This window comes from Sneathiella glossodoripedis JCM 23214 (assembly GCF_000616095.1).
Taxonomy (GTDB): Bacteria; Pseudomonadota; Alphaproteobacteria; order Sneathiellales; family Sneathiellaceae; genus Sneathiella; species Sneathiella glossodoripedis.
The window spans coordinates 57,672-115,342 of the sequence record NZ_BAMS01000001.1; the positions used below are offsets into that span (position 1 = coordinate 57,672).

60 protein-coding genes and 3 pseudogenes (2 of these 63 cut by a window edge) are annotated in these 57,671 nt (G+C 47.4%); 13 read left to right on the top strand and 50 right to left on the bottom strand.

The features are described 5' to 3' along the window. Positions 1-378 carry the 3' portion of a class I SAM-dependent methyltransferase gene (locus JCM23214_RS00285; protein WP_148301730.1) on the top strand. It extends 888 nt beyond the left edge of the window, so only the last 378 of its 1,266 coding nucleotides appear in the window; its start codon lies off the left edge, out of view; its stop codon occupies positions 376-378. A gap of 49 nt (positions 379-427) precedes the next feature. Here JCM23214_RS00285 and JCM23214_RS18360 read toward each other — a convergent pair whose 3' ends face one another. From JCM23214_RS18360 to JCM23214_RS00325, 10 genes and pseudogenes are all read right to left on the bottom strand, one after another. Then, entirely contained in the window at positions 428-847 is a 420-nt protein-coding gene (locus JCM23214_RS18360) for a sensor histidine kinase (protein ID WP_369405878.1), read from the bottom strand. 120 nt (positions 848-967) lie between these two features. Then, positions 968-1,045: pseudogene (locus tag JCM23214_RS26345) on the bottom strand (hypothetical protein); the annotation flags it as partial. A 14-nt stretch (positions 1,046-1,059) separates the two neighbouring features. Further along, positions 1,060-1,872: an ATP-binding protein gene (locus JCM23214_RS21850; protein WP_148301731.1), complete on the bottom strand. Its 813-nt coding sequence runs from the start codon at positions 1,870-1,872 to the stop codon at positions 1,060-1,062. A 162-nt stretch (positions 1,873-2,034) separates the two neighbouring features. Next, positions 2,035-3,363, bottom strand: a complete 1,329-nt coding sequence (locus JCM23214_RS00295) for an FAD-dependent oxidoreductase (RefSeq protein ID WP_025896883.1) — start codon at positions 3,361-3,363, stop codon at positions 2,035-2,037. Positions 3,364-3,491: 128 nt separating this feature from the next. After that, on the bottom strand, positions 3,492-3,893 hold the full coding sequence (locus JCM23214_RS00300; RefSeq protein WP_025896885.1) for a F0F1 ATP synthase subunit epsilon: 402 nt from the start codon (positions 3,891-3,893) through the stop codon (positions 3,492-3,494). A 23-nt stretch (positions 3,894-3,916) separates the two neighbouring features. Next, positions 3,917-5,340: pseudogene (gene atpD / locus JCM23214_RS18365) on the bottom strand (F0F1 ATP synthase subunit beta). Between the two features lie 51 nt (positions 5,341-5,391). Continuing rightward, positions 5,392-6,270 (bottom strand): F0F1 ATP synthase subunit gamma, encoded by an 879-nt coding sequence (locus tag JCM23214_RS00310; protein ID WP_025896887.1) that lies wholly within the window; start codon positions 6,268-6,270, stop codon positions 5,392-5,394. 29 nt (positions 6,271-6,299) lie between these two features. Further along, the gene (atpA, locus tag JCM23214_RS00315) at positions 6,300-7,829 is read right to left on the bottom strand and encodes a F0F1 ATP synthase subunit alpha (RefSeq protein ID WP_025896889.1); all 1,530 of its coding nucleotides are present in this window, start codon (positions 7,827-7,829) and stop codon (positions 6,300-6,302) included. Further along, complete coding sequence (locus JCM23214_RS00320) at positions 7,829-8,389, bottom strand: F0F1 ATP synthase subunit delta (protein WP_025896891.1); 561 nt, start codon at positions 8,387-8,389, stop codon at positions 7,829-7,831. Before JCM23214_RS00320 ends, atpA begins: the two co-directional genes overlap by 1 nt. A gap of 208 nt (positions 8,390-8,597) precedes the next feature. After that, positions 8,598-10,778 (bottom strand): primosomal protein N', encoded by a 2,181-nt coding sequence (locus tag JCM23214_RS00325; RefSeq protein ID WP_037492550.1) that lies wholly within the window; start codon positions 10,776-10,778, stop codon positions 8,598-8,600. A 192-nt stretch (positions 10,779-10,970) separates the two neighbouring features. On the opposite strand from JCM23214_RS00325, the gene fsa reads away from it, so the two are divergent. From fsa to JCM23214_RS00340, 3 genes are read left to right on the top strand one after another with little or no spacing between them, the layout of a single operon-like run. Then, positions 10,971-11,627 carry a fructose-6-phosphate aldolase gene (gene fsa, locus JCM23214_RS00330; protein WP_025896893.1) on the top strand — a complete coding sequence of 219 codons (657 nt, stop codon included), beginning with the start codon at positions 10,971-10,973 and terminating at the stop codon, positions 11,625-11,627. 42 nt (positions 11,628-11,669) lie between these two features. Further along, positions 11,670-12,395, top strand: a complete 726-nt coding sequence (locus JCM23214_RS00335) for a DUF484 family protein (protein ID WP_025896894.1) — start codon at positions 11,670-11,672, stop codon at positions 12,393-12,395. Between the two features lies 1 nt (position 12,396). Then, complete coding sequence (locus tag JCM23214_RS00340; protein WP_025896895.1) at positions 12,397-13,308, top strand: tyrosine recombinase XerC; 912 nt, start codon at positions 12,397-12,399, stop codon at positions 13,306-13,308. Here the strand turns inward: JCM23214_RS00340 and JCM23214_RS00345 are convergent, their stop codons facing one another. From JCM23214_RS00345 to mdh, 8 genes are all read right to left on the bottom strand, one after another. Beyond that, a complete protein-coding gene (locus tag JCM23214_RS00345) occupies positions 13,309-14,493 on the bottom strand; it encodes an MFS transporter (RefSeq protein ID WP_025896896.1) in 1,185 nt (394 codons plus the stop codon). Positions 14,494-14,504: 11 nt separating this feature from the next. Then, entirely contained in the window at positions 14,505-15,113 is a 609-nt protein-coding gene (locus tag JCM23214_RS00350) for a glutathione S-transferase family protein (protein WP_025896897.1), read from the bottom strand. Positions 15,114-15,200: 87 nt separating this feature from the next. Then, positions 15,201-16,604, bottom strand: coding sequence for a dihydrolipoyl dehydrogenase (lpdA, locus tag JCM23214_RS00355; protein ID WP_025896898.1), 1,404 nt, complete (start codon positions 16,602-16,604; stop codon positions 15,201-15,203). 33 nt (positions 16,605-16,637) lie between these two features. Then, positions 16,638-17,936 carry a 2-oxoglutarate dehydrogenase complex dihydrolipoyllysine-residue succinyltransferase gene (odhB, locus tag JCM23214_RS00360; RefSeq protein WP_025896900.1) on the bottom strand — a complete coding sequence of 433 codons (1,299 nt, stop codon included), beginning with the start codon at positions 17,934-17,936 and terminating at the stop codon, positions 16,638-16,640. Between the two features lie 11 nt (positions 17,937-17,947). Beyond that, entirely contained in the window at positions 17,948-20,839 is a 2,892-nt protein-coding gene (locus JCM23214_RS00365; protein WP_025896901.1) for a 2-oxoglutarate dehydrogenase E1 component, read from the bottom strand. 77 nt (positions 20,840-20,916) lie between these two features. After that, on the bottom strand, positions 20,917-21,792 hold the full coding sequence (sucD, locus tag JCM23214_RS00370) for a succinate--CoA ligase subunit alpha (protein WP_025896902.1): 876 nt from the start codon (positions 21,790-21,792) through the stop codon (positions 20,917-20,919). Further along, on the bottom strand, positions 21,792-22,961 hold the full coding sequence (gene sucC, locus JCM23214_RS00375) for an ADP-forming succinate--CoA ligase subunit beta (RefSeq protein ID WP_025896903.1): 1,170 nt from the start codon (positions 22,959-22,961) through the stop codon (positions 21,792-21,794). The genes sucD and sucC overlap by 1 nt, the downstream gene beginning before the upstream one ends. Before the next feature lie 117 nt (positions 22,962-23,078). Next, positions 23,079-24,041, bottom strand: a complete 963-nt coding sequence (mdh, locus tag JCM23214_RS00380; protein WP_025896904.1) for a malate dehydrogenase — start codon at positions 24,039-24,041, stop codon at positions 23,079-23,081. A 308-nt stretch (positions 24,042-24,349) separates the two neighbouring features. Here mdh and JCM23214_RS00385 point away from each other — a divergent pair, with 308 nt between their 5' ends. Then, positions 24,350-24,928 (top strand): hypothetical protein, encoded by a 579-nt coding sequence (locus JCM23214_RS00385; protein WP_025896905.1) that lies wholly within the window; start codon positions 24,350-24,352, stop codon positions 24,926-24,928. Between the two features lie 55 nt (positions 24,929-24,983). Continuing rightward, positions 24,984-26,111 (top strand): cell division protein ZapE, encoded by a 1,128-nt coding sequence (gene zapE / locus JCM23214_RS00390; protein WP_025896907.1) that lies wholly within the window; start codon positions 24,984-24,986, stop codon positions 26,109-26,111. On the opposite strand, the gene JCM23214_RS00395 is transcribed toward zapE, so the two are convergent. Further along, a complete protein-coding gene (locus tag JCM23214_RS00395; RefSeq protein WP_025896908.1) occupies positions 26,108-26,719 on the bottom strand; it encodes an FMN-binding negative transcriptional regulator in 612 nt (203 codons plus the stop codon). The two genes, zapE and JCM23214_RS00395, sit on opposite strands and share 4 nt — an antisense overlap. Before the next feature lie 86 nt (positions 26,720-26,805). Then, positions 26,806-27,546 (bottom strand): ElyC/SanA/YdcF family protein, encoded by a 741-nt coding sequence (locus JCM23214_RS00400; protein WP_025896910.1) that lies wholly within the window; start codon positions 27,544-27,546, stop codon positions 26,806-26,808. Between the two features lie 321 nt (positions 27,547-27,867). Here JCM23214_RS00400 and JCM23214_RS00405 point away from each other — a divergent pair, with 321 nt between their 5' ends. Next, positions 27,868-28,329, top strand: coding sequence for a hypothetical protein (locus JCM23214_RS00405; protein WP_025896912.1), 462 nt, complete (start codon positions 27,868-27,870; stop codon positions 28,327-28,329). 20 nt (positions 28,330-28,349) lie between these two features. On the opposite strand, the gene JCM23214_RS00410 is transcribed toward JCM23214_RS00405, so the two are convergent. The 16 genes from JCM23214_RS00410 to ffh all read right to left on the bottom strand — a co-directional run bounded on the left by JCM23214_RS00410 (position 28,350) and on the right by ffh (position 41,976). Continuing rightward, a complete protein-coding gene (locus JCM23214_RS00410) occupies positions 28,350-29,132 on the bottom strand; it encodes a succinate dehydrogenase iron-sulfur subunit (protein WP_025896914.1) in 783 nt (260 codons plus the stop codon). Between the two features lie 18 nt (positions 29,133-29,150). Continuing rightward, positions 29,151-30,944: a succinate dehydrogenase flavoprotein subunit gene (gene sdhA / locus JCM23214_RS00415; protein WP_025896915.1), complete on the bottom strand. Its 1,794-nt coding sequence runs from the start codon at positions 30,942-30,944 to the stop codon at positions 29,151-29,153. 6 nt (positions 30,945-30,950) lie between these two features. After that, a complete protein-coding gene (gene sdhD / locus JCM23214_RS00420) occupies positions 30,951-31,331 on the bottom strand; it encodes a succinate dehydrogenase, hydrophobic membrane anchor protein (protein ID WP_025896917.1) in 381 nt (126 codons plus the stop codon). Positions 31,332-31,333: 2 nt separating this feature from the next. After that, positions 31,334-31,723 carry a succinate dehydrogenase, cytochrome b556 subunit gene (gene sdhC / locus JCM23214_RS00425; RefSeq protein ID WP_025896918.1) on the bottom strand — a complete coding sequence of 130 codons (390 nt, stop codon included), beginning with the start codon at positions 31,721-31,723 and terminating at the stop codon, positions 31,334-31,336. A gap of 111 nt (positions 31,724-31,834) precedes the next feature. Next, positions 31,835-32,905, bottom strand: a complete 1,071-nt coding sequence (locus JCM23214_RS00430; RefSeq protein WP_025896919.1) for a MaoC family dehydratase — start codon at positions 32,903-32,905, stop codon at positions 31,835-31,837. Positions 32,906-32,916: 11 nt separating this feature from the next. Beyond that, positions 32,917-33,792, bottom strand: a complete 876-nt coding sequence (locus JCM23214_RS00435) for an HpcH/HpaI aldolase/citrate lyase family protein (protein ID WP_025896920.1) — start codon at positions 33,790-33,792, stop codon at positions 32,917-32,919. Positions 33,793-34,020: 228 nt separating this feature from the next. Next, positions 34,021-35,043 (bottom strand): aspartate-semialdehyde dehydrogenase, encoded by a 1,023-nt coding sequence (locus JCM23214_RS00440; protein ID WP_025896921.1) that lies wholly within the window; start codon positions 35,041-35,043, stop codon positions 34,021-34,023. Positions 35,044-35,131: 88 nt separating this feature from the next. Next, positions 35,132-36,244 (bottom strand): 3-isopropylmalate dehydrogenase, encoded by a 1,113-nt coding sequence (leuB, locus tag JCM23214_RS00445; protein ID WP_025896923.1) that lies wholly within the window; start codon positions 36,242-36,244, stop codon positions 35,132-35,134. Positions 36,245-36,298: 54 nt separating this feature from the next. Further along, positions 36,299-36,910, bottom strand: a complete 612-nt coding sequence (leuD, locus tag JCM23214_RS00450) for a 3-isopropylmalate dehydratase small subunit (protein WP_025896925.1) — start codon at positions 36,908-36,910, stop codon at positions 36,299-36,301. 12 nt (positions 36,911-36,922) lie between these two features. Next, positions 36,923-38,329: a 3-isopropylmalate dehydratase large subunit gene (leuC, locus tag JCM23214_RS00455; protein WP_025896927.1), complete on the bottom strand. Its 1,407-nt coding sequence runs from the start codon at positions 38,327-38,329 to the stop codon at positions 36,923-36,925. Between the two features lie 103 nt (positions 38,330-38,432). Further along, positions 38,433-38,819, bottom strand: a complete 387-nt coding sequence (rplS, locus tag JCM23214_RS00460) for a 50S ribosomal protein L19 (protein WP_025896928.1) — start codon at positions 38,817-38,819, stop codon at positions 38,433-38,435. Positions 38,820-38,830: 11 nt separating this feature from the next. Beyond that, complete coding sequence (gene trmD, locus JCM23214_RS00465; protein ID WP_025896929.1) at positions 38,831-39,577, bottom strand: tRNA (guanosine(37)-N1)-methyltransferase TrmD; 747 nt, start codon at positions 39,575-39,577, stop codon at positions 38,831-38,833. Then, entirely contained in the window at positions 39,577-39,930 is a 354-nt protein-coding gene (gene rimM / locus JCM23214_RS23575) for a ribosome maturation factor RimM (protein ID WP_084264477.1), read from the bottom strand. Before rimM ends, trmD begins: the two co-directional genes overlap by 1 nt. Then, positions 39,927-40,157 (bottom strand): hypothetical protein, encoded by a 231-nt coding sequence (locus tag JCM23214_RS23580; RefSeq protein WP_051547970.1) that lies wholly within the window; start codon positions 40,155-40,157, stop codon positions 39,927-39,929. Before JCM23214_RS23580 ends, rimM begins: the two co-directional genes overlap by 4 nt. Positions 40,158-40,168: 11 nt before the next feature. After that, positions 40,169-40,576, bottom strand: coding sequence for a 30S ribosomal protein S16 (gene rpsP, locus JCM23214_RS26350; protein ID WP_025896930.1), 408 nt, complete (start codon positions 40,574-40,576; stop codon positions 40,169-40,171). 38 nt (positions 40,577-40,614) lie between these two features. Then, positions 40,615-41,976 (bottom strand): signal recognition particle protein, encoded by a 1,362-nt coding sequence (gene ffh / locus JCM23214_RS00480; protein ID WP_025896931.1) that lies wholly within the window; start codon positions 41,974-41,976, stop codon positions 40,615-40,617. A gap of 284 nt (positions 41,977-42,260) precedes the next feature. Here ffh and dapF point away from each other — a divergent pair, with 284 nt between their 5' ends. The 6 genes from dapF to JCM23214_RS26355 are packed head-to-tail and all read left to right on the top strand — an operon-like array spanning position 42,261 to position 46,732. Continuing rightward, a complete protein-coding gene (gene dapF, locus JCM23214_RS00485) occupies positions 42,261-43,073 on the top strand; it encodes a diaminopimelate epimerase (protein ID WP_199899167.1) in 813 nt (270 codons plus the stop codon). After that, positions 43,073-44,350 carry a tRNA (N(6)-L-threonylcarbamoyladenosine(37)-C(2))-methylthiotransferase MtaB gene (mtaB, locus tag JCM23214_RS00490; RefSeq protein WP_025896934.1) on the top strand — a complete coding sequence of 426 codons (1,278 nt, stop codon included), beginning with the start codon at positions 43,073-43,075 and terminating at the stop codon, positions 44,348-44,350. The genes dapF and mtaB overlap by 1 nt, the downstream gene beginning before the upstream one ends. Continuing rightward, on the top strand, positions 44,347-45,294 hold the full coding sequence (ftsY, locus tag JCM23214_RS00495) for a signal recognition particle-docking protein FtsY (RefSeq protein WP_025896935.1): 948 nt from the start codon (positions 44,347-44,349) through the stop codon (positions 45,292-45,294). The genes mtaB and ftsY overlap by 4 nt, the downstream gene beginning before the upstream one ends. 21 nt (positions 45,295-45,315) lie before the next feature. Beyond that, complete coding sequence (locus tag JCM23214_RS00500) at positions 45,316-45,888, top strand: septation protein A (protein ID WP_025896937.1); 573 nt, start codon at positions 45,316-45,318, stop codon at positions 45,886-45,888. A 5-nt stretch (positions 45,889-45,893) separates the two neighbouring features. Continuing rightward, entirely contained in the window at positions 45,894-46,520 is a 627-nt protein-coding gene (locus JCM23214_RS00505) for a heme-dependent oxidative N-demethylase subunit alpha family protein (protein ID WP_025896939.1), read from the top strand. Next, entirely contained in the window at positions 46,451-46,732 is a 282-nt protein-coding gene (locus tag JCM23214_RS26355; protein ID WP_159104275.1) for a heme-dependent oxidative N-demethylase subunit alpha family protein, read from the top strand. The genes JCM23214_RS00505 and JCM23214_RS26355 overlap by 70 nt, the downstream gene beginning before the upstream one ends. Here the strand turns inward: JCM23214_RS26355 and JCM23214_RS00510 are convergent. The 14 genes and pseudogenes from JCM23214_RS00510 to JCM23214_RS00575 all read right to left on the bottom strand — a co-directional run. Then, entirely contained in the window at positions 46,729-47,301 is a 573-nt protein-coding gene (locus tag JCM23214_RS00510) for an NUDIX hydrolase (protein ID WP_025896940.1), read from the bottom strand. The two genes, JCM23214_RS26355 and JCM23214_RS00510, sit on opposite strands and share 4 nt — an antisense overlap. 35 nt (positions 47,302-47,336) lie before the next feature. Beyond that, a complete protein-coding gene (locus JCM23214_RS00515; RefSeq protein WP_025896942.1) occupies positions 47,337-47,525 on the bottom strand; it encodes a hypothetical protein in 189 nt (62 codons plus the stop codon). A gap of 47 nt (positions 47,526-47,572) precedes the next feature. Then, complete coding sequence (ccmI, locus tag JCM23214_RS00520; protein ID WP_025896943.1) at positions 47,573-48,952, bottom strand: c-type cytochrome biogenesis protein CcmI; 1,380 nt, start codon at positions 48,950-48,952, stop codon at positions 47,573-47,575. Further along, entirely contained in the window at positions 48,949-49,464 is a 516-nt protein-coding gene (locus tag JCM23214_RS00525) for a cytochrome c-type biogenesis protein (RefSeq protein WP_025896945.1), read from the bottom strand. Before JCM23214_RS00525 ends, ccmI begins: the two co-directional genes overlap by 4 nt. After that, positions 49,464-49,997, bottom strand: coding sequence for a DsbE family thiol:disulfide interchange protein (locus JCM23214_RS00530; RefSeq protein ID WP_025896946.1), 534 nt, complete (start codon positions 49,995-49,997; stop codon positions 49,464-49,466). The genes JCM23214_RS00525 and JCM23214_RS00530 overlap by 1 nt, the downstream gene beginning before the upstream one ends. Beyond that, positions 49,994-51,978: pseudogene (locus JCM23214_RS26360) on the bottom strand (heme lyase CcmF/NrfE family subunit). Before JCM23214_RS26360 ends, JCM23214_RS00530 begins: the two are co-directional and overlap by 4 nt. Beyond that, complete coding sequence (gene ccmE / locus JCM23214_RS00540; protein ID WP_025896947.1) at positions 51,975-52,418, bottom strand: cytochrome c maturation protein CcmE; 444 nt, start codon at positions 52,416-52,418, stop codon at positions 51,975-51,977. The pseudogene JCM23214_RS26360 and the gene ccmE overlap by 4 nt, the downstream one beginning before the upstream one ends. After that, entirely contained in the window at positions 52,415-52,609 is a 195-nt protein-coding gene (gene ccmD, locus JCM23214_RS22940; protein WP_025896948.1) for a heme exporter protein CcmD, read from the bottom strand. The genes ccmE and ccmD overlap by 4 nt, the downstream gene beginning before the upstream one ends. A 108-nt stretch (positions 52,610-52,717) precedes the next feature. Further along, positions 52,718-53,449 (bottom strand): heme ABC transporter permease, encoded by a 732-nt coding sequence (locus tag JCM23214_RS00550; RefSeq protein WP_025896949.1) that lies wholly within the window; start codon positions 53,447-53,449, stop codon positions 52,718-52,720. Positions 53,450-53,485: 36 nt separating this feature from the next. Next, positions 53,486-54,151 carry a heme exporter protein CcmB gene (gene ccmB, locus JCM23214_RS00555; RefSeq protein ID WP_025896951.1) on the bottom strand — a complete coding sequence of 222 codons (666 nt, stop codon included), beginning with the start codon at positions 54,149-54,151 and terminating at the stop codon, positions 53,486-53,488. Further along, entirely contained in the window at positions 54,148-54,768 is a 621-nt protein-coding gene (ccmA, locus tag JCM23214_RS00560) for a heme ABC exporter ATP-binding protein CcmA (protein ID WP_025896952.1), read from the bottom strand. Before ccmA ends, ccmB begins: the two co-directional genes overlap by 4 nt. An 80-nt stretch (positions 54,769-54,848) precedes the next feature. After that, positions 54,849-56,096 carry a phenylacetate--CoA ligase family protein gene (locus JCM23214_RS00565; RefSeq protein WP_025896954.1) on the bottom strand — a complete coding sequence of 416 codons (1,248 nt, stop codon included), beginning with the start codon at positions 56,094-56,096 and terminating at the stop codon, positions 54,849-54,851. 43 nt (positions 56,097-56,139) lie between these two features. Further along, positions 56,140-56,916, bottom strand: coding sequence for an ABC transporter ATP-binding protein (locus tag JCM23214_RS00570; RefSeq protein ID WP_369405879.1), 777 nt, complete (start codon positions 56,914-56,916; stop codon positions 56,140-56,142). A gap of 73 nt (positions 56,917-56,989) precedes the next feature. Continuing rightward, positions 56,990-57,671 carry the 3' portion of an ABC transporter substrate-binding protein gene (locus JCM23214_RS00575; protein ID WP_025896956.1) on the bottom strand. The gene runs 635 nt beyond the window's last position, so the window shows 682 of its 1,317 coding nt (coding positions 636-1,317); its start codon lies off the right edge, out of view — the gene reads right to left on this strand; its stop codon occupies positions 56,990-56,992.

Consider the following 57,671-nt stretch of genomic DNA (forward strand, 5'->3'; position numbering starts at 1 on the left):
AAAGCCTCGGTCAATTGCTTGCATGCTACTTTTCTGGAATTTCTTGCCGCTGGTAACCTTTTCAGCAAACTCGAAGCACAAGATATGATTTATGCCGTGGGTTTAGTTGATTACCTGACTGATCGTCGCGCGAAACGGCTTGTCAATGACCTGTATCGCAACTTGAAACCTGGCGGGACACTTATGATCGGCAGTATGTACGATTCCGATAGAAGTCTCGAATGGCAGGTTGAGTTCATTACAGACTGGCAACTTGAATATCGCGATGAAGACGGAATGTTGGCGATGGCCGCGGATTTACCGGATGATGCCACACGTGACCTAACCGTAGACTCAACGGGACACTGCATAATCCTGGAAGTTACAAAACCATTATAACAAGAGCTGTTAAATCTGTAGAAGATCAGCTTGCTGATGACTATTGCTTTTAGGCGCTTTGCGCATGGGGTGCTTCATACACCCCATCCATGACCCTGTTTCTCTCTGGTGGGAACATGATATGGACAATAGTCCCCTGCCCTATGCTGCTCTCAAGTTCTATTGACCCACCGTGCAGCAACATGACATTTTTAGACAAAGGCAACCCTAAACCGGTTCCTTCGTAATTGCGTGCAAGACTGCTTTCGATTTGTACAAACGGGGCAAACACTTTTTCAATGTTCTCAGGCTCGATCCCAATTCCTGTATCCGTAACCTTGACATCAATAGATCCGTCATCACGGGCATCGAGGGTTATACTGACCGCACCGCCCTTGGGTGTAAACTTCACGGCATTTGACAACACATTGAGGAAAACCTGAGAGACAAGTCGCGGGTCTGCGAAAATTATCTGATCTTTAGGCGGCACATCAAAGGCAAGCCTAATTCCATTTTCAACGGCTTTGTCGCGAACAATACGAAGGGAAGAATTTATAATCTCGATCAGGGAAACGTCCTGTTCCTGAAGTTTCAATTTGCCTGCTTCAGCTTTGGAAAGGTCCAGAATATCATTGATAATACTGAGCAAATGCTGGCCACTGCTTTTGATATCATGTGAATATTCCCGGTACTGATCAGTACCTAACGGCCGAACATCTCTTTTTCAAGTATTTCGGAAAAGCCAATAATGGCATTCAAGGGTGTTCTAAGCTCATGGCTCATAATCGCTAGGAATTCAGATTTGGCATGGTTCGCTGATTGTGCTTTTTCTGCTAAATCGTCACTTTTCATGCGTTCGCTATCAAGCATTCGCATATTTACAAAGTCTCGACGTTGCGCCAACTCCTGAAAGTAGGCTGCAAAAATCCCCATACCGGCAGCAGTAAGCAGGAAAAAATCATTGGCAAGCAAGATCATGACTGGGATTGGATTTAGCCACATCGCGCTGATATGATAAGCTACGACGAGAAAAACCGTTACACTCGTTGCATAAAGAAACCGGGTTGGCGGTAGACAACAGCAGAAAATTATCAACGGTGTGAGACCTGCATAGTAAAGGTAATTACCCGGTTCACTCGCTATGTATGTCATCGCGATTATGCTTAGCCCGGAAACCAGCATACAAAGAGCTGCCCCTAATTGAGCAAAGCGCGCGTAAAACCGGGTATAAGTGAGCGCATAAACGATAAGAATAAAGGGAATGGTCGTCGTAAAACGAATTGCAATCGCTGTTTCATAGACATCAGTCAGCACATAATAGTCTAGAAACGAAAACGCTCCATAAATAATGAGCGCTGACAGCAGCGATAGCCTCATGACTACAAGTGACTTTGCTATCGCGTCGTCATTATAGTCATTTTCAAATCCCCGATCTGAAAAACGGAGTGAAAAGCGATTAATCGCGGCCCCCTCGATTTCCTTGCCGGGTAATATTGAGCTACTGCTATTTTTCAATTGCAAGTTCCAAAATACTTCATACGGCAGCAATACACTATGTGGGAGATAGTAAAATTTACGTTAACCTAACTAAATCCTTAATTTTTGCTATTTTGGCCGTAGATTATTGAACTGGATATTTCTTTATATTAGAATTTTATTTATTTAATACTACAGTAACTACTGTTTGTTAGAAGTCATTAAAACCTTAAGGGCTCGTTTGGGGTGATAGAAAACCCATTCTTTGTCCACTAAATGAACGACCTTAAAAAAGCTTTCAATGACATCTTCTGATTTTGAAGAGAGTATAAGGTCCTTAAAAATATTTTTGATGCGCCAACCAAAAGGTTTTTTTCCAACGGTCTCAGGATATTTGAAATCCTGTCCCATTGCCAAATCCCATGGGGTTGTAAAGATCTGCCTTAATCTTCGATGATAGACCGTGGCGATACGACTATACGCTCCTTTGTCTGCAAAATCTGTTTGAGCCAACACATCGCCCAGTGAAGTTGCCGACAATATCGCGACAGACATTCCCTGACCGAACAACGGATTCAAACTAATATTGGTGTCTCCTACAGGTATGATACCCGCCGGGAAATCACTCATTTCAAAATATTTTCGGTACTGGCTGGATGGGAACTTGTGAAGACTGATTTCGCTCAAAAATTCAGCGTCCTTTACGGCTTCATACACTTCTGGCCTTGGCAATTTCCGGGCAAATTCCAAAAATCCTTCACGATCAGCAGGAGGGTGGTCTTTGTGATATCCTGCCAACGTCAACAACCATTTATCATTTTCCACACTCACAAGTGTGCAACCTCGCACTTCTGTGGGTCCAGTGGGATAGACAAGTAAACTACTCCAATCACGGCTACTGTCGGGGGGCAGCTTTAAAAAGCAACTCGCATAACCCAGATTTACAACAGTATTTTCAGTTGGAACTTCACCGAGTTTTTTTTGCTTTAACCATTTTGGTAATAGGCTCCCTCTGCCTGTCGCATCAATAACCAGCTCCGCAGTGTGAGTATATTTCGTGTCATGATCACCGCCCGTTACCACACCAGTCACACGCTCTTCAGACGGATCATACGTAAAATCAGATACCTTTGTCCCATAATGTATTTGTACATTTTCAAGCGCGGATACTTCTTCGCGAATACAGTATTCAAGTAATGGACGGGATTGGAAATATATTGGAATTGAACCTGAAAAGCGTGGCATGAACCGCTTATTGATATACCACTTCACATCTCTACAAAAGTCAGCAGAAGTAGCCCCGTTTGCTTCGAGCTTTTCCGGCAGATCAGGGAAGAGATTAATTAACGCGTTTGCGCCACCTTTAAGCAGACCGTGAACGTGCCGACCTTGTGGGACACCTTTTCTTGGGCCTAAATCCTCCGACTTTGAGTCCGCTTCAAAAATATCAATAGAATCAAAATACGGAGATATAGCTTTAGCTGTCACAAGCCCAGCCAGACTTCCCCCAGCGATAATCACATGCGTCATTCACATCGCCCAAAAGTTGAATTTTCGATCAGTCTAAGGCCAGTTCAATTTGAGCACAAGTGAACAGAGGCATAAAAAAAAGGGACCGCAAAAGCGATCCCTGATTTTTCAAAATGCAATGCGGCCTGTTAGCCCAGAGCTTCCAGAAGTTGCTCCAGATGATCTTTGCTTTCTTGCGCTTTGCGCCGCGTTTCATCATCTTTTGCATCTTCTACATCTTCACTGGCATCCTTGATGCGCTGTTCCAGATTGCTTCGTTCCAAATCTGCAACGTGAACAGCTTCTTCTGCCAGAACCGTGATTTTATCATCGGCAACCTGAACGAAGCCACCGTTGACAAAAATACGATCTTTCTCGGTATCCCCTTCATAAATGGAGATCACACCCGGGCGCAAGGAAGATGTAATTGGTGTATGTCCAGCCATCACAGCAAAATCGCCTTCTGAACCGGGCACTACGACCATTTCAAAAGCATCCGAGAGCAAAAGCTTCTCAGGCGATACCAAGTCCATGGTTACCATATCAGCCATTTTCAGCTCTCCTCAACTCTGCCTTAAGCAGCTTCCGCAGCCAGTTTGGCAGCTTTTTCTTTCACTTCCTCAATTCCACCGCACATGTAGAAAGCGGCTTCTGGAAGATCATCATATTCACCAGCAACAATCGCTTCAAACGCGTCGATTGTGTCTTCCAGCTTAACGAATTTACCAGGCGCACCAGTAAAGACTTCCGCAACGTGGAATGGCTGACTGAGGAAACGCTGAATTTTACGCGCACGGGCCACGATAAGTTTATCTTCTTCAGACAGCTCATCCATACCCAGGATCGCAATAATGTCCTGCAAGGACTTGTATGTCTGCAGTGTTTCCTGCACTTCACGTGCAACTTTATAGTGACGCTCACCAATAACTGCTGGATCCAGCATACGTGATGTTGAATCAAGTGGATCCACAGCAGGATAAATACCAAGTTCCGCAATCTGACGAGACAGAACTGTAGTCGCATCCAGATGGGCAAATGACGTAGCTGGCGCAGGGTCAGTCAAGTCATCGGCAGGAACGTAAATGGCCTGAACCGAAGTAATCGAGCCTTTATTGGTGGATGTAATGCGTTCTTGAAGCGCACCCATATCGGTCGCCAATGTTGGCTGGTAACCCACAGCAGATGGAATACGGCCCAACAGCGCAGACACTTCTGAACCTGCCTGAGTGAAGCGGAAAATGTTGTCAACGAAGAACAACACGTCCTGTCCTTCCTGATCACGGAAGTATTCCGCAATCGTCAGACCTGACAAGGCCACACGAGCACGTGCTCCTGGAGGTTCGTTCATCTGACCGTATACGAGGGCCACTTTCGATTTGTCACCTTCGGTGTCAATAATGCCGCCTTCGATCATTTCGTAATACAGGTCGTTACCCTCACGAGTACGCTCACCCACACCCGCAAATACAGAATAACCACCATGTCCCATGGCCACGTTGTTGATCAGTTCCATAATCAGAACTGTTTTACCAACACCGGCACCACCGAACAGGCCAATCTTACCACCCTTCGCATAAGGAGCGAGGAGATCCACGACCTTAATACCTGTCACAAGGATTTCAGCTTCGGTAGACTGATCCGCAAAATCTGGGGCATCTGCGTGAATTGGGCTGATGCTTTAGCATTAACCGGTCCACGCTCGTCCACGGGCTCACCGACAACGTTCAGGATACGTCCCAGAGTTTCCGGACCAACCGGCATCTGGATTGCATCACCTGTATCGGTTACTTCCTGTCCACGAACCAGACCTTCAGTTGCGTCCATCGCAATGGTGCGAACTGTGTTCTCACCAAGATGCTGCGCAACCTCCAATACCAGACGTTGACCATTGTTATCAGTATGCAGAGCGTTCAGAATAGCTGGCAGATCACCATCAAACTGAACGTCTACGACGGCACCCATGACCTGAGTAATTTTGCCGACAGACTTATTCGCCATTTTAATGCTCCCTAAAGGGTCACTTAATTCTTCCAAAAACCGGTTGAAGTGCTAAAGCGCTTCAGCACCGGAGATAATCTCAATCAATTCGCTTGTAATCGCAGCCTGACGCTCACGGTTATATTGCAAGGTCAGCTTGTCAATCATCTCACCTGCATTTCGTGTTGCGTTGTCCATAGCTGACATACGTGCACCCTGCTCAGATGCAGAATTTTCCAGCAATGCTTTATAGACCTGAACCGAAATATTCCGAGGAAGCAAATCAGCGAGGATTTCTTCTTCTTCTGGTTCGTAATCGTAGTCGACTTCATTTTCCGCATCTTCATCGGAAGCTTCGGGAATTGATGCCGGGATCAATTGCTGTTCTGTCACTTCCTGTGTCAGCACTGATACAAACTTTGCATAGAAAATGGAACACACATCGAATTCATCATTTTCAAACATCGCAAGCGCGCGCTGTGCAATAGGTTGTGCATCACCAAACCCTATTCGCTTGGATCCTGACAAATCAACAAAATCAATGATCAGTTTGCTGTATTTCCGTTTCAGTGCATCGCGGCCCTTCTTGCCAACACAAAGAATTTTGACATCCTTTCCTGCGGCAATCAGTTTTTCAGCCCGTTGAGCAGCAGCCTTGGCGATGGAGCTATTAAAGCCACCACATAGACCACGTTCGCCAGTGGCAACGATTAACAAATGACGTTGATCGGACCCTTTACCTTGCAAAAGGCGAGGTCCCTCGCGACCTTCGAGGCCACTTGCGAGAGACACCATCATCGCTTCCATACGCTCCGCATATGGGCGGGCGGCGTTAGCCGCTTCTTCAGCGTGACGCAGTTTCGCAGCCGCCACCATTTTCATGGCTTTGGTGATCTTCTGCGTCGAAGTAACGCTGGTGATCCGATTTTTGAGTTCTTTAAGGTTCGCCATTTGAGGCTACCCCCTTTTCAGCTCAAAGGTTACGCAAAAGTAGTAGTGAAGCTATCCAGAATGCTATGCAGCTTCTCTTCTGTCTCCGCGGAAAGCGCTGCTTCCTCACGAATTGTATCCAGAAGATCCTGATGCTTGGCATGCATTTCAGTCAGCAGCTGTTTCTCATAACTGCCGATTTGGCCAACTTCAATACGGTCCAAATATCCCTTAACACCAGAGAAGATCACAACAACTTGCTCTTCCATGGTCAAAGGTGAGTATTGTGGCTGCTTGAGCAGCTCAGTCAAACGAGCACCACGCGCCAGAAGTTTCTGGGTTGAAGCATCAAGATCAGAGCCAAACTGAGCGAACGCCGCCATCTCACGGTACTGCGCCAATTCCAGCTTAATCGTACCAGCAACCTGTTTCATCGCCTTGGTTTGAGCTGATGAGCCCACACGAGACACAGACAAACCAACGTTAATCGCAGGACGAATACCCTGATAGAACAGTTCCGTTTCAAGGAAGATCTGGCCATCCGTAATCGAAATTACGTTTGTTGGAATATATGCAGACACGTCACCGGCTTGCGTTTCAATAACAGGCAGCGCGGTCATTGATCCCAATCCGTTGTCTTCGTTCAACTTCGCTGAACGTTCCAAAAGACGTGAATGAAGATAGAAAACGTCACCTGGATACGCTTCACGCCCTGGCGGACGACGCAGAAGAAGTGACATCTGACGATAGGCTACCGCCTGCTTGGACAGATCATCATAAATAATCAGAGAATGCATTCCGTTATCACGGAAGTATTCAGCCATCGCACAACCAGTAAACGGTGCAAGATACTGAAGAGGAGCCGGGTCAGAAGCTGTCGCAGCAACCACAATGGAATACTCCATCGCGCCATTTTCTTCCAGGGTCTTCACAACCTGTGCAACAGTAGAGCGTTTCTGACCAATCACAACATATACACAGTAAAGCTTTTTGCTTTCATCGTCTGTGTCATTAACTGATTTCTGGTTCAGGATCGCATCAACAGCAACAGCTGTTTTACCTGTCTGACGGTCACCAATAATCAATTCACGCTGTCCACGGCCGATCGGAACCAGACTGTCAACTGACTTCAAGCCAGTCATCATAGGTTCATGAACTGATTTACGAGGCATAATGCCCGGAGCCTTAACATCTACACGGCGAGCTTCGCCGCCTTCGATCGGGCCTTTTCCGTCGATAGGATTACCAAGACCGTCAACAACGCGACCCAAAAGACCTTTACCGACCTTTGTTTCAACGATGGCGCCAGTACGTTTAACCGTATCACCTTCTTTAATGTCCCGGTCAGAACCGAAAATCACGGCACCAACGTTGTCTTCTTCCAGGTTCAGGGCAAGACCCTTAATACCACCTGGAAATTCGACCATTTCACCAGCCTGAATTTTGTCCAGACCATAGATACGTGCAACACCGTCACCAACGGACAGCACCTGACCAACTTCTGAAACTTCAGCCTGCGTGTCGAAACCCGCGATCTGTTGTTTTAGAATTTCGGAAATTTCTGCGGCGCGGATGTCCATCACCCAACCCCTTTCATGGCAAACTTAAGATTTTGAAGCTTGGTTCGAATAGAACTATCGACCATGCGCGAACCGACTTTAACCACCAAACCACCGATAATGTCTGTATCGACATCTGCCTCGATAGCTACGTCACTACCGATTGCAGCCTTCAACTCTTTTGTAAGAGCCTCCATCTGCTTGGCTGTGAGTTTTTTGGCAGAAACTACTTTGGCAACCACCTCGCCACGTTGTGCGGCAAGAAGACGGCCATAAGTATCAATCATGTCCGCAAGAGCAAATAGACGCCTGTTCTGCGCTACTGTTCCCACGAATCGACGAACCAAATCACTAACCCCGAGCTTCTCAAGAACCGCTAAAATCGCGCGTTCCTGATCATCCCGACTGATAAGTGGACTACGGATGAGCCGTGCCAAATCAGCACTCTCTTCCACTGCGGTTTTGATCGTGGCCAGATCAGACGCAACTGCATCGACCTGCTTCGCATCGGAAGCAAGCTCGAAAAGCGCTGTAGCATAACGGCCAGCGATACCTGAAACTTTTATGTTCTCAGCTGACAAGGAAAGATCCCCAAGCCTGAAAAAAACGACGCATAAGGCGCCGAAAGAAAAATTTGGTTAATGCTTACTTGCAAGACTTTTTAAACGTGTCCTGCCAGCAAGGCAACGGGTTATTAGCACAGGGAATTACAGGAGGCAATATCCTGTGAGGTAGTTTATTCACCAAAATTCACCAAATTTTCACGATTGCCACTTTTCCGCCGCTTCTTCACATAAAATTATATGGGTCGATATCTATTTGCAGGCGGATATTTGAAGGAATTTTCACACCTTTCAGCCAAGAGCGGATTAAATTTTGTATGTTCACATCACGCATTGTTTTTACCAAAAACCGCACTCTGTGCCGTCCGCGGATCATCGCAAGTGGTGCAGGAGCAGGCCCCATAATCATAAAATTTTCACCGCTGGGACTTTTCATTGCTAATTCTCGGGCAAAAATATTTAATGATTCGGCCTCTACGCTGGAGAGTATCAACGAACCGAGTCGACCGTATGGAGGCATTCCTGCAAATTCACGCATCTGCATTTCAGATTCTATGAAAGTCAGGCTGTCTCCCGACTGCATGGCTTCCATTACAGGATGATCTGGCAAATGGGTCTGCAATATAACCTTACCCGGATTTTCTGCGCGCCCGGCACGTCCTGCTACTTGCGATAACAATTGGAAACTACGCTCGGACGCACGCAAGTCACCACCTGCAAGCCCCAGATCAGCATCCACAATCCCAACAAGCGTCAGGTTCGGAAAGTGATATCCCTTGGCGACAATCTGTGTACCGATCAATAAGTCAATTTCACCTGCACTCATTGCAGCGACGAACCTTTCCGCTGCACCAGGCCCGCTCATGGTATCACTCGCTATCATCTGCAAGCGGGCGTCAGGAAACAGCATGGATGCTTCTTCGGTAAGACGCTCTATACCGGGGCCACAGGCCTTAAAGCTGTCCTTTTCACCGCAATCGGGGCATTGTTCGGGAATATGAGACGAATATCCGCAATGATGACATTGAAGGCGTTTGCTCAAACGATGCTCAACAAGCCAGGCACTGCAATGAGGGCATTGCAACCGAAAACCGCAAGCATCACAAAGCGTCAGCGGAGCGTAACCTCTCCTATTAATAAACAACATAGCCTGCTGCCCATTTGCCAAGGTGGTTTCTACAGCTTCCCTCAAGGGGTCCGATATCCAGCGCTGAGCCCCGGGACGATGATCTTTTAAATCAACAACTTCTATATCGGGCAGGCTGGCTTTTCCAAAGCGTGACGCAAGAACAACATGATCATACTTGCCCGTTCGCGCATTAACGACAGTCTCCAGCGCAGGAGTGGCTGACGCTAAAACAACCGGGAACTTACCAATATTTGCCCTGACCACAGCCATATCTCGAGCATTATAGGAAATACCCTCATCCTGCTTAAATGACGCTTCGTGCTCTTCATCCACAATGATTAGGCCCAGATATTTAAAGGGTAGAAACAATGCAGATCTGGCACCGACAACCACTTTGGCTCTACCTTCAATCACGGCACGCCAGTTTCGCCTGCGCTCAGCAGCACCAAGATCTGAATGCCATTCCACCGGTTTCACACCAAATCTTTTTTCAAATCGGCCAAGCCATTGGGAAGAGAGCGCAATTTCAGGAAGTAAAACCAAAGCCTGCTGATCCTGACGAAGCGCCTGGGCAATCGCTTCGAAATACACTTCGGTTTTCCCTGAACCTGTAACCCCTTCCAACAGCGTGGCACTAAATCTGCGACACCGCACAGCTTCAGCAAGCTTACCTGCCGCAGCCATTTGATCTTCGGTTAGCTCATACCCGGCTTTGTCAGGATCAGGAATCGCAACCGGCGGCTCAGAGGGTAGTTTTAAAGTCTCTAGCGCCCCCACATCTGCCAGCCCTTTGATCACTGAAGAACTGACTCCTGTAATATCAGCAATTTCCGAACTGGAATGTGCCAATCCATCTTGCATAAACTCCAACACTCGTTTTCGGGCCGCAGTTAGCCTAATGTCAGTAGCACTCCCAGTCCGGTATCCCTTTTTTGGTTTTTTGGGTAATAGGGCATCTGGAACACTCATACACATCCGAAGAACTCGTCCGCTCCCCTGCAATGTATAATTTGCAACCCATTCCACAAATTCCCGTGATTCTCGACAAAGCGGAGCGCAAGGAAGTATTTCTTTAATATCTTTAAGTTTTTCGGGTGGAAAATTGAGCTTCGGCTCAAGAGACCAGATCACTCCATTTACATCTCTAGGCCCGAGGGGAACGCGCACAAATACCCCCTCTTCAGCGAGCATACCATGCGGAACACTATAGTCATAGACAGCCGCCTTGCTCATAGGCAGCATAACCCGGACTATCCGCTTGTCGAAATCTTCGTGCATTATTCTTTAATTTGGGTCTGTGCTGGTATATTGAAGGGCAATGATTGGAATTTTACTCTAACACACCTTATTCTGGTTCGTCGTTGTGCCAAACTTTTTTAAGGTGGAACAGGGTAAATTGAAAATGTTTCACATGGGCAGCGGAGTTGTCACAGTGAGGCACACACTCACAAATAACAGAGATTTAGACACATGAAATTTTTTGTCGATACCGCAGACACAGAAGAAATTCGTGAACTTGCTGATACTGGACTACTTGATGGTGTTACAACTAATCCGTCGCTGATTGCCAAAACAGGGCGTGATTTTCTGGAAGTTGTAAAAGAAATTTGCACGATTGTTGAAGGCCCTGTCAGTGCCGAGGTTGCAGCAACCGACTACGACACCATGATAGAGGAAGGAAAAAAACTCGCTGGCCTTGCAGAAAATGTAGCCGTGAAAGTTCCCCTCACTATGGCTGGCCTAAAGACCTGTTCCCAATTGAGCAAGGCGGGCACGAAAGTAAACGTAACGTTATGCTTTTCTGCAGCGCAGGCAATTCTTGCTGCGAAAGCTGGTGCTACCTATATCTCTCCCTTTGTTGGACGTCTCGATGATATTGGTCAGGACGGAATGACGCTGATCAGCGATATTGTACAGATTTATGCAAATTATCCGGCCCTTAACACCGAAGTGCTTGTCGCTTCAATTCGCAACCCGATGCATATTGTGCAGGCAGGGCTAATGGGGGCTGATGTGTGCACAATTCCTCCGCAGGTTCTCAAACAATTGGTAGCTCACCCGTTGACCGACAAAGGACTGGATGCTTTTGTTGCTGATTGGAAAAAAACTGGACAGAGCATTCTTTGACGCGCAGAATCATCTCACATCCAAAAATCGAAGGATAATGCTTTGGCCAAAGATTCTAGCAAAAAACGGAAAAACACAGCATCCGTAGACATGCTGGACACGGATATCGTTCGTGAATGGCTTTCTGCAAATCCTGACTTTTTTGACGTCAATAGCGACTTGATTGCTGAATTAATCGGGTCGAACCGGCATACAGAGAACGGTGTGGTGAACATGCAGTCTTTCCTTGTTGAAAGACTGCAAAAACAGGTGGCTGCGCTGAAAGAAATACAGGCAGGTCTCCTGTCGGCTGCACGAGCAAATCTGCAAACCCAGCAAATGGTGCACAAATCTGTTCAGGCAATATTGTCAGCAACGAGTGTCTCGCATTTCGTCCACATTCTGACCCAGGATCTTCCCGAGTATCTGGATGTGGATGTGGTCACTTTATGTGTTGAGGATGGTTCAATCCCTTTACCCGCCATGACAGGGCTGCAGCGTCTGAAGAGCGGAAATATAAACAAAGCTAACTGGGCCGCGAACGATATACTTATGCGCCCCTCAGCGCCCAAATCCAAAGCCGTATTTGGGCCTGCCAAGGATCTGGTTGCCTCTGACGCCCTAATTCGACTGCATGTTCCGTTATTGAATGCGCCAGCAATGCTGGCAATTGGCAGCCGTGAAATTGGTCATTTTCATAATGATCAAGGTACAGAGCTTCTCTCATTTCTGGCAAATTGTGTTCAATCATTGTTGCAGATGTGGCTTGAACAGCAGAGCATTTCCTGAAATGGCCATATCGCAATCAGTAAGCGTTGCTGTAAAAAATTGGAAAAACTGGCTTCAACATGAAAAAAGAGTGAGTCCGCACACCTTTGAAGCTTATGTGCGTGACGTTGATAACTTCCTTCACTTTGTCTCTTTACATGCCGGAGAGACAGTTTCGATTTCGACACTGGAAAACCTGAAGGCTGCCGATTTTCGCGCATATTTGGCAGATAGAAAGTTCGAAGGGCTTAGTGCGACGTCCTTGGCGCGGCTACTCTCTTCTATCCGAAGCTTGTTCGGAAAACTCGAAAAAGACAAGATCCTGCATAATCCGACACTCAAAACGATACGATCACCCAAAAAACCCCAGAGGTTACCCAGACCTCTTTCAGAACCAGATAGCAAAGCACTGATTTCAGCCCTTGATCAAGAACAAGACTGGGTTGCTGCCAGAGATATGGCTGTAGTCACACTCCTCTATGGGGCGGGCCTAAGGATATCTGAAGTACTTTCTCTGAACATGGCTGACATTCCCGAAGGAGACACGCTGAAAGTTATTGGAAAAGGCAATAAGGAAAGACTGGTTCCTATTTTGCCGGTAATTCGGCAATCCATAGCATGCTATCTCGCGAGTTGTCCGTTTCCGCTAACGGGTGATGACCCGCTCTTTGTGGGAAAACAAGGGCGTCGTTTGAACGCTCGCTCAATTCAGCTCACTTTGCAACGTCTTCGTCGCGCACTCGGTTTACCAGAAACCGCGACTCCCCACGCACTAAGGCACAGCTTCGCCACTCATCTTCTTCAGTCAGGTGGGGATTTAAGAACCATTCAGGAATTGCTTGGTCATGTGTCCTTGTCCACAACGCAGCGATACACGGATCTGGACACTGAAAAGCTGTTAAATGTCTACCGTGAGGCGCACCCAAAATCCTGATTAGCGGGCTATTTTAAAAGCAATTGGCGTCAGAATCGCAATTGAGGCCATTGAAAGATAGGTAAAACCCCACGCCATCGCATCGCTTCGCCCACCTGCAAGATCCAAAACGATCCCGGCAATTACAGGCCCTGCCATTGCACCGCCAAATCCAACAAAGCTGTGTACAGCCATAGTCGAGCCTTTTAGTTTCTCAGGTGCAGAGGTTACGGCGCCTGATGTGATACTGGAAGAATCGGCGGTAACAAAAAATCCATACATGATTGCCAGTATTGCGACGATCCAAAAGGGAGCTCCGATCGAGAAACCCATCAGAATCGCCAATACGAAAGCAATCGCCATAATCACAAGAATTGAAGGTCTCCGCCCAAATTTCAACGAAAATTCATTGCCCAGCACACTTGCTGGAAGACCCATAAAAATAACCACAGAAGATACAAGACTGACGCTTAACCATTCAGGTGGAGCTGATTGAGTCGCCGCAAATGTGAGAAATGCAACAACAAACGACCGCATTGCCATCAATTCCCAGGAATGGCAAAAATATGCGGTCACATATCCCATGGTTACCCTGTTTTTCAGCACTGGCATAAAATTGAAGATATGCTTCCATGGCCGTGGGTGTAATACAGGAAGTGGTCGATTTAGAAGCAAAACAAGTATGAGTGCTAGCGGAGGTCCACTCGCTGCAACGACAAGGGCACTCTGCGGATCAAAGTAATCATTTACCAGCCCCACGATCAAAAATGAAAACGCGGACCCGGTTGAAAAACAGGCTGTATAGAACGCTATCGCTCGTGCTTGTGATAAAGCAGGGATACGATCATTCAGCATTTTCAACCCGGGCATATAGGCACACGCCAAGGCGGCACCTGACAAAAACCGCCATGGAAGTGCCGTCGCGAAATCATGACTTAAAAATGCAAATCCCGCCGCGCCGGCTATCGCCACAACGTGCCCCACAAGTACAACACTGCGTGCATCTATGCGATCAGTGACTGCAGAAGCCAACAAGCCAAATATCGTAAAGCCCAAAAAGTACGCACCATTTATCCAGCCTGCTTGCGTACCGCTCAAATTCCACGCCTCAAAAAAATGAGGCATGAGGGCCGGGAAAGCAGCAAAAGAAGTCATCGCCAATATCTCGGCGATACAGGAGAATGTAATCAGACGTACAGGGATCATGCTATCGGGAATTACCCCTCAGGCGGAACAGTGTCTCTCATTGATGGACGCTGTGCAAATTCCTCATACCATTGGGCCAGTTTTTGACGCCCGCTCCTCCAATTATCCTCGGCAAATCTGAAATCCAGATACCCAAGCCCACACCCAACTGCAATTGTTCCAATGTCAACTTTACCTGAGAAAGAGTCCACCATAGCTTCAAGCGCATAAAGAGAATTTTCAACAGCCAAACCAAGACGGGCATTCCAACTCGGTGATCGTTCACCTTCTGGCAGCATCGTTTCACCCCAACGGCGGGAAAAGGCAGCGTCAGTCATTCCGTTTGCCAAAGCATGTAATGTCATCACTTTGGCTTTTTCGTTCACATCAGACGGAAACAGTGTTGGCTTACCCTCTTTTCCATCCAGATATTCTGCGATAACGATTGAATCAAAAAGAACTTCCCCATTTGCCAACTCCAAACTAGGGATTTTACCCAGCGGATTTCTCGGGTTTATCCCCTTAAACACATCACTTAAATCGGGTTGTGTAAATTCGATTTGGTCCCGAAGGCCCTTTTCAATGGCTGTAACGACAACTTTTCGGGCAAAGGGAGAGGTCGGGCTATAACAGAGTTTCATAAGACACCTGCTTGTGAGGTTTGGAAGGCAAAAAAGAAAGGGCTGGAAAATCCAGCCCCTATATTTTTTAGATTTTGGAAGTCCAGGTCAAGAATTAATGGTTCGACCTGCAACAGCCAATGCTGCCTCTTTCACAGCTTCATTCAAAGTTGGATGTGCATGGCATGTACGAGCAATATCTTCAGATGATGCCCCGAACTCCATTGCCAATACGCATTCATGAATCACTGTTCCAGCATCTGGTCCCACAATATGAACACCCAAGACTTTATCTGTCTTTTTGTCAGCGAGGATTTTAGCAAATCCGTCTGTTGATCCAACAGCGCGGGCACGACTGTTGGCCATAAACGGAACCTTGCCGACGTTATATTCAACACCTTCTTCCTTAAGCTGCTCTTCTGTCTTGCCCACAGTTGCAACCTCTGGCCATGTATAAATCACACCGGGTATTGTATTGTAATCGATATGAGGTTTTTGCCCGGCCATTTTCTCGACACAGACTACCGCTTCATCCTCGGCCTTATGCGCCAGCATTGGCCCCGCGATCACATCACCGATCGCATATACGCCATCAACATTTGACTTGAAATTCTCGTCTACAACAATACGGCCAGCGTTATCCTGTTCAACCCCAAGGTCTTCCAGTCCCAGTCCTTCAGTATAGGGGCGTCGGCCGATGGCAACCAATACGATATCGGCTTTTAAAGTCTCTTCCTCACCGCCTTTAGCAGGTTCCATGGTAAGTGTAACTGCAGATTTAGCTTTCTTTGCACCCGTTACCTTGGTCCCAAGCTTGAAAGTAATTCCCTGCTTTTTAAGGATACGCTGTGTATTCTTCGCAACTTCATTGTCTGTTCCGGGCAGAATACGGTCCAGAAACTCAACCACTGTGACTTCAGCGCCCAAACGCCGCCATACAGTGCCAAGCTCAAGACCGATTACACCGGCACCGATAACAATCATTTTCTTTGGAACCTTTTTCAATTCCAGCGCGCCTGTTGAGGAGACAATCTGTTTTTCGTCAATATCAACATTTGGCAGAGGCATTACATCAGAGCCAGTTGCAATCAGTATCTTAGCACCCTTGATTGTCTTATTGTCCTCGCCCGTGATTTCAACGCGGCCGCCACCTTGCAGCTCACCTGAACCTTTAAAGTAAGTTACTTTGTTCTTTTTGAACAAAAACTCGATACCCTGAGTCAATCCGTCAACTGCTGTATCCTTCTGGCCCATCATTTTAGCCAGATCCAGCTTGACCGAACCAACCTCGATGCCACGATCCGCGAAATCATGCTGAGCTTCTTCAAACAGCTCAGAGGATTTCAAAAGTGCTTTTGAGGGAATACACCCAACATTCAGACAGGTTCCACCAAGCGCGCCGCGTTTTTCAACGCAGGCCGTCTTCATACCAAGCTGAGCCGCACGAATAGCCGCCGTATATCCACCGGGGCCACCCCCGACAACAATCAAGTCAAATGTATCAGTACTCATAAAGTCCCCCTTCAGGGAAGCGTATTCAATAAATTAAACTTCCAGCAACAGACGCTGCGGATCTTCCAAGGCCTCTTTCACCCGGACAAGGAATGTCACTGCTTCTTTGCCGTCAATTATGCGATGATCGTATGAAAGCGCCAGATACATCATAGGCCGGATCTTGATTACTCCATCAACCACCATCGGACGTTCCTGAATCTTATGCATTCCCAAGACCGCTGATTGTGGCGCATTCAGGATCGGGGATGACATGAGAGAGCCGTAAACACCACCATTTGAGATCGTGAATGTACCGCCCTGCATATCTTCCATGGTGAGTTTGCCATCACGGGCTTTCCGGCCCAATTCTGCGATACCTTTTTCGATACCGGCAAAACTCAACTCATCAGCGTCACGCAACACCGGAACGACCAAACCATTTGGCGTACCAACGGCGACACCAATATGATAATAATTTTTATAGACTATATGGTCGCCTTCGATTTCAGCGTTCACGGCAGGTAGTTCTTGTAATGCTGCGACACAGGCTTTTGTGAAAAACGACATGAAGCCAAGGCGGGCACCATGTTTTTTCTCAAACCTGTCTTTATATTCGGCCCTTAGAGCCAACATATTGGTGAGGTCAACCTCGTTATAGGTTGTCAGCATGGCAGCAGTATTTTGAGCGTCTTTCAAACGCTGAGCGATGCTTTTACGCAGGCGAGTCATTTTAACCCGTTCCTCACGCTCTGCTTCAGGGCGCGGTCCTGCCGCCGGCGCTGATGTCTCAGACGCAGCAGGTGCTGCAGGAGTTGGCGATGCTGTTGGAGCCGGTGATTTGCCACCATTATCCAATGCTTCCAATACATCTCCTTTGGTTATCCGACCGTCTTTGCCAGTACCGCGAATATTGCCAACATCCAGATTGTTCTCATCTATCAATTTCTGCGCTGCAGGAAGTACTTCTGCAGGTCCATTATTTGATGGAGCCGCTGCTGGTGCAGTTGCCGCTGGCGCTTCTTTTGCTGGAGCTGGTGTCGGAGCAGCTTCCGCCTTGGGGGCTTCTTTCTTAGGTTCCTCTTTTTTGGCAGGCGCCGATGTATTTCCATCAGCACCAGCCGTGATGTGACCTAAAAGTGCACCCACCTCAACATCTTCACCCTCTGCAACGATAATCTCCTCTAGTCGACCAGATTCCGTTGCATTGACTTCAAGCGTCACTTTGTCTGTTTCCAGTTCCAGAAGCGGTTCATCCTTGGTCACGGAATCGCCAGCTTTTTTAAACCATGTACCGACAGTAGCTTCGGTGACGGACTCGCCAAGTACAGGCACTCGAATTTCGACAGTCATAATACTTCTTCCTATTCGGATTTGATGCCTAGGGCATCATCAATTAATGCAGCTTGCTGAATATTGTGTTTCTTCAGAAGACCTGTCGCCGTGGATGCTGAGGCTGCACGGCCAGCATAACGTGCACGCTTCACCTTTTTCATTCCCACTTTGGCAAATGTTTCTTCAAGATAAGGTTCAATAAAGGACCATGCCCCCATGTTCTTAGGCTCTTCCTGACACCAAACAATATCATCCACATGAGTGAAATTCTTCAGCTCTTCAAGAAGTGCTTCTTCAGGGTAAGGATATAACTGTTCCAGCCTGAGGAAGTAGGTTTCCTTCTGTTTCAACTCATCACGACGGGCTTTCAGGTCATAATAAACCTTACCCGAACATAAGATTATCCGCTTCACATCCTTAGGTTTGCACAACACTTCATTATCATAGAGCACGCGATGGAATGTTGATCCTGGCCCCATATCCTCTAGCGTCGATACCGCTTCCTTGTGCCGAAGTAGTGACTTAGGTGTCATTACAACAAGAGGCTTACGGAATTTGCGGTGAATTTGCCGCCTCAGAACATGGAAATAGTTCGCTGGCGTCGTGCAATTCACAACCTGCCAGTTATCTTCGGCACTTGATTGAAGATATCTTTCAAGACGTGCAGATGAATGCTCTGGACCTTGCCCTTCATATCCATGCGGCAACAACATAACCAAGCCACTCATCCGAAGCCATTTTGACTCGCCGCTCGAAATAAACTGGTCAATGATTACCTGCGCACCATTGGCAAAGTCACCAAACTGAGCTTCCCAAAGAACCAATGCATTTGGTTCCGCCAGTGAATACCCATACTCATAGCCAAGAACCGCCGCTTCAGACAGCATACTGTCAATGACTTCGTAATGTGCCTGATCTTCAGACAGATTATTTAGTGGCAGATAACGTTCTTCAGTCATTTGATCTACAATGACTGAATGACGCTGTGAAAATGTACCACGGCCACAATCCTGACCTGATAATCGCACAGGGTACTTTTCTTTCAATAGAGATCCGAATGCAAGAGCTTCGGCTGTCGCCCAGTCGATGCCCTTACCCGTTTCGATCATCTTTTTCTTGTTCTTCAGAACCCGCTGCAAGGTCCGGTGGACATTGTGCGTTTCTGGTACGTAACAAAGCCGTTCCCCGATCGCCCGCAACTCTTCAATATCAACTGCGGTTGATCCCCGGCGAGCGCCCTGATCGGCTCGACCGAGTCCTTGCCAACGCCCTTCAAACCAGTCTGCTTTATTTGGCTTGAAACTATTTGCTGTTTCAAACTGCTTTTCAAGATAATCCCTGAACTCTTTAATAAAGCCTTCAACCTGCTCTTCCGTTACAACACCTTCCTCGATCAACTTTTTCGCATAAATCTGCATAGTTGTCGGGTGTTGCGCAATTGTGCGATACATCAAAGGCTGCGTGAATGCAGGTTCATCGCCTTCATTATGACCATGTCTGCGATAGCAGAACATGTCAATTACAACATCAATCTGGAATTTTTGACGGAATTCGGTGGCAATCTTAGCCACATGGCAAACGGCTTCCGGATCATCACCATTGACATGGAAGATCGGCGCCTGAACCATCTTACCCACATCCGAAGGATAAGGGCTGGAGCGCGAATATTTAGGGCTGGTCGTAAAGCCAATCTGGTTATTGACCACAAAATGTATCGTACCAGAAGTCCGATAGCCTTTTAGTTCAGACAACCCAAAACACTCAGCAACAATCCCTTGCCCGGCAAAAGCAGCATCACCATGCAACAACAGTGGCATCACCTGGCCGCCGACGTCTGATCCGATTTGAGCCTGCTTAGCCCGTGCTTTACCCAGTACGACCGGGTTCACAGCTTCCAAATGCGATGGATTAGCTGTCAAAGACAAATGAACGCTATTTCCATCGAATTCACGATCAGAAGAAGTTCCCAAATGATATTTCACGTCACCGGATCCTTCGACATCTTCAGGGTTAGCAGGATTACCCTGAAACTCTGAAAAAACGGCCCTGAACGGTTTTGCCATGACGTTGGTCAATACATTCAGGCGGCCACGGTGAGGCATGCCCAGCACAATTTCCTTTACGCCAAGCTGACCACCGCGCTTGATAATTCCTTCCAGAGCCGGAATCATCGCTTCACCGCCATCAAGTCCGAAACGTTTTGTGCCGGTGTATTTGACATTCAGGAAATGCTCAAAACCTTCGGTTTCGATCAGCTTTCGAAGGATAGCAATTTTACCTTCGTCAGTGAACGTGACTTCCTTATGGCGACCTTCAATCCGTTCCTGTATCCAAGCCTTCTGATCAGGCTCCTGAATATGCATAAACTCAACGCCAATGCTGCCGCAATAGGTGCGTTGAACAATATCCAGAATTTCACGGATCGTTGCTGTTTCAAGGCCAAGAACATTATCCAGAAAGATTTCACGATCCCAGTCATCTTCTTCGAAACCATATGATCGTGGGTCAAGTTCTGGATGCTCTTGCGGAATTTCAAGTCCAAGCGGATCCAATTTGGCTTTTAGATGTCCCCGAACCCTGTAAGATCGAATGAGCATCAAAGCGCGGATTGTATCAACCGCAGCAGCGCGCACATCTTGTTGTGGCAAACCGCCTGTTTCCGCTTTTTCTATTGATCTATATGCAGCATCACCAAGGATTTCATACTCATCCTCAGGAACTGTACCGTTAGCAGGCGCCCAAGGGGCTCCTTTGCTTTCGTTTACAATAGTATCGGCATCATCGCCTAATGTCTGAAAATATTGCTGCCAGCTTACATCAACTGAGGATGGGTCATTCTGATAGCGGAGATAGAGTTCTTCAATAAAACTGGCATTGGTGCCAGTTAGAAAGGAAGAGGAGTTGTCCAATTGCTGAGCCATTTTTTGGTCATTGGGCGGGTGATTAGCCCGCCCCCTTAAGTAATAAACTAGTTCTGATAGAAGTTAGTAGTACAAGACTACCCTTTCAAAACTCTTACCAAAGTAGAACCAAGTGCAGATGGACTGTCAGAGACAGTAATACCTGCACTTCGCATTGCTTCCATTTTATCGTCGGCACCACCTTTACCGCCAGAGATGATTGCACCAGCATGTCCCATACGGCGCCCCGGAGGAGCAGTAACACCTGCAATAAAGCCAACAACAGGCTTCTTGATCTTGGACTGCTTCAGAAATTCTGCAGCTTCTTCTTCCGCAGAGCCCCCGATTTCACCGATCATGATGATAGATTCTGTTTCATCATCATGCAGGAACATGTCCAGACAATCGATAAAGTTCGTACCATTTACCGGATCACCACCGATACCGATGCAGGTAGACTGGCCAAGTCCAGCGGCAGTAGTCTGTGCCACGGCTTCATATGTAAGCGTACCCGAACGAGATACAATACCAACATTGCCACGACGATGGATATGTCCAGGCATAATGCCAATTTTGCATTCATCAGGTGTAATCACACCTGGGCAGTTTGGACCGATTAGACGCGTTCCACTATCCTTTAGCGCGCGTTTTACACGCACCATATCCAGAACCGGGATGCCTTCTGTAATACAGACAACAAGCTCAACGCCTGCATCGACAGCTTCCAAAATTGCGTCACCAGCAAATGGCGGTGGCACATAGATCACAGACGCATTTGCACCAGTTGCATGAACAGCTTCATCGACTGTATTGAAAATTGGCAAATCCAGATGTGTTTCCCCACCTTTTCCGGGAGTGACGCCACCAACCATTTTCGTACCATAGGCAATTGCCTGCTCTGAATGGAAGGTCCCTTGAGAGCCTGTGAAACCCTGACAAATGACCTTTGTGTCTTTATTGACGAGTACGGCCATTACGCTGCCTCCTTCACTGCTTTTACAATTTTTTCTGCTGCATCGCCCAAATCATCAGCAGACAGAATTGGCAATCCTGACTCTGCAAGTATTTTCTTGCCAAGATCCACGTTGGTACCTTCAAGGCGCACAACGAGTGGAACGCTTAACGCAACTTCTTTCGCTGCAGCGACCACACCCTCAGCAATCACATCACAACGCATGATGCCGCCAAAGATATTAACGAGGATACCTTCAACATTTTTGTCTTTCAGGATGATCTTGAAAGCTTCTGTAACTTTTTCCTTGGTTGCCCCACCGCCCACATCGAGGAAGTTTGCAGGGTCTCCACCATTCAGCTTGATAATATCCATAGTCGCCATTGCGAGACCCGCACCGTTCACCATGCAACCGATATTGCCATCGAGCTTGATGTAATTGAGGTCATATTGAGCGGCTTCCAACTCGGAAGGATCTTCCTCATCTGGATCACGCAGCTCCGCAATTTCTTTCTGACGGAACAGGGCGTTATCATCAAAATTCATTTTCGCATCCAGAGCGATGATATCCCCAGAGCCCGTCACCACAAGTGGATTGATTTCAACAAGGCTGGCATCAGTATCGACAATGGATTTGTACAGCGCCATTATGAATTTTACAGCCGCACTAACCTGCTTACCTTCAAGGCCAAGCGCAAAAGCTATTTTACGTGCATGGAAAGCGCTAATTCCTGTAGCCGGGTCAATACTGACCATGTGGATTTTCTCAGGAGTTTTTTCAGCAACTTCCTCAATCTCCATGCCGCCTTCAGTTGACGCCATAAAAGTCACGCAATCTTTGGCGCGATCAATAATAGCACCCAGATACAGTTCGCGCGAGATGTCGCATCCGTCTTCAACATAGACGCGTTTCACTTCCTTGCCTTCTGGTCCGGTTTGATGAGTGACCAGTTGCATGCCAATCATGGATTTTGCAGTTTCCACAACTTCCTCAATTGACTTCACAACCTTGACACCACCGCCAAGCCCACGCCCACCGGCATGGATCTGCGCCTTGACCACCCATACCGGGCCACCAAGTTCCTGTGCGACTGTCTTTGCTTCTTCTGCAGTATAAGCGACACCGCCCTTGGGGACAGTAACGCCGTATTTTCCGAGTAGGCCCTTGGCCTGATATTCATGGATATTCATAATATTCCGCTATTCGCAAGTTGGGATCAGCTAATTGCTGGTCGGATTTATGAGTTCAATTCAAACTATAACACCCAAAAAAAGGGGCACAACCGCTAAGTTATGCCCCTTATTCTGTTAGCCTAAACTAGGATCAATGCCGATACAGGCTTCGACGAGCCCTTTCACAGCATCTACTGAATGATCAAACATTTTCTGTTCCTCATCATTCAAATTAATTTCGACGACTTTTTCAACGCCCCCTTCACCAATCACTGCAGGTACACCCACATACATGCCTTTCTGGCCATACTCACCGTTTAGATGCGCAGCCACAGGAAGGACCCGTTTTTTATCTTTCAGATATGCTTCTGCCATAGTAATGGCACTTGATGCCGGAGCGTAAAACGCTGAGCCTGTTTTGAGCAATGCGACAACTTCAGCGCCGCCATTTCTGGTGCGATCAACAATTTCGTCAATTTTTTCCTGAGTGGACCAGCCCATTTCAATAAGATCAGGGACAGGAATTCCCGCAACCGCAGAATAGCGAGTGAGCGGAACCATAGTATCGCCGTGACCACCCAGAACAAAGGCATTCACGTCTTCCACAGAAACATTAAACTCCTGCGCCAGGAAGAGGCGGAAGCGTGCACTGTCCAGAACACCTGCCATACCCACAACTTTATTATGTGGAAGACCGCATTTTTCACGAAGAACCCACACCATCGCATCAAGCGGGTTGGTGATACAGATAACAAATGAGTTGGGCGCATATTTTTTGATACCTTCGCCAACTGCAGTCATTACCTTGATATTGGTCCCCAGCAGATCGTCACGGCTCATTCCAGGCTTGCGAGCAATACCTGCTGTTACGATACAGACATCCGCACCTTCAATATCAGCATAATCACCTGTACCGACGAAGTCAGCGTTGAAGCGATCAACGGGTGAAGAGGAAGCGATATCCAGCGCCTTACCCTTTGCCAGTCCATCGTTCAAATCAACGATAACAACATCACCAAGCTCCTTGAGCCCAGCCAGATGCGCAAGGGTGCCACCAATATTACCGCCGCCGATCAATGCTATTTTTTTGCGAGCCATTCTAATCTCCGGTTTTTAAAGCAGAGAATTCCTCTAGGTCAGAGGTGATCCTCTATTGAGTTTTATAGCTTGGGTACTACCTCGTTTCGGGTCCGAGGGCAAGCTCACCGAAACAAAAAGTAACCATTTTTTTTAACCATGCTACGGGCACCATTTCAAAACACATAATTTTCACCGACCCCACCTCTTGATCCCGTTGCTTCAAACAGTTTTGTGTAAAATTATTCTATGTCGGTAAACAGTTAGTAAGATTTGAATGCTACTGAATGTTCTGGAATTAAAGTTATTCAATATTATTCTGCGGGATCATGGCAGCAAAACGTAAACGAATCATTAGGAAATTTGCCATTTGTGGTGTTGTCTGCGTAACAGTAACTGGCTGTGCGGAAACAATCATTGCCGGCATGACCATAATGGATCTGTTTACAGCGGGATCCCTGACCTCTACCTTCCTTACAGGTAAGGGACTGGGAGAACATGCGATGGATGCCGTGACAGGGCAGGATTGCCGTATTCTTGAAGGTGTTTTCAGAAGTGACCGCGCCATTTGCGAGCCTGAGGGTTCTGTTGCAACTAAGGATGACTTTAAAGGAATTGTCGCACTCCTTGACACTCCAGCCGGTTCAGATATCCAATTGGCGGAGCTACCCCTTGATTCATCACGTTTTCCCGAAATTGACGCAACCGTGACCAAAAATGCCCCTGAACTTCTTAAAACGTTAAACAAAAACAATGTTGTAAGTATTGCCGGCCACGACCTCATCGCTGACAACCGCCACATGCACCTAATCAAGGCAACCAAAGACTACACAAAACCCACCACAATGGTCACGCCAGTTGGAAAACAGGAATTACGGGATCGTTTAACCTCTACAGGGCTCTTTTGAGCGCAGGTACTGTTAGCACTTTACTTATTTTCAATTCCTTGGCAAAACGCCAGCTATGACTTCATCAGGACCTCTGGACGCTTATCGCGCCCTTCGACGAGACAACAAGATACAACATGACCCAATTCAGGAACTTGCAGTTGAAAAACTGCAAACCCTGCATCGGCGCTTGATGTCATATAATCCGCAAACCAGCGCGCACTGGACAGATATTTTTCGCTTGGGCGCTCGTAAGCCACGTGTTGAGCCGCCACAAGGGATTTACATGTATGGTGATGTTGGGCGCGGGAAATCCATGCTAATGGATCTTTTTTTTGAAAGTGCACCGGTTGAACGCAAAAGACGAGTGCATTTTCACGCCTTTATGCTCGAAGTACATGCCTTTATTCATGCATGGCGGCAGGATAAGGCCAAAAAAGGCGATGACCCACTGGTTCCCCTTGCCGAAAAAATTGCAAATGATGCCTGGCTCTTGTGTTTTGACGAATTTCAAGTGACTGATGTTGCGGATGCAATGCTGCTCGGACGACTGTTTGAATTGCTCTTCGAACATGGAGTAGTCGTCATTGCTACATCAAACCGAATTCCTGAGGATCTCTACAAGGATGGCCTTAACAGAGAATTGTTCCTTCCATTTATCGAATTAATCAAAGAACAGCTCGATATTCTTCATCTATCGGGTGGAACAGATTACCGCCTAGACCGCTTGTCAAAAAGTAATGTTTATTTCTCGCCGCTGAGCGAAGAAGCTGACAAACATATGGATGACACCTTTTCTTTGCTTACGGAAGGAAGCAGCCCGAAACAGAAAACCCTGTCCCATCAAGGCCGTAAACTTGAAGTACACACTTATGCGCGCGGTGTCGCGCGGTTCTCATTCGAAGAATTATGCGCCCGACCACTTGGTGCGTCAGATTATCTATTACTCACGGACGAGTTTCATTCCCTCCTTCTTGATCACGTTCCCGCTCTGGGCCCACATAATCGCAACGAAGCCAAACGCTTTGTTACCCTCGTTGATGTACTATATGAGGCAGGCGCAAATCTGATACTCTCCGCGGAGGTAGAAGCTGACAAGCTGTATCAGCAAGGAGACGGACATTTCGAATTTGCAAGAACCGTGTCACGGCTCATGGAAATGCGCTCCGAAGAATATCTCAAAGGGCACATTGCGAAACCCTAATCATCAATGATATCTGCCTGCCAAGTTGCAAGTTCGCTGTGTTTAAGAGCTTGCGCGAGTGCAATCTTATCCTCAGCAGTCTTATTTTGACCCAATTTCACCTTCGCTTGTAAATTCTCTACAGGGATTTCGAAAGCTACAATTGCTTTTGCCATTGCCTCTAACCTTTTCCCGTCAAACTCTTCAACACGCCATGGCCTTTCTCTACCGGCCTCATTTTCATCGCTCAGGCGCTTCAAGACTGAAAGGACACTTTCGGGATCCTGATAAATCATGACAGTTCCATAGGCGTGGACCGCAACATAATTCCAGGTCGGCACATTAGCGTCACTCTTATAGTAACTCGGGGAGACATAGTCATGCGGCCCATTAAAGACGACCAGAGATTTTCTGTTTTCTGTGAATAAACGGCCATGAGGATTGGCACGCGCAATATGACCATATAACGTGCCAAACTCTCCTTGGGTCGCGTCATATGACATAGGTAGATGCGTTGCTTGAGGCAGACCCGTTTCATCACTGGTAATAAGCTGCGCAAAACTTGCATTGGGCAGGATTGCGAGCAAAGTCTCAACCGGCGATGCTTTAAATGGCTTTGGTATATACATATGTGTCCTCTTCATTAGAGGTTCTGTTTACGACTTTATTGGCTCCTTAAAAGGCCCAATCTACAAGAAAATATAGAGCCAATTAATCAGATCAATCCTTTCCAATAATAAACCGTAAGCCCGACATATTCCTTAAGAGCATGTTTCCAGTAATAAAATCCGTCAAATCCTGGAACTAAATCGGCTGACCCCAGGGAACTGTCATTAATTCCAACAATTACCATCCGCACATCCACACCTTGCTTGACTAACGCAGCTCGTGTCCGAAAAGCATGTATGCCTGAAACGAACACAACAACCTTGTTCAGCTGCTCTGACTTCAACAACCTGCTGATGTTGGCAGCATGCTCAGCTGTTCCTCCTGCGCCAAAAGACAATAGTAAGCGTGTTTCAAGTTCCAATTTACTCACAAGAAATGGCAACTCACTAGCGCCATCCTGATCCGATCCGGATATCAGCAGCGGCACTTTCAATTGCTCAACCAGCTTTTGGGCGCGCATCACTCTGGTAAAAGAAGTTATAGACGGAAGCACTTCTTTAGTTGTGGGGTCCTGATGTCCGCCAGCCGCGATAACTGCAATTGCATCCACTTCCCCGGCTATTAGTTGCGACTGAGCGACTTCCAAGCGAACGCCAATATCGATGGGGCGCAGTACCATCTTACCTATGATGGGAAAACTCATAAAAATAAGCAGCAACAAGGTTAAACGCAGATACCATCGACGCCCGGTAAACCAGGCAATGAGGACAGTCATCGGAAGCACAATTAACAACACACCTCCAAGAGACATCCCGTCCATTAATTGCGCCAGCATATAACCCTGCATTTCCCCCCCCTTTTGGCTAGTTTGACTAATCAACAAATTGCTTTCAAGCCAATAAAAAAGGCCGCCCGAAGGCAGCCTTTTGATTACATGACGTAAAAATTAATTGAATTTGCTTCTTCAAAAATTCTCACATTTAGTGTTACATTTAAGACATTTCGTAAGCACAACTTAACATTCAGTCAATAAATTATAATGCCCTCTGGAAATATAAATTACCACAAAACAGATTCACACGAAACGATCTCAATACCAACAAGAAAACACACCATTAATTCCATAGTTATTATTTTATTTTCTATCACTTTGATAGGAACTATTGGAATGTTTCTTAATATAAGCCTGAACGCAACAAATAATGTAAAGAATGTAGTAGGTTTGATTTACTATATTTTCGTTTGCCTGACCCTTTTTTTAGCGATTCTTTACCCGTTTTACTTGTTATTTTTAACATTTCGACCAAAGCGTCAGGAAATTTTAAAGCTGCTCCCTGATCAACTACAGATACATACCGGAACTTATCCTATCCGATACACAAAAAGTATCTCCAACTTCTATCGTCAACTTAAAAACAACAGACAAAGAATATTCAAAATCAACAGTAAAGATGCTTTAAAAACACGATTGATTAGAGACGATGATCTCAATTTTCTACAAATTCTTCACAACAATAAGTATGTAGATGTCGCCGCGGGCGCAACCGACCAAGTACGAGAACAGCTTTTTCATCATATTCTCGACTATTATGAAAAAGAACAAAAAAGGCCGCCCGAAGGCAGCCCCTAAATTGCTTATAACGGTCGTCGTTATCCGCGACGTTCGACCATCATTTTTTTGATCTCTGCAATTGCCTTGGCTGGGTTCAAGCCTTTGGGGCAAGTGTTTGCGCAGTTCATGATTGTATGACAGCGATATAGACGGAACGGGTCTTCGAGGTTATCCAAGCGCTCCCCAGTGAATTCATCGCGGCTATCTGCAAGCCAGCGATAGGCTTGTAGTAAGATAGCTGGACCCAGAAAACGGTCTGAGTTCCACCAGTAGCTTGGGCAGGATGTAGAACAACATGCGCACAGAATACATTCATACAAACCATCCAGTTTTTCACGATCCTCCTTAGATTGGAGGCGTTCGCGGTCTGGCGGCGGCGGGGTTTGTGTCTGCATCCAAGGCTTAATTGAAGCATATTGCGCATAAAAGTTCGTCAGATCCGGCACAAGGTCCTTCACCACGGGTTGATGCGGCAGTGGATAAATATTGATGTCGCCATCGACCTCATCCATACCTTTAGTGCATGCCAACGTATTGGTACCGTTGATATTCATGGCGCATGATCCACAAATACCTTCCCGGCAGGACCTGCGAAATGTCAATCCCGGGTCAATCTCATTCTTGATCTTGATCAACCCGTCCAGGATCATGGGACCACAGTCATCCAGATCCACATAATACGTATCGATGCGCGGGTTTTCAGCGTCATCCGGTGACCAGCGATATACATTAAATGTCTTTGTATTGGTCGCCCCTTCCGGTTTTGGATGGGTCTTGCCGGTGCCTACTCTCGAATTTTTGGGTAATGCCAGTTCTACCATTTCTAACTTCCCTAACTCTTAGTAAACCCGGGCTTTGGGTTTAATGTAATCGATTTCATCTGTGAGCGTATAAGTATGAACCGGACGATAATCTATCCGTACACCTTCCGCATCACTGTGAAAAGTGAGTGTGTGCTTCATCCAGTTTTCATCATCCCGATCAGGGAAGTCTTCACGCGCATGAGCACCACGGCTTTCCTTGCGGTTTTCAGCCGCTGTCATGGAAACAACCGCCTGACGGATCAAATTGTCGAGCTCAAGGGTCTCAACCAAATCGGAGTTCCAAACAAGTGAGCGGTCAGTTGTCTTGATGTCAGACATCTGCTTTTCAACTTCACCAATTTTCTCAACGCCTTCTTTAAGGGTTTCACCCGTACGAAACACCGCACAGTCATCTTGCATAACCCGTTGCATCTTGTCTCTAATCTGGGCAGTTGATTGTCCACCATTTGCATGCCGGAAGCCGTCCAGACGAGCCAATGCTGCATCACACGCATCCGCAGCAAGCGGCGCATGTGCTTGACCGGTCTTAATAATGTCTTTAGCCCGCAGTGCTGCTGCACGTCCAAACACAACCAAGTCGATCAACGAGTTTGATCCAAGGCGGTTAGCCCCGTGAACCGACACACAAGCAGCTTCACCCACAGCCATCAGGCCTGGGACGATTGCATCCGGATTGTCGCCTTTAAGATCAACAACCTCCCCATGATAGTTGGTTGGGATACCGCCCATGTTGTAGTGAACTGTCGGAATAACCGGAATTGGCTCCTTATTCACATCAACGCCTGCGAAAATTCGAGCGCTCTCGGAAATACCTGGAAGGCGTTCTTCAATCATTGCCTGATCAAGATGATCAAGATGCAGATAAATATGATCTTTCCGACTACCAACACCACGACCTTCACGAATTTCCATGGTCATGGAACGGCTTACAACATCACGGCTGGCCAAATCTTTGGCGCTTGGCGCATAACGTTCCATGAAACGCTCACCTTCGCCATTTACCAGATAACCACCTTCACCTCGAACGCCTTCAGTAATCAGACATCCAGCGCCATAAATTCCAGTAGGATGGAATTGAGTAAACTCCATGTCCTGAAGGGGCAAGCCTGCACGCAGAACCATACCACCCCCGTCACCTGTACAGGTATGGGCAGATGTACATGAGAAATATGCGCGCCCGAATCCGCCGGTTGCCAATACAACCATATGTGAGCGGAACAAATGCAATGTACCATCTTCCAGACACAGACAAAGGACACCCTTACAGGCACCGTCTTTATCCATAATCAGGTCAAGCGCGAAATATTCAATATAGAAATCAGTGTCATACTTTAGCGACTGACTATAAAGTGTGTGCAACATGGCATGGCCGGTCCGATCAGCCGCAGCACAGGTGCGCTGCGCGGCTGGGCCTTCGCCAAATTGCGTGGTCATTCCACCAAAAGCGCGCTGATAAATCTTGCCCTCTTCAGTCCGGGAAAACGGCATACCGAACTGCTCCAGCTCCAAAACTGCTTTAGGAGCTTCACGGCACATATATTCAATTGCATCCTGATCACCCAGCCAGTCAGATCCCTTGACTGTGTCATACATATGCCATTGCCAGTTATCTTCACCCATATTGCCGAGAGATGCAGAAATACCACCCTGCGCAGCAACCGTGTGAGAGCGTGTCGGGAAAACTTTAGTGACTGCGGCTGTTTTCAATCCAGCCTGCGCCATTCCCATCGTTGCGCGGAGGCCTGCGCCGCCGGCGCCAACAACCACCACGTCATATTCGTGTTCAATAATTGGATAAGCTTCAGACATTTTACTCTACCCCCCGAGGGCCAGCTTGATTACGGCCAGCGCTGAGGCAAGACCAACAACAGCACAGAAAAAAGTGTTCAGCAAAAGAACGACAATTTTTGTACTCTCAGTGTGAATATAATCTTCGATTACAACCTGCAAACCGAGTTTGAGGTGGTAAAAAGTCACACCTATCAACAGCAGGAGAATGACAGATGTAAATGGAAGACCAAGTATATATCGGACGCGTTCATAATCAGCGCCCACCAATGCAATCACATACGCAAGCGCAATTACAAACAACGGCACCAGAGCTACAGCAGTGACTTTTTGATGCCACCAATGCGTAGTGCCCTCTTTCGCTGAGCCTAGGCCGCGCACATTCTTAAGCGGAGTTCTCATTCCCATGATCAGCCTCCAATTCCATAAGCAACTACCCAGGTCAGCAAGGTCAGCACAACTGATGCAATGATTGCAGCCATGCCGGTCTTGCGCATTGTTGGCAGTTCAAATCCTTTACCAGCATCCCAAAACAGATGGCGAATTCCATTGCACAGATGATAGAAAAGTGCCCAGGTAAAGCCAAACATCACAAGGCGGCCGAACCAGGACGCCAAAAACTGGCTGACCACTTCATAAGCTTCGGGGCCCGTTGCAGCGGCAATTAGCCACCACGCTAACAGAAGGGTACCAACACCAAGCGCAACACCAGTGATGCGGTGGGTGATGGATGTTACCATCGTGATCTGCGGCTTGTATATCTGCAGATGCGGCGATAACGGTCGTTCTATATTCGCCATGGATATCTCTCTAGCTAAGCTATCAATGAGTTACTTGATCTTTTATTTTTTGCACGGATTGTAGAAACAGAAAAGCTTTAGTCAACACAACCTTTACAATTTGCATGCCTTTTATACCGTAACTGAAGATTTTGGCAATATCACCCAGTAATCCAAATCAAGAACAACATCTGAATTTCGGGACCCGTCTTCTGCTTTATCTGGAAAATCAGCACAAGATCTGTTCTTGACCGCCAGTGTACGTAATCTAAGCGCACCCAGATCAGTATGCTCTGGCAAATCCGATTTATCCAGTACCTCACTCCAGGCATAAATTGTATCACCGGCAAAGGTCGGTGCCGTATGTGACCCTGCATTGATAGCGGCGACAAAAATCGCATTTGCCAACCCATTGAAGGAAAGCGCACGTGCCAATGAAATAATGTGCCCCCCATAAATGAGCCTTTTGCCCATTCTGTCATCTTTCATCATATGCTGATTAAAATGAACTTTCGCTGTATTCTGATAAAGACGAGTTGCAATCATATGTTCGGCCTCTTCAATCGTCATGCCATCGACATGGTCAATTTTTTCACCGATTTCATAGTCATCATAAACGTAAGGGGAACCAGCTAGAACAGTATCATACTGGGCAAGGTTTAAATCAGGTGGCAAAACAAACTGATCTGGTTCAACAACATCAGGCAGTTGCGGGATAACAGTTTCTGGTGCAGGCGCGTCAATATTATTTTTTCGCACCATAACCCAACGTACGTAATCAAGAACCACCTCACCCATCTGATTGACACCAGTTGAGCGCACGTAAACGACGCCTGTTTTACCATTGGAATTTTCTTTAAGACCAATCACCTCTGAAGTGGTCTGCACACTGTCTCCGGGATACACAGGTGCAATAAATTTGACATCTGCATAACCCAGATTAGCAACCGCGTTTAGTGAAATATCCGGAACAGTTTTGCCAAACACAATATGAAATACCAGCAGATCATCGACCGGAGCAGCCTGCAAACCACAATCTATTGCAAAGCTATCTGCGGATTGCAGTGCAAAGCGGCTCCCGTAAAGCGCAGTGTAGAGCGAAACATCCCCCTCAGTAATTGTTCTAGGCGTCGCATGATTGAGCACCTGACCCAACTTGAAATCTTCAAAATAATTCCCGGGATTGGTTTTTGATTTGGACATTCTAGTTCTCCTCAGGCCTGCATCTGGGCGATAGCTTCAGCCATGGCAACTTTCGCTCTGGCGATTTCCACGTGTAGATTTTCTACAAGCTTGCCATCAACAAGCACTACACCTTTGCCCTCTTTTTCGGCCTCTTCAAACGCCTCAATTACACGCCGCGAATAGGTTACCTCCTGTTCAGAAGGTGCAAAAACCTCGTTGCTTGCGTCAAGTTGTTTGGGGTGAATGAGAGTTTTTCCGTCGAAGCCAAGCTCCAATCCTTGAACACAGGAGGCCCTAAACCCTTCCTCATCTGCTAAATCAAGATAAACGCCATCCAGAACCGTCAACCCGTAGGCGCGACCCGCAAGAAGGCAAATCCCCAAAGATGTGATAACAGGAAGGCGCATCGAAGTATGCTGCGCCTGCAGGTCTTTAACCAAATCCGATGTTCCCATCACAAAACAGTCTATTCGATCAGATGCCCCCGCAATTTCCTCTGCCCTTAAAATACCAAGTGGCGTCTCCATCATGCACCAAATGCTCGTCCTATCAGGTGCACCTGCATCCGCCATAAGCTTTTCCATTTCATGGATTTGTGCGGTACTTTCTACTTTAGGAAGAAGGATTGCATCCGGGCCCGCTTTGGAAGCTGCGATAATATCATCACGCCCCCATTCTGTATCCAATCCATTAACTCGAATGATAATTTCCCGCTTGCCATAATCACCACTTGCTGCGTTGGCACACACGATTTCACGGGCTTCCTTTTTGGATGCGGGTGCCACAGCATCTTCCAAATCCAAAATCAGCCCATCAGCTGACAAGCCTTTTGCTTTCTCCTGAGCACGAGCATTTGAACCGGGCATGTAAAGAACTGAACGGCGAGGACGTAGGGATTTCGGCATAGAAACTCTCCAGTATGATGCATAATCTTTATTGTTTTTGAACGCATCATACCGGAAAATTGCTGCAACGCAACATAGTTACGAGAAAATGCCGTCTTTAGTAATTTTTGCCAACCAAAAATTCTTTCTTTTGCCTTTTACCTGACAAATAAGTTTACTGTTTAAATGAGCCCCAAAAAAAAGCCGCCCCAATTGGAGCGGCTCTTATTAGAAACTATCGAACTTAACTTATGCGGCTTTTTTCAGATACTCACGCCCGACAAGCTCTGCGATTTGAACTGTATTGAGCGCCGCCCCTTTACGCAAATTATCGGATACACACCACAAATTAATCGCATTATCCGCGGTGTGATCATCTCTGATCCGGGAAATGAAAGTCGCATAGTCACCTACACATTCAACAGGCGTCACGTAACCATTTTCATCGGGGTTATCGACCACCATGATACCAGGTGCCTCGCGCAAAATATCCCGCGCTTCATCAGCACCAAGTTCATTTTCAAATTCAATGTTAACACTTTCCGCATGCCCTACGAATACCGGTACGCGGACGCAAGTCGCGCTCAGCTTGATGGAACTGTCGACGATTTTCTTCGTCTCCACCATCATTTTCCACTCTTCCTTCGTGTACCGATCATCCATGAACACATCGATATGCGGAATCACATTGAAGGCAATCTGCTTGGTGAAATTTGCAGGTGTCGGTTCATCGTGAACAAACATTCCCTTAGTCTGATTAAACAGCTCATCCATAGCTTCATTGCCTGCGCCAGATACCGATTGGTAAGTTGACACAACGACCCGTTTGATTTTGGCGCGGTCATGCAAAGGTTTTAACGCTACAACCAATTGAGCCGTCGAACAATTGGGATTGGCAATGATGTTTTTCTTGGTATATCCAGCCGCAGCCTGAGGATTAACCTCTGGCACAATCAGCGGAACATCCGGGTCCATCCGATAATGCGAAGAATTATCTATCACGATACAGCCCTGAGATGCCGCAACTGGTGCATATTTTTCTGATATGGATCCACCAGCCGAAAAAAGCGCGAAGTCGTAACCTGTGAAGTCAAAACCATCCAGGTTTTCCACCGTCAGGGTCTTGTCGCCGAATGAAACCTGTTTACCCGTTGAACGTTTTGATGCAAGCGCCGTTACCTTGGCAACCGGGAATTGACGTTCGTGGAGAATATTCAGCATTTCACGGCCTACATTACCTGTAGCGCCGACAACAGCAACATTGTATCCCATGATATTAACTTTCATTCACTTTCCGCCCTGGCGGTAAGATCACCGCCCCAGGCATTTTCTAGTTTTAAGATGCGAACTGTACGTAGTGTCAGTTACTGATTTTATCAAGTTCGCGTAAAATGGCATCGCCCATTTCTGTGGTTGACACCATTGTCATGCCCTCGGACATGATATCGCCGGTCCGTATACCGCTCGCCAGAACATTCTGAACAGCAGTTTCGACCAGATCCGCTTCTCCGCCCATATCGAAGCTATAACGCAACGCCATAGCATAGGACAGAATGGTTGCAATAGGATTAGCTTTGTTTTCACCCGCAATATCAGGCGCTGAACCATGCACTGGCTCATATAATGCCTTGCGACGACCAAATTCATCCACGTCACCCAAAGATGCAGATGGCAACATACCCAGTGAGCCTGTCAGCATAGCCGCACAATCTGAGAGAATATCGCCGAACAGGTTATCTGTTACGATCACATCAAACTGCTTTGGCTCACGTACAAGCTGCATGGCAGCATTGTCTGCATACATGTGGCTAAGCTCAACATCCGGAAATTCTGCTTCGTGTATCTTTATGACTTCCTCACGCCACAATACGCCGCTTTCCATAACGTTTGCTTTTTCACTGGAGACAACGCGACCATTTCGTTTCTGCGCAAGTTCGAATGCAACGCGTGCAACCCGGTGAATTTCTGGTGTTGTATAAACCTGAGTATTCACACCTTTGCGAACACCGTTACCCAGATCTTCGATGCCACGTGGCTCACCGAAATAAACACCGCCGGTCAATTCACGAACGATCATAATATCCAGACCGGATACCAGTTCAGGCTTCAAACTGGAGGCATCTACCAGCGCATCAAAGCAAATGGCAGGCCGTAAATTTGCGTATAACTGCAAATCTTTGCGTAAACGTAATAGACCACGTTCAGGCTTAATGGAAAAATCAAGATTATCCCATTTGGGCCCGCCTACAGCACCAAGCAGAACAGCGTCTACTTTTTGGGCCTTTTCCACAACTGCGTCTGTAATTGGAACACCGTGTGCATCAATAGAAGATCCGCCCACCAGATCTTCATCCACATCAAATTTCACAGCCCGGTTGTCTTCCATCCAGTCGACAATCCGGCGCACTTCAGTCATTGCTTCCGGGCCAATACCGTCTCCGGGCAAAATCAGGAGTGACTTATTAGACGCCATATCAGTGTTCCTATCCTGTAGTGTATCGGAGCATATGCTCTCTTGTTACTTTTGTTATACGTGCAACCAGGGTTGCGAAAGTTTTTGCTTATCTTCGAAGCTGTCAACTTTACCTGCTTTTTGCAATGTCAGACCAACTTCATCCAGCCCGTTCAACAGGCAATGCTTACGGAACGGATCAATTTCAAACTTGATCGTTCCGCCGTCTGGGCCTTTGATTTCCTGAGCGGGAAGATCAACGGTCATCGTTGCGTTGGATCCCCGCTCCGCATCGTCAAGCAGCTTATCCAACTCTTCCTGACTAACCTTTATTGGTAAAATGCCGTTCTTAAAACAGTTGTTATAAAAGATATCGGCAAAAGAAGTCGAAATTACGCAGCGAATGCCAAAATCAGCCAAAGCCCAAGGCGCATGCTCACGACTTGACCCACAGCCAAAATTATCTCCTGCCACAAGAATTTGGGCAGACCTGTAAGCGGCTTTATTAAGAACAAAATCCTCGATCTCACTGCCGTCATTGTTATAGCGCATTTCAGCAAACAAATTCTTGCCAAGGCCCGCACGTTGAATGGTTTTCAGATACTGTTTCGGAATAATCATGTCAGTATCAATATTAACAAGTGGCATAGGTGCTGCGACACCGGAAAGTGTTGTGAATTTTTCCATTTTCTGTTCCCCTTAGTCCAGCGTCCGAACATCAGTCAAGTGACCGGTGATTGCCGCCGCTGCTGCCATTGCAGGGCTCACCAAATGGGTGCGACCACCCCGGCCTTGGCGACCTTCAAAATTCCGGTTTGAAGTAGATGCACAACGATCACCTTCATCAAGACGGTCAGCGTTCATCGCCAAGCACATTGAACAACCGGGCTCCCGCCATTCAAATCCAGCTTCGGTGAAAATCTTATCCAGGCCTTCTTCTTCTGCCTGGATTTTCACCAAACCTGAGCCTGGAACGATTATCGCATTTACGCTGTCTTTAACTTTACGCCCTTTGACCACCTCAGCGACGGCCCGCAAATCTTCAATCCGGCCATTTGTACACGAGCCAACGAAAACGTGGTCGACTTCAATATCGGTCAATTTCATGCCTGCCGTAAGGCCCATATACTTGAGCGCCCGTTCTGCTGCGGCCTGTTTTCCCGCATCCGCAAAATCTGAAGGTGCCGGAACAGTAGCACTGATCGGCAGCGCATCTTCAGGGCTGGTTCCCCAAGTGACATATGGCGTAATTTCTGACGCATCCATCACCACTTCTTTGTCAAATGAAGCACCCTCATCGGTTACAAGCGTTTTCCAATAGGCAACTGCCTGCTCATATGCACCGGCTTTTGGTGCGTATGGGCGGCCTTTAATATACTCAAAAGTCGTTTCATCAGGAGCGATGAGACCAGCACGCGCACCTGCCTCGATCGTCAGGTTGCACAAGGTCATGCGCCCTTCCATTGACAGCGAACGAACGGCTTCACCTGCATATTCAATCACGCAACCGGTACCACCTGCAGTTCCGATTTTACCAATGATGGCCAATGCCAAATCTTTTGCTGTCACGCCCACTGGTAATTTGCCGTTTACCAAAACCCGCATATTTTTGGCTTTGGATTGAATGAGCGTCTGTGTAGCCAAAACATGTTCAACTTCGGAAGTTCCAATACCATGGGCAAGTGCACCAAAGGCACCGTGAGTAGATGTATGGCTGTCACCGCAAACAATTGTCATCCCCGGTAACGTTAGCCCCTGCTCAGGGCCGATAATGTGCACAATCCCGCGACGATCATCGGTCATGGAAAAATAGTTTACACCGAATTCCTTCACGTTCGCTTCAAGGGTTTCAACCTGAAGTTTGCTTTCCGGATCGACGATACCCAGATGTAAATCTTTTGTTGGGACATTATGATCAGCAACGGCAAATGTCGCATCGGGACGGCGAACCTTTCTGCCAGCAACTCGCAGGCCCTCGAAAGCCTGTGGGCTGGTGACTTCGTGAACAAGGTGACGATCAATATAAAGCAGGCATCCGCCATCTTCCTGAACATCAACCAGGTGACTGTCCCAAATTTTGTCATACAGGGTTTTCGGTGCACCCATTTTCGTGTCCCTCTCTGAGCAGGTATTAGTCATTATTATGCGTTGTCCGGCGCGGAGAATCCGCGCCGGATTATTTTACCCCATCACTGGATCAGGGGGAAATTTATTTAGCAGCTGCTTTCGTGCCGCGATCTTCACGACGCTCGCGAATACGAGCTTTCTTACCGCGCAGTTCACGCAGATAGTAAAGCTTGGAGCGGCGAACAATACCCTGGCGAACGACTTCAATTTTGTCGATACGTGGTGAATAAAGTGGGAAAACACGTTCCACACCCTCACCGTATGAAATTTTACGAACCGTAAAGTTCGCGTTAATGCCACCAGAGTTGCGCGCAATACAAACGCCTTCAAACACCTGAATACGCTCACGTGTTCCTTCAACAACTTTCACGTGAACTTTCAGTGTATCACCAGCACGGAAGTCCGGTACACCACGCTCAGCTGTCAGCTTTTCAATCTGCTCTTGCTCTAGCTTTTGAATTGTATTCATAGCTTTCACCTTCATTTCAGTTTTTCATCTGACCAACGGGCCCAAAGGTCCGCTCGCCGTTGTTTCGTCAATTCTTCGGAGCAGTGTTGCCGCCACTCCTTGATCCTTTCATGATGCCCGGAGAGTAAAACCTCCGGGACTTCACGACCTTCCCAGATCGCAGGCCGGGTATAATGAGGATATTCCAACAACCCGGTCTCAAAACTTTCTTCTTCAAGTGACGACTGATTCCCGGTCACACCAGGTAACAATCGAACCACAGCATCCAACAGTGCCAATGCTGCAACCTCGCCGCCCGAAAGAATGAAATCCCCTAGAGAGACTTCTTCCACATCTCGAGCATCAAGCACTCGCTGATCAATTCCTTCAAACCTGCCACACACCAGAATAACCCCTGGCCCCTGTGCCACTTCCCGAACAAATTGCTGGTCCAAGACCCGCCCTCGGGGGCTGAAATACATCAATCGCTTCTCTTCGCCAGATGCGACCCTCGCCGCATCAATTGCATTTCCCAATACATCAGGTCGCATGACCATGCCGGCTCCGCCACCAAAAGGGCTGTCATCAACAGTGTGATGCCTGCCAACTGAATAATCCCGAATATTGGTTACCTGCAATTCCCAGGCCCCATTTTCCAGCCCCCTACCAGCCAATGAATGGCCAAGTGGACCTGGAAACATATCCGGATAGAGGGTCAAAACATGCGCGCTCCAGCTGGAACTGCCTTCTTGAGCCTCATTTTCAGCTTCACGCGTCATCAGTGATCCGCGCTCATTTGCGATTCATCTTCAGACTTTTCCGTACTTTCCCGCTTGGGAACTTCAAAAAAATCTTCAGGCAAATCGATGACAATATGCCCTTGGGTCATATCAACCGTGGGAACCATTTCTTTTGTAAAAGGAACCAGAACACTCGCTTTCTGCCCCTTTCCCTCCGGAACGATTTCCACAATATCTCCGCCTCCATAATCATGCAGACGCAGAATTTTTCCGTATCGGGTTCCGTCTTCAAATATCACATCCAATCCAACCAGATCAGCGTGATAGAATTCGTCTTCATCCTCAAGCTCGGGTAGCTTCTCACGTTTTACATAAAGCTCCTGCCCTTTCAGGCTTCTGCCTTATTCCGATCCGAAACACCCTTAATCCGAATAACCGGCATATGTTTCGAAAAGCCCACCAACTTCACATCAAATTTTTGATGTCCGTCCTTGCTTTCCAACTGACCGTAGGCTGCAATGTCTTCAGGGTTTTCCGTGAAAGTTTTTACTTTCATCTCCCCTCTAACACCTTTCGGCCCGGCAATCACACCGAGCAGCAACCGATCCGCATCAGCCATACCGGTCAACCTTAAGCTTCAGCGGCTTCCTCTGCAGGGGCTTCAGCCTCTGCAGCAGCGGCTGCGGCAGCTTCAGCAGCTTCCTGAGCAGCCATTTCAGCTTCTTTCAGACGTTCCTGAGCTTTAGCTTTTGGCTTCGCTTTAATTGGATTATTGCGAACCACTTTCTCACCGATGCCTGCATCTGCCATAAACTTGGCTACACGATCGGTTGGTTGAGCACCCTGGCTAACCCAATGTTTGATACGATCTTCGTTGATCTTCACACGCTCTTCGCTGCCTTTTTCAAGCATTGGATTGTATGTACCAACAATTTCAATATACCGACCATCACGAGGGCTACGAGCGTCTGCAACTACGATACGGTAGAAGGGACGCTTCTTAGCACCCTGACGGGTAAGGCGGATTTTCAATGCCATAGCTTAACTTCTTTCTCTTCAGTCAAAAACTGTATTACCTAAAATTTCATTCCCGGTGGCAAAAGCCCTTGCAACCCGCCGCGCATAACGCCCTTGTTGCCGAGCTTCTTCACCTTTTTCATCATTGACGCCATCTGTTTGTGCTGCTTGAGCAACCGATTAACGTCCTGAACGGACATTCCAGCACCAGCCGCAATGCGTCTCTTGCGGGATGCCGCGATAATTTGAGGATTCCTACGCTCCTTGGGGGTCATGGATTCCACAATTGCGATCTGTCTTTTAAGCAACTTGTCATCAAGATTTACACCTTCAAGCTGCTTCTTCATCTTGCCAACACCAGGCAACATTCCAACAAGGCTGCCCATACCGCCCATTTTCAGCATCTGACGGAGTTGGCCTGCAAGGTCATCAAGATCGAACGTGCCTTTTTGCATCTTCAGGGCGAGCTTTTCAGCTTCATCCTTTTCGATCATTTCTGACGCTTTTTCAACAAGAGAGACAACGTCCCCCATGCCAAGAATTCTGTTGGCTATCCGGTCTGGATGAAACGCCTCAAGCGCATCCATTTTCTCACCCGTGCCCAGCAGCTTGATCGGACAACCAGTGACCTCACGCATGGAAAGCGCAGCACCACCGCGACCATCACCATCAATACGGGTCATCACGATACCCGTGACATCTACCCGCTCCCTGAACTGCTCGGCCACATTGACGGCATCTTGACCAGTCAAGCTATCAACCACCAGCAATGTTTCTGTTGGTGCGGCCACTTGATGAACGGCTTTCATTTCCGCCATCAACTGCTCATCCACATGTAGACGGCCAGCCGTATCAAGCATGACCACATCGAAGCCTTGCAACTTCGCCGACTGAAGAGCACGATTGGCAATTTCAACCGGTTGCTGGCCAGCAACGATAGGCAGGGTCGTAACCCCAGTCTGCTCGCCTAATACCTTCAACTGCTCCTGAGCTGCAGGACGGCGCACGTCCAGTGACGCCATCATCACTTTCTTGCCATGCTTTTCCGTCAAAAATTTGGCAATTTTAGCAGTCGATGTTGTCTTACCTGAGCCTTGCAGTCCCACCATCATGAAAACAACAGGTGGCACTGCTAGAAGGTTAAGCTCTTGTGATTCGGAGCCAAGTGTTTCAACAAGCTGGTCATGAACCACCTTGATAACCATTTGCCCGGGATTAATGGACTTCAGAACTTCGGTTCCGACAGCCTTGGCCTTCGCTTTTTTAATAAAGCTTTTAACGACGGGCAGCGCGACATCCGCTTCCAGCAAGGCAACGCGCACCTCTCGCATCACCTCACTGACATCCGCTTCTGTCAGAGCGCCACGCTTGGTCAATTTACCAAGTACGTCGCCTAGTCTGCCTGTCAAATTTTCGAACATTCTGGTATAAACCCGTTCAAATCAGCCAATTGCTATTAAATCTCTATTCACGATAAATCACCAGAATCGGTACAACGCAAAAAGCGCCAGTGCGCGAAACTCGCGGACTGACGGGTACCTGAATGCGGCACAAATGATATGGCTCATTTAACGTGAGTGCGGTGAAATAGCCATAGCTGACCTCAAGAGTCAAGCCTTTACACGCAAAAAAGCTAAACAAACGCTGGACCTAAACGCCCTAAACGCCTATATCGCGCGGTATGGAAACGGTATCTTTTAAAAAAATGCACGGGCTTGGAAACGACTTCGTCATCATTGACGGTCGCGGTCACCCACCCAAACTATCCTCCGGACAATTACGAGCCATCGGGGACAGGCATCGCGGTGTTGGCTATGATCAATTGATTGTGCTGGAAAATTCTGCAACGGCTGACGTGTTTATGCGGATCTTCAACTCGGATGGAACCGAGGCTGAGGCCTGCGGCAATGCGACGCGTTGTGTTGCGCATCTAATGATGACAGAAAAGCAAAAAGATATTGTTGTTGTTGAAACAGTTGCAGGCCATTTAAAAGGTAAAAAAATTTCTGGCGGAAATATAGTAGTTGATATGGGTGTGCCAAATCTCGACTGGCAAGCCATCCCACTCGCAACCAAACAGGATACAGATAAGGTTGAAATTTCTGCTGGTCCCCTCAGTTATCCTGTGGCGGTCAATATGGGCAACCCACATCTGGTCTTTTTTGTTGAAAACGCGGATGAGATCGAACTTGAAAAATGGGGACCTGTCCTTGAGAACGATTCACTACTTCCGGCCAAGGCTAACATCAGCGTCGCAAGCCCCATGGAAAATGGAGAGTTTCGCCTTCGCGTCTGGGAACGCGGTGTTGGCATAACGCTCGCCTGCGGTTCAGCCGCCTGTGCGACAATTGTAGCTGCATGTCGCAGAGGCCTTAGCGATGGAAAAGCACGTTTACATTTAAATGGAGGTCCGCTTGATATGGAATATCTTGAAAGCGGAAACGTGCTAATGGGCGGTCCGGTTGCGTATTCCTTTGAAGGTGTATTGGACCTCAGCTTACTGGAAGGCTCCCACTAATGAGTAGCCCGAAAGCCAATACTGGCCCGGAAGTCATTACCTTCGGCTGCAGGCTCAATACATACGAATCTGAAGTTATGCGGGGTCACGCCACAGCGGCGGGCCTCGATAACGCGGTTATCATCAACACTTGCGCTGTAACAAGCGAAGCTGAACGACAGGCCCGTCAGGCAATTCGAAAAGCCCGCCGTGACAAACCAGACGCAAAAATTATCGTTACGGGATGTGCTGCCCAAACAAACCCGGATCAATTCCAATACATGGATGAAGTTGATCAAATTCTGGGTAACCTGGAAAAGCTCGAAGCAACTTCTTTCGGCCTTGAAGCAAGTGAGAGAGTACAGGTCAACGACATCATGTCCGCCACCGAAACCGCCAGTCACCTTCTGGAAGGATTCGAAGGCCGTGCTCGCGCGTTTTTACAGATTCAGAATGGCTGCAATCACAGATGCACGTTCTGCATTATTCCTTATGGTCGAGGCAATAGTCGTTCCGTACCGATAGGAGCTATTGCGGAGCAGGCGAAATCCCTCTGTGCTAATGGTTATCAGGAATTTGTTCTGACCGGCGTCGATATCACCGCCTACGGAGAAGATTTACCCGGAACACCAACATTAGGTCAAATGTGTCGCCGACTTCTGGCCGCAGTACCCGAAATTAAAAGGCTCCGACTGTCTTCTTTGGATCCCGTAGAAATCGATGATGACTTGTGGCACCTTATTGAACACGAAAAGCGCTTAATGCCTCACCTTCACATCAGTCTTCAGGCTGGTGACGATATGGTGCTTAAACGAATGAAACGCAGACATCTGAGGCAGGATGTATATGACTTTGTCGCAAGGGCAAGATCTCTTCGCCCAGATGTCGTATTTGGTGCAGACATCATTGCCGGCTTTCCAACAGAAACAGACGAGATGGCTGAAAATAGCAGACTTCTGCTGGAGGAGTGTGACATTACTTATGCGCATGTGTTTCCCTACTCAGAGCGACCTGGGACGCCGGCATCGAAAATGCCTCAGGTAGCAGGAAACATTAGAAAAAAACGCGCTGCCAATTTACGAGCTGTTGGGGACGCCAACCTGAAAAGACATTTGCACTCACTAATTGGTAAAAGACTCTCCGTACTCGCCGAAAACGAAACCACGGGTCGAACTGAAACCTACGCACCGGTAAGCTTTGATTTTACCGCGGAACCCGGTAGGATTATCGATGTATTGATTACAGGCAGCGATGGCAAAAAGCTGCAGGGCAGTTTTAAGGAAACTTCCATTTCATGAGTGAAACAGGGCAGACAGAAAAAAAGGGTTGGTTTCGAAAACTAACCGATGGACTGAAGCGGTCATCCAACAAAATTTCCAGTGGTATTTCGGATATTTTCACGAAACGCAAGCTCGATGACGATGTTGTTGAAGAGCTTGAAGAACTGCTAATTACTTCAGACTTAGGAGTTACAACAGCCGCACGTATAACAGCCAACATTGCAAAAACACGATATGACAAGGAAATAGCCCCAGAGGAAATTCGAGAAGCCCTTGCCGCAGAAATTACAGAAATCTTAACCCCTGTTGCACGGCCGTTTGAACTTGATAGTGACAAGAAACCTCATGTCGTGCTGGTCATTGGTGTCAACGGATCCGGTAAGACAACGACGATTGGTAAATTTGCCAAACAATATACCGCAATGGGTAAAAAAGTTGTTCTTGCCGCCGGCGACACATTCCGCGCGGCAGCGGTGGAGCAACTCGGCATCTGGGGAGAGCGTACGGGCGCAAGTGTTGTTACAACCAAAGTTGGCGGTGATGCCGCAGGATTAGCCTACACAGCATATGAAAAAGCTGTAGCTGACTATGCAGACCTGCTGCTAATTGACACGGCAGGGAGGCTGCAAAACAAGACAGACCTGATGGCTGAGCTCGAAAAAATCATCCGTGTTCTTCGCAAGTTGGATGCGAGCCTCCCGCATTCATCTATTTTGGTATTGGATGCAACGACAGGCCAAAATGCTTTAAATCAAGCGGAAATTTTCGGCAAAACCTGTGATGTAACCGGTTTGGTCATGACCAAACTGGATGGAACTGCACGCGGTGGTGTTCTGGTTGCCATAGCCGATAAGTTCAAACTTCCCGTGCATGCTATTGGCGTAGGTGAAGGTGTCGATGATCTGCAGCCTTTCGCAGCAGAAGATTTCGCGCGCGCCCTTGCCGGTGTCAATAACCCCTAATCAATTTCAGGAGTAGTATTTATGTCGACGCGTAAGATGCCTCAGTCGATCAAAACAGCAACAGAGCTCGGTCCTATCGTAATCTTCTTTGCTGCCTACTATCTCTATGATTTGTATGTCGCAACTGGTGCAATCATGGCGACCACATTGGGTTCGCTTATTGTATCCTACGCTTATGAAAAACGAATCCCGGCCATGCCATTGGTGACGGCGGTTGTTGTTACTATTTTCGGGGGCCTGACCCTATATCTGAATGATGATACTTTCATAAAAATGAAGCCAACGATCATCTATGCGTTATTTGCAGCAGCGTTAGCGGCGGGATTATTACTGGGCAAGTCATTTGTAAAAACGCTATTTGGTAATTTCTGGGATCTTTCTGACACCGGATGGCATCAATTGACAGTCCGACTGACACTGTTCTTCCTAAGTCTGGCTGTGGTTAATGAAATCGTCTGGCGTAACTTTTCCACCGACTTTTGGGTAAACGTAAAAGTGTTCGGCTTTACCGGCATAACTTTCGTATTTTTTATGGCTCAAGTCCCGTTGCTCACCAAGCACAGTACGAAAAGTGAAGACAGCCCAGAGGAATAAAGCAGGTGGCGCTTCCTTATTTTCCGCTTGAAGATGGAAACTTCAAACTGTCAATGGGCTTAAAACCAGCGCCGTCAGGAAGCTGGATTAAAGTAGATCACGACTATGAGCAGCAGATAAATATTCGAAGATCATTGCTTCAAAAGCAACGCTCTGATGTTTTTGCGTCGGTCAAAGACGCTTCGAAGGCGGAACATCGCGTCTGTCAGATGGTGCAAGAAACTTTAAAATTCCAGATGCCAAATCTGTCAAGCTTCAAGCCACTTGATGATGAAAATGACCTGGTAAAAGCAGCCAGCCTCATTCAGGAAGACCTCGTCATCATGCGTGAAGGTGAAAACGGATTTAATCTGATCTCCGCTGTTGTTTGCTTTCCGTCAGCCTGGAACTTAAAAACCAAGGTCGGGGAAAGCATAAGAAATATTCACGCCCCTGTGCCGGGTGTAAATAAACAAATCGGGCATTCGATTGATCTGTTTTTCAAAAACATGAAACAAGAAAAATTGGTCGAGCGTTTTAACTGGGGATTATATGATCGAGAGGACCTATTCCAGCCCGATTGGTGGCGCAGCTGCAAACGCCTGCAAAAATCACAAGACAAACAATTGGTTCCGGGATTTTCTTTCGTGTAGAACGGCAAACACTCCAACGTATTCAGGATACACAGGACGCATTGTTTACAATCCGTATCTACAACACCCCTCTTCAAGAAGTTGCACAAGATCCAATACGAGCGAGGCTTTTGTCCCGGCACATTTCAACCATGAGCAATGACTTTAAATCCTATAAATCAATCCTGAAATATGAAGACTTACTTCAAGAGTATTTGTGCAGACACTTTTAGTCCAAACTGCGTTTCATGATTTCAAAAGACCTTTGCTTTAGCTCGCCTTCAGCATTCCCAAAAGGTACGAATGACTTTTTATCTTTGATTTGATCGTAATGGTGCAACGCCCAGTATACTGTTGGAAATGCGAGCTCTTCCCATGGGATTTCAGTCCACTTAAACAACCCGACTTCCAATGATTCCGGGCCCGGAGATATTTCTTCGCTAACCAACTCAGCCCGATACATAAGCTGAACCTGACTAATATGAGTAATATTGTAGACACCAAGGAGATCGCGAATCCGAATATTGGCGTTAGCCTCCTCATAGGCTTCGCGGATTGCACCTTCTTCTGTGGTTTCTTTTTGTTCCATATAGCCGGCAGGCAAGGTCCAAAACTGTTTACGAGGATGAATTGCGCGGCGACACAACAAGAACCGATCTTCAAAAGTCACCACCGAACCAACAACTATTTTTGGGTTTACATAATGCACCCAACCACAATCTCTGCAGACATCCCGTTCAACATTATCGCCTTCCGGAATTTCACGCTTAAATCCATAATCTGAAGGGTTCGGGGATGTCACTGGCTGGTCCTGTGTTTTTCAATCCTGAAATTTGGTCAAACGTTTATATCTAGCGTTCTGCCGATACCACTAAAGGTCATGTCAGGGCGCTGGACACCAATCGCAGTGGGCCTATCCGGTTTTTGAACTTCCTTGATCTGCCTTGGATTGTTCTGATCACCTTGTGCATAAGTGCCCGCGGACATACTGACGCTATTTGATAAAGTCCCTGAAATTCTGACCATTTACTCCAAAACCCCCAATGCAGATTTCTATCCGCTTGTCCAATTTATCAATTTCGTGGGTTCTGGGAAAGGGACTTTATCGCTTCGGTCACATTTGCATGAAGTGTGCTATCTGTTGGTACCAGCTCCAACATCCTTTGCCAATGCAATTTAGCCTGTTTGGAGTTACCGGCCAATGCCTCACTTACACCAACATACCAATGCGCCTCCGCTACGCTATCATCAAGAGCAAGAACGCGGCGATAAATTTCAATAGCAGCTGTTGGCGGCTCTTTTGACTGATTGCCTCTGATCAATGACAAGGCTTGCATAACAAGCGGTTCAACATTTTGTGGCTGTAACCTTGCGGCCTGTTCATATGCACTGGCGGAAAGTTGAAATTTTTGCTGAGTAGCATACGCTTTTCCTAATCGCATCAACCCATCGAACTCTGGCGTCTCCCGCATACGCTCTGCAAGGCCGGCCACCATATTTTCAATCATTTCCTGACGATCAGCGGCACTCATTTCAGCTGCAGCTTCCATTTCCGCACGGGTTGGACCATTCCTCTCAACAGCAGTTGCATTGCTGGCAAGTAAATCCGAAATATCGCGGTCCAGCTCTTTGGCACTGCGCTCAATTCTCTCACGGAGCAGAGGCATAAATGGCGCATCGGAAGCACTATCCTGATAAAGTTCCATCCACTGTTCTAGTGCAGTTTCTAGGTTCCCATTCTGCGCTTCATAAACGGCGAGATAATAGCGCGCGCCGGGATGTAACGGATCGATTTGGTACGCCTTCTTGAAATTCTCTAGTGCGACTTCACTAACGGTACCACCTGCCAAATAATAAAAGTTTTCCGCGGCACCAACAAATAACTCCGCATCCTTGGGCGCCAGTCTGGTCGCCTGCAGGTAGGTCTTGGCTGCATCCTCAAATCTTTCCATCCGCGATAAAGTGCGGGCAAGCAATACCCAACCGTCAATATTTTCTGGGTTCTCCTGAAGTTTCTCAGCCAGTCTTTTGACCAAACTATTCAGATCCTGCCCCGCTAAATCTCTTTTTTCCTGGTCAATATTACGTTCGGCCAGCGGCTTTGACGGTAAATGCGGTGAACCTGTCATAAAATACAACGAGAAGCTTCCTACAAGCACAACAGATGCAATCGCAATTGCAAGGAGAAATTGAGGTCCACCGCTATAGGACTTCAGACTTCCTGACCGGCTTGCCTTCAATATCCGTCTTTGAACTTCAAGGCGGACTGGCTCAGCTTCTTCTTCACTCAAGACACCTCTGGAAATATCCGCATCCAGTTCTGCCAACTGTGATTTATAAACATCCAGTCCTTCTAACTTGTGATTTTCACCCTGGCCGCCTGGCCTAAAGAAGGGCAGCAGCAGGATAGTGAGCGCAATCAAACTAATGATAACGAGTACAACCCAAATCATTTTCGCCCCCCATCCTTGCCAGAACCCAACATTTTTTCGAGCTCCGCTTCCTCTTCCGGAGATAAAGGGGCTAGATTAGCGTTTTCAGCTGTAGGATTTTGCCTGCTACGCAAAAATCTCACGACAAAGACACCCCCAAGAACAAGGGCCACAAAAGGAAAGACCCACAACATAATTGTTCTCAACCGAAAAGGGGGGTTCAACAAAACCCAGTCACCATAACGCGACACAAGAAATTGACGAACTTCTTCATCGCTGTCGCCAGCGGAAATGCGCTCTCGCACAATGGATCGGAGATCTTTTGCTAGATCCGCGTTGCTATCCATAATGGACTGGTTTTGGCATACGAGACAGCGAATACCTTCCGCCAGATTTCGCGCCCGTTCTTCAAGCCTAGGATCATCCAAACGCTCTTCGACAAAGACGGCCTTCGCCTGCATATTCCAGAAAAACACCAGCGCAAATACCAAAGAAATTTGCCAGGCACCTGCTTTCCATTTAATCCAAGACATCACCCTTGCCTCTGTGCCAGCCGGGGTAATATCTTTTCTTTAAGATCCTTGTCCGTAATCGGCCCTATAATTTTGTCCAGTATTGTACCATCAGGCCCCATAATAAAGGTTTCGGGTACGCCATATACTCCAAAATCAATCCCAACTCTGCCTTTCAAATCCATACCGGTTCGTGTGTAGGGGTTACCGTGTTTGGCAAGCCATTCAGCAGCAGCGGTTGGTGTATCCTTATAATTAAGCCCATAAATTTCAACCTGTCCGTTCCGGCTTAAATCCATAAGAACCGGATGCTCCGCAAGACAGGCGACACACCACGACGCAAAAACATTCAGCAAAGTAATTTTGCCATCTTGCAGGTGAGCGGAAGAAAGATCATCTCCAAAACCTGGCACCGCTGATAGCGAAAACTCGGGCGCTTTTTTGTCAATTAATTCAGACGGAATCTCTGTCGGGTCTAAATAAAAAAGGGCATACAGCATCACCAGCGCGATTGCCGTAAATGTCAATATAGGTGCAAGAAACTTTACTTTCATCCGGCCGCTCCAACACCTGCAATGGGTTTTTTGGCTCCTCTGGCTGCGCCTATTCTAAAGCGCCGATCACTTAAGCTGAATAAGCCACCTATAAACATCACGATAGAGCCACCCCAGATCCAAGATACAAATGGCTTGTGATATATACGTGTTGCATAGCCGCCTTGACCATCTTCTTCACCAATCACAACATACAGATCTGCCGACAGCATCGGCCAAATTGCGGCTTCAGTCGTTTCCATCGGAGGGTTTTGATACACGCGTTGTTCCGGCTGCAATGTCACTATGTCATGACCATTTTTACTTGCCACAAATTTTCCGCGCAGAATATCGTAATTTGGCCCGACAGCTTTTTCTGCACCCTTAAAGGTAAATTCGTACCCACCAACAGTTGCCGTTTCACCTGTTTTCATCACGTCAAGACGTTCGCTTTGCCAGGCTTCTGACGCGGTAATACCCAGGATGATCATAGCGACACCCAAATGCGCAATAGACATGCCATAAGCACTACGAGGCAAGTTCTTCGCCCGTCGCATACTTTCCGAGACAGCCACTTTAAACAGCTTTATGCGCCCGGCCCACTCAATAAATACCGCCGCGGTCAACCAAGCGAAGAGACTCATCCCGACAAACGCCAAAATCGGCCCTTCATCAACTAGCCACCAAGTTATTCCCAAAACAAACAACACGAAAATCAAAGCGAATTTCAAGCGAGCAAAAACGCCGTTCAGGTCTGCGCGTTTCCAAGGTAAAAACGGTCCGACCGCCAACGCAACCACCAACGGGATGGCGAGAGGAAGAAACGTCGCATTAAAAAAGGGCGGTCCAACAGAAACCTTCGCCCCTGAAAACGCATCAAGGAACAAAGGATATAGCGTACCCAGAAGCACAGTTGCCGCCGCGGTTGATAATAACAGATTGTTCAGAACCAACGCCCCTTCACGGCTAATAGGCGCGAACAGTCCTCCCCCCTTCATATGAGGTGCCCTGACTGCGTAAAGGGTTAAGGAACCACCAACGACAACACACAAAAAGGCAAGAATGAAAACGCCACGGCTGGGTCAGTTGCAAACGCATGTACAGAATTTAGAACGCCGGATCTAACAAGGAAGGTCCCTAGGAGCGAAAAGCTGAACGCTATAATCGCCAACAAAATAGTCCAATTTTTCAGCGCATCCCTTTTTTCAACAACAATCGCTGAATGCAAGAGTGCAGTTGCGACCAACCAAGGCATAAAGGAAGCATTTTCGACCGGATCCCAAAACCACCAACCTCCCCAACCGAGTTCATAGTAGGCCCACCAGGAACCTAAAGCTATCCCGAGCGTTAAAAACCCCCATGCCGCCAAAGTCCAGGGACGCACCCAACGAGCCCAGGCCGGATCTACTTTGCCTTCAATCAATGCCGCAATGGCAAATGAAAAAGTAACGGAAAGCCCAACATAGCCCAGATACAGAAACGGTGGGTGAAATGCCAGACCCGGGTCTTGCAGAAGCGGATTTAACCCCCGCCCCTCAAAAGGTGCGGGATCGAGCCGCTCAAATGGATTTGAGGTAAACAGTATAAACAACAGGAAACCAAGACCAATCAGACCTTGAATAGATAACACTCTGGACTTCAAGGTAAGTGGAAGCTGTTGTCCGAATGCCGCCACAGCGAACCCAAACAGCGCTAATATCCAAGCCCATAGCAGCAACGAACCTTCGTGATTTCCCCAAACTCCACTGATTTTATAAAGGAGCGGTTTTAACGAATGAGAGTTTTCGGCCACATTCGCAACCGAAAAATCGCTTCCCAGATAGGCAATCGTGAGCGCAACAAAACTGATTGTCACGGCAATAAACTGGACAAGCGCCGCGCTGCTGGCAAAGCGCATTTGTATCAAGTTGCCACTACTTGCCCCGACAAGTGGAATACTTCCTTGCAATACTGATACAACAAGCGCAAGAAGCAATCCAAACTGACCAATTTCACCGATCATTCATCGCCCGCCTGTTCTTGCCAATGGCCCGCTTCTTTCAAACTTTCAGCGACCTCGGGCGGCATATAATTTTCATCATGTTTAGCCAGAACATTACTAGCAACAAAGGTACCGTTCTCATCAAATTGTCCTTCAGCTACGACCCCCTGCCCCTCACGAAACAAATCTGGGACAAGGCCCCGATACTTCACGGGAATACTCTCAGCCAGATCTGTCACATTAAAGGAAATATCAACACCCTGCTTTACATAACTTCCCTCTTCCACCAGTCCACCAAGACGAAATGTTCTTCCGGGCGGCACAGGTTTTTCAACAAGATCAGAAGGACTGTGAAAAAAGACCAGACTATCTTCAAAAGCGTTCAAGACAAGAGCGGCGGCTAGTCCCAAAATACCAACCGATAATAAGACGACAACCAGTCTGCGGCGTTTACGTGTCATTCTATTTCCTGTCGAATATTTCCTCGGCGGCGCGCATCTCGTCTAGCTTCCTCCAGAGGGGCCAGCTCACGCTCTATTTTCTTCAAGTTACGCAAACTGATAACCGTAAGCGTTACTAGCACCAGCGCCGAGACGCCATAAGACGCCCAGATAAAAACACCATATCCACCCATATGTAGAAAATCGCTCACGACCCAAAACCTGCTACCAGACCATTATTCAAATCAAACGTTATATAATCGTTCTTCCACTTATTTCAAAGAAACTGCTACGCAATGCGTCACAATGACGCGAAACCACTATTCCTGCAGCTTGTTCATCTGCAAAAGCCTTAACCGCCGCGCTAGTATTTCCGATTTAACGCGGACAATGAACAGGGACATAAACAAGCTCATATAGGCTGCAGCCATCACCAGTAGCGGAATAAGTATGGAGCTGTGTATCTTCGGTCCATCCATTGTGGCAACGCTGGCTGGCTGGTGTAGTGTATTCCACCAATCAACAGAAAACTTGATTATGGGAATATTGATCACCCCGACCAGTACAAGAATGGCTGCCGCTTTGGCCGCCTTGGAAGGGTCGTCAAAACTTTCCCATATGGCCATATATCCCAGATACAGGAAAAACAGAATGAGTACACTGGTTAGGCGTGCATCCCACACCCAATATGTACCCCACATCGGTTGCCCCCAAAGGGCGCCAGTTACCAACGCAAGGAAAGTAAAGCACGCTCCAATGGGCGCCGCCGCCTTGGCCGAAAGATCAGCTACAGGGTGCTTCCATATCAATCCCACAGCGGATGAAATTGCCATCATTGTGTAAATCGAAAGTGCCATCCAAGCAGCTGGCACATGAATAAACATAATTCTTACCGTATCACCTTGCTGATAATCCTCTGGCGATACAAAGAGCCCAAGATATAAACCTGCGATCAATAAAACGGCCGTGGAGATCGCAACCCACGGGAATATTGCACCCATGATCCGCAGGAAACGTGCGGGATTGGCATATCTATGTAGATCAATTGCCATGTCCGTTTAACTCTCTCTCATACAAACTCAGGCTTCCTATTCCACAGCCAGACGAAGCGCTGCTGCAGACGCAAATGGGCATAAAACCAACGCGCCCAATGTCAATCCGCCCAATAGCATCAAATGAGGGCTGATTGCCAACAGGGAAATTGCTGCCTCAACCGCTGCCACACCAAATATCAATACGGGAATATACAATGGCAGGATCATTAACGACAAGAGAACACCACCGCGACGCATTGCCACAGTAAGTGCAGCACCGATCGAACCGATTAAACTTAAAACCGGGGAACCAATTAGAAGCGAAAGCACCAAGACCCAAATCCCATCTGCCACGATATTAAAGGTAATCGCTAGAACTGGAGCGATTAAAATCAGTGGGAGCACTGAAGAGATCCAATGTGCTGCCACCTTGGCAAGGACCATTAATTCTAACGGCAATGGGCCTTTCATCAGTTGTTCTAGTGTGCCGTCCTCATAATCTGCCTGATATAATCGATCTAAAGTCAGCAAGCAGGACAGCAGCGCACCAACCCACAAAACACCAGGGCCAATTCTTGCAAGCACCGCCAACTCCGGCCCGACACCCAGTGGAAACAACGTCACTGCGATAATGAAAAAAGCAAGTGTCAGCGTGACAGCGCTCCCTTGTCGGTAAGCCAGGCGCAAGTCACGTTTCAGCAAGGCATAAAATGCGCTCATGACCCTGCCCCGGTATACTCATCCAGATTCAACAACTGAACATCATCAATTTCCAAATCCTGATGGGTTGCATAGAGCGCTAGTCCCCCATCTTCCAAATGAGCCCGTAAAAGATCGGTGAAAAGATCAATAAAGTGCACATCAAGCGAACTGATCGGTTCATCGAGAATCCAAATTTTGGAAGGGCAAGCAATTAACCTGGCCAGATTACTACGCTTTTTTTGCCCCGCTGAAAGTGAGCGAACTGGAAAATCAGCAATTTCTTCTATTTTAAATGCTTCAATGGCGGCTTCTATATTGTTCGGCCCCCGATATTTAGCCCAAAAAGAAAGATTTTCTCGAGGCGTCATGGACGTTTTCAAAGCATCCAGATGCCCTATATATTCGAAACGCTTCAGAAATTCCACCGGTTCATCCAACACATCTTTTTGTTGCCATGAGATCTGACCAGAAGCTGGTTTCAACAGTTGGGCTATTATCCGCAACAAACTCGACTTTCCAGTTCCATTGCGTCCCTTAACCCACAATGCCTGACCCGCTTTTACCGTGAAATTTACATCGCTAAAAATAATGCGTTCCTGACGAACACAGCCCAGATTTTCAACGATTAAGGTCATAAGCCCTACTTATTCAAACAAAAAAGGAACAATCACTGACTACAGGATTGTTCCTTTATTCGCAATATGATTACGTTAATCTATTCATATGTTCGCTGATCATCGATCACCTTGCCATCATTCACAAGAGAGCCGATTTCAACAAATTTCACATCCCCTTTTAGCTTGCAGAGATTTTGCAAGGTTGCGGCGACGTCTTTCTCCAACTCCTCAGATCCATTGGCCACCTCGCAGTGGAGCGTCATCTGATCCACATTATCTTTGCTTGTGACAACCAGCCGGACCTTTTTGATTTCATCATGTCGTTTCTGCACATCCACGACTGAGCCCGGATGAACAAACATCCCTTTGATCTTCGCCGTTTGGTCGGCACGGCCCATCCAGCCTTTGATGCGTGGCCCGGTGCGCCCACAAGCACTTTCACCGGGAAGAAACGCAGACATGTCACCAGTTCCAAAGCGGATCAACGGGTAGGTTTTATTAAATGTCGTGACAACAACTTCACCAACCTCACCAGGCGCAACCGGATCTCCTGTACCCGGGCGAACGATCTCAACTATGATGCCTTCATCTATGGTCATCCCTTCCATAGCTTCAGTTTCATAAGCAATCAAACCCAGGTCCGCAGTTCCATAGGACTGAATGACGGTTTGCATTCCCATATCTTTCAACTGCTGGCGTAACGATGGCGGCAATGCTTCCCCGCCAACACTCGCCACTTTCAGGGATGACATATCAGCGCCTGCTTCACGTCCTTTTTCAAGAAGGATTTTAAGGAATGATGGCGTTCCGACATAGGCTGTTGGCTTTAGCGTCTCAATGGCCTGCAATTGCATTTCGGTATTACCGATCCCGGCCGGAAATACCGGGCAACCAACTGCCCTCGCACCACTTTCCATCATATGTCCCGCTGGTGTCATATGATAGGAAAACGTATTATAGACTAGATCACCGGGGCGAAATCCGGCTGCCCACATGGCACGTCCCATGCGAAAATAATCATCAACATCCTGAGCTGGTTCAAAAATAGGCCCAGGGGACATAAACAGGTTTGACATCTGCCCAATTTCCACACCGTTCAATCCACCAAGAGGCGGTGCAGATTTTTGGGTTGCAACCAGATCAGATTTTCGAGTTACCGGCAAACTCGCCAAATCCTCAAGGCTTTGAATATCTGAAGGACTAACATCTTTCAGCAAATCACCGAAATAAGTTGAATTTTCTTTGGCATGTGCGATTTGCGCCTGAAGCTGTTGCAGCTGGTCTTCTTGGCGCTGATCAGCTGATCGAGTTTCTAGCTCGTCATAAAATTTACCGGTTCTGGGCATTATTTTTCTCAGATTTATTCAGAAGTATGGAAAGGAAGCGTTTTTAAGCCAACCAACGTTTACGACGACGATAATGCTTCACATCACGGAAACTTTTGCGGCCATCACCACCAAGTCCGAGATAAAATTCTTTCACATCTTCATTATTGGACAGGTCTTTTGCCGCCCCATCCATCACCACACGGCCATTTTCAAGAATGTAACCATAGTGCGCATATTTCAGCGCAATTGTAGCATTCTGTTCAGCAACAAGGAAGCTAACACCGGTCTCCTCGTTCAAGCGCTTCACAATCTCGAAAATCTCCTCAACCAACTGAGGAGCCAGCCCCATGGACGGCTCATCAAGCAAGATGAGATTTGGCTCAGCCATCAAAGCACGACCAACGGCGACCATTTGCTGTTCACCGCCTGAAATATATCCAGCTAGTGAGGTACGGCGTTCCTTAAGGCGCGGGAAGTAATGATATACTTTTTCCAACTCCTTGTTGATCATGGCCTTTCCGCCTTTACGCGTGTAGGCACCTGTCATCAGATTTTCTTCAACGGTCAAATGTTCAAAACAATGCCGTCCTTCCATAACCTGAACAACACCTTCAGTTACAAGTTCTGCAGGGGATTTTTCAGTTATGTTATTACCACGATATTCGATCGACCCCTTCGTCACCTCCCCACGCTCAGAGCGGAGGAGGTTCGAAATGGCTTTCAAAGAAGTAGTCTTGCCTGCGCCATTGGCTCCCAAGATGGAAACAATGCTTCCTTCGGGGACCTCCAGCGAGACCCCTTTCAAGACAAGGATAACATGGTCATAAATGACCTCGATATTATTGACCTGAGAAGGGGATTGCTTGACGCGTTCATTGGCAAGACTTCCTTTGTCAGTTTTACTATCCAGCTTAGCTGCAGCTAGCTGGTTCAAGACCTTTTTCTTTTAGGTAGTTCTCTGCAGATTCTTTCATTGCAGGGAGTACCAGCTCATTCATCGGTGTAATTTTGTCAGAAACGATATTCCATTTCTTTCCATCCCATTGCTGGATCTGGAATTCACCACCACCGATATGGTCTTCACAAGTTGGTGAAATGGAAGGACCCATTCCGGCAACACCCAGCTTTTCAGCCATTGCTGCATCCATCTTCATATTCTCAAGACCCCAACGCAATTGCTCGGAAGTAATGGCTTTAACACCGTATTTTTCCTGCGCGGTCAAAATACCTGCATGGATAAAGACCTGAGTGAGGACAGCACGGTTGTATAGCACCTGCCCAACATTTTCTTCACCAGACCCGTTACCTTTGCCATAAACATGAGTCATGATGTCTTTAATGACAGGAAACTCCTTGCCCGCGGCTGAGAAGGTAGCGCTCTTGTAACCAACAGCGGCATCACCTGCGGGAACGGTATCCTGTTCAGCACCTGACCACCAGTTTCCGATGAAGTTCTCGGCAGGGAAGCGGATTTTAGCTGCTTCTTTGATAGCAGTAGCGTTCATAGCACCCCAGCCCCACATGACAATATAGTCAGGTTTTGCACGGCGGATCTGCAACCAAGTCGCTTTCTGCTCAATACCCGGGAATACG

What these genes read in the sequence shown, in the direction of transcription:
- leuD (WP_025896925.1), bottom strand. Translation starts at nt 36,910, where the DNA reads ATGGAAAAATTCACAACACTTTCCGGTGTCGCAGCACCTATGCCACTT.
- ccmI (WP_025896943.1), bottom strand. Translation starts at nt 48,952, where the DNA reads ATGATTTGGGTTGTACTCGTTATCATTAGTTTGATTGCGCTCACTATC.
- JCM23214_RS00350 (WP_025896897.1), bottom strand. Translation starts at nt 15,113, where the DNA reads ATGAAACTCTGTTATAGCCCGACCTCTCCCTTTGCCCGAAAAGTTGTC.
- JCM23214_RS00345 (WP_025896896.1), bottom strand. Translation starts at nt 14,493, where the DNA reads ATGATCCCTGTACGTCTGATTACATTCTCCTGTATCGCCGAGATATTG.
- JCM23214_RS00300 (WP_025896885.1), bottom strand. Translation starts at nt 3,893, where the DNA reads ATGGCTGATATGGTAACCATGGACTTGGTATCGCCTGAGAAGCTTTTG.
- leuB (WP_025896923.1), bottom strand. Translation starts at nt 36,244, where the DNA reads ATGGCGTCTAATAAGTCACTCCTGATTTTGCCCGGAGACGGTATTGGC.
- JCM23214_RS00325 (WP_037492550.1), bottom strand. Translation starts at nt 10,778, where the DNA reads ATGCACGAAGATTTCGACAAGCGGATAGTCCGGGTTATGCTGCCTATG.
- JCM23214_RS00405 (WP_025896912.1), top strand. Translation starts at nt 27,868, where the DNA reads ATGTTTCTTAATATAAGCCTGAACGCAACAAATAATGTAAAGAATGTA.
- JCM23214_RS00340 (WP_025896895.1), top strand. Translation starts at nt 12,397, where the DNA reads ATGGCCATATCGCAATCAGTAAGCGTTGCTGTAAAAAATTGGAAAAAC.
- JCM23214_RS23580 (WP_051547970.1), bottom strand. Translation starts at nt 40,157, where the DNA reads ATGGCTGATGCGGATCGGTTGCTGCTCGGTGTGATTGCCGGGCCGAAA.
- JCM23214_RS00295 (WP_025896883.1), bottom strand. Translation starts at nt 3,363, where the DNA reads ATGACGCATGTGATTATCGCTGGGGGAAGTCTGGCTGGGCTTGTGACA.
- ffh (WP_025896931.1), bottom strand. Translation starts at nt 41,976, where the DNA reads ATGTTCGAAAATTTGACAGGCAGACTAGGCGACGTACTTGGTAAATTG.
- mdh (WP_025896904.1), bottom strand. Translation starts at nt 24,041, where the DNA reads ATGGCTCGCAAAAAAATAGCATTGATCGGCGGCGGTAATATTGGTGGC.
- rpsP (WP_025896930.1), bottom strand. Translation starts at nt 40,576, where the DNA reads ATGGCATTGAAAATCCGCCTTACCCGTCAGGGTGCTAAGAAGCGTCCC.
- mtaB (WP_025896934.1), top strand. Translation starts at nt 43,073, where the DNA reads ATGAGTAGCCCGAAAGCCAATACTGGCCCGGAAGTCATTACCTTCGGC.
- ccmA (WP_025896952.1), bottom strand. Translation starts at nt 54,768, where the DNA reads ATGACCTTAATCGTTGAAAATCTGGGCTGTGTTCGTCAGGAACGCATT.
- zapE (WP_025896907.1), top strand. Translation starts at nt 24,984, where the DNA reads ATGACTTCATCAGGACCTCTGGACGCTTATCGCGCCCTTCGACGAGAC.
- sdhD (WP_025896917.1), bottom strand. Translation starts at nt 31,331, where the DNA reads ATGGGAATGAGAACTCCGCTTAAGAATGTGCGCGGCCTAGGCTCAGCG.
- dapF (WP_199899167.1), top strand. Translation starts at nt 42,261, where the DNA reads ATGCACGGGCTTGGAAACGACTTCGTCATCATTGACGGTCGCGGTCAC.
- fsa (WP_025896893.1), top strand. Translation starts at nt 10,971, where the DNA reads ATGAAATTTTTTGTCGATACCGCAGACACAGAAGAAATTCGTGAACTT.
- JCM23214_RS00400 (WP_025896910.1), bottom strand. Translation starts at nt 27,546, where the DNA reads ATGCAGGGTTATATGCTGGCGCAATTAATGGACGGGATGTCTCTTGGA.
- trmD (WP_025896929.1), bottom strand. Translation starts at nt 39,577, where the DNA reads ATGACGCGTGAAGCTGAAAATGAGGCTCAAGAAGGCAGTTCCAGCTGG.
- leuC (WP_025896927.1), bottom strand. Translation starts at nt 38,329, where the DNA reads ATGGGTGCACCGAAAACCCTGTATGACAAAATTTGGGACAGTCACCTG.
- JCM23214_RS00500 (WP_025896937.1), top strand. Translation starts at nt 45,316, where the DNA reads ATGTCGACGCGTAAGATGCCTCAGTCGATCAAAACAGCAACAGAGCTC.
- JCM23214_RS00435 (WP_025896920.1), bottom strand. Translation starts at nt 33,792, where the DNA reads ATGCCGAAATCCCTACGTCCTCGCCGTTCAGTTCTTTACATGCCCGGT.
- JCM23214_RS00430 (WP_025896919.1), bottom strand. Translation starts at nt 32,905, where the DNA reads ATGTCCAAATCAAAAACCAATCCCGGGAATTATTTTGAAGATTTCAAG.
- sucD (WP_025896902.1), bottom strand. Translation starts at nt 21,792, where the DNA reads ATGGCCGTACTCGTCAATAAAGACACAAAGGTCATTTGTCAGGGTTTC.
- lpdA (WP_025896898.1), bottom strand. Translation starts at nt 16,604, where the DNA reads ATGAGTACTGATACATTTGACTTGATTGTTGTCGGGGGTGGCCCCGGT.
- JCM23214_RS00385 (WP_025896905.1), top strand. Translation starts at nt 24,350, where the DNA reads ATGGCAGCAAAACGTAAACGAATCATTAGGAAATTTGCCATTTGTGGT.
- JCM23214_RS00310 (WP_025896887.1), bottom strand. Translation starts at nt 6,270, where the DNA reads ATGGCGAACCTTAAAGAACTCAAAAATCGGATCACCAGCGTTACTTCG.
- JCM23214_RS00395 (WP_025896908.1), bottom strand. Translation starts at nt 26,719, where the DNA reads ATGTATATACCAAAGCCATTTAAAGCATCGCCGGTTGAGACTTTGCTC.
- JCM23214_RS00440 (WP_025896921.1), bottom strand. Translation starts at nt 35,043, where the DNA reads ATGGGATACAATGTTGCTGTTGTCGGCGCTACAGGTAATGTAGGCCGT.
- JCM23214_RS00515 (WP_025896942.1), bottom strand. Translation starts at nt 47,525, where the DNA reads ATGGTCAGAATTTCAGGGACTTTATCAAATAGCGTCAGTATGTCCGCG.
- JCM23214_RS00525 (WP_025896945.1), bottom strand. Translation starts at nt 49,464, where the DNA reads ATGTCTTGGATTAAATGGAAAGCAGGTGCCTGGCAAATTTCTTTGGTA.
- JCM23214_RS00550 (WP_025896949.1), bottom strand. Translation starts at nt 53,449, where the DNA reads ATGGCAATTGATCTACATAGATATGCCAATCCCGCACGTTTCCTGCGG.
- ccmB (WP_025896951.1), bottom strand. Translation starts at nt 54,151, where the DNA reads ATGAGCGCATTTTATGCCTTGCTGAAACGTGACTTGCGCCTGGCTTAC.
- atpA (WP_025896889.1), bottom strand. Translation starts at nt 7,829, where the DNA reads ATGGACATCCGCGCCGCAGAAATTTCCGAAATTCTAAAACAACAGATC.
- rplS (WP_025896928.1), bottom strand. Translation starts at nt 38,819, where the DNA reads ATGAATACAATTCAAAAGCTAGAGCAAGAGCAGATTGAAAAGCTGACA.
- JCM23214_RS00410 (WP_025896914.1), bottom strand. Translation starts at nt 29,132, where the DNA reads ATGGTAGAACTGGCATTACCCAAAAATTCGAGAGTAGGCACCGGCAAG.
- sdhC (WP_025896918.1), bottom strand. Translation starts at nt 31,723, where the DNA reads ATGGCGAATATAGAACGACCGTTATCGCCGCATCTGCAGATATACAAG.
- sdhA (WP_025896915.1), bottom strand. Translation starts at nt 30,944, where the DNA reads ATGTCTGAAGCTTATCCAATTATTGAACACGAATATGACGTGGTGGTT.
- JCM23214_RS00565 (WP_025896954.1), bottom strand. Translation starts at nt 56,096, where the DNA reads ATGCCCAGAACCGGTAAATTTTATGACGAGCTAGAAACTCGATCAGCT.
- ftsY (WP_025896935.1), top strand. Translation starts at nt 44,347, where the DNA reads ATGAGTGAAACAGGGCAGACAGAAAAAAAGGGTTGGTTTCGAAAACTA.
- ccmE (WP_025896947.1), bottom strand. Translation starts at nt 52,418, where the DNA reads ATGACACGTAAACGCCGCAGACTGGTTGTCGTCTTATTATCGGTTGGT.
- JCM23214_RS00365 (WP_025896901.1), bottom strand. Translation starts at nt 20,839, where the DNA reads ATGGCTCAGCAATTGGACAACTCCTCTTCCTTTCTAACTGGCACCAAT.
- odhB (WP_025896900.1), bottom strand. Translation starts at nt 17,936, where the DNA reads ATGACTGTCGAAATTCGAGTGCCTGTACTTGGCGAGTCCGTCACCGAA.
- sucC (WP_025896903.1), bottom strand. Translation starts at nt 22,961, where the DNA reads ATGAATATCCATGAATATCAGGCCAAGGGCCTACTCGGAAAATACGGC.
- JCM23214_RS00530 (WP_025896946.1), bottom strand. Translation starts at nt 49,997, where the DNA reads ATGAAAGTAAAGTTTCTTGCACCTATATTGACATTTACGGCAATCGCG.